Origin of the sequence: Dyella sp. AtDHG13 (genome assembly GCF_003201105.1) — a bacterium.
Classification (GTDB): Bacteria; Pseudomonadota; Gammaproteobacteria; order Xanthomonadales; family Rhodanobacteraceae; genus Dyella; species Dyella jiangningensis_B.
Genome location: NZ_QICJ01000004.1, coordinates 281,728 through 325,287, shown reverse-complemented (window position 1 = coordinate 325,287; position 43,560 = coordinate 281,728). Strand labels below are relative to the sequence as shown.

The following is a 43,560-nucleotide window of genomic DNA, read 5'->3' as shown; positions in this document are numbered from 1 at the left end:
GCATATGTTTGACATTCAGTCATCCACCGCAAGGCGCCCACACAAGTCACCTGCGCACACTGTCAAAGATCTCAATCACTTGCTGACCGTTTCCGCTTCAGCGTTGGAACATTTCGTTCCGAGTGAGCCGCTCATCTTACATCGTTTTTCCTGTCCGTCAACACCTTCAGCCAAGAATTTTTGCTGCCGGGTTTTCGGTGGAACCCCGCGAGGAAGAGCATCTCGTTCGGGGAGGAGCGGAATAATAGCGTGGCCCTACGGGGTTGGGAAGGGGGGCGAACGAAATTTTTTCACGCCGATGACAATCGCCGCGGGCGTCCATGGCCGGCGAGCCCCGTCAGGCTTGGGATTCAGACCGTTTGCGGCCACCGGGACCGGAGATCGGGCGCCCAAGCGGAGCGTCCGGCCCTCACGTACCTATATAGGTTTTAAGGCCTGCCACCGTTCCAGGCCCATGCTCTACTTTCGAGGACTTGCTGGCGGAAGGCCGTCCGAGGCCACCTTTGCCATGTCGGACTGGCCCGGCGCTCCAGCACAGTGGTCGTTGGCCGCCAGGTCGTGCCGACACGGAACGCCGACGTGGTAGGGAATGAGGGCTTCGGGACTGAGCCTTTCCAGGATGTCCCACTCGTCTTCGAACGGAATGAACTGCTGCATGGTGCTGCTCCTGCCGGGGTTGCCCGCCTGTTTCCGGCGTGCAGGAGGCATATAAGCAAACGGCCCGGTCCGTACGATGACGGAATCGGGCCGTTTCAGGGCAACGCGGGGATCAGGATCAGTCGATTTCGATCATCTCGAAGTCGTCCTTGGTCGCACCGCAGTCCGGGCAGGTCCAGGTGTCGGGGACGTCGACCCAACGGGTGCCGGGTTCGATGCCTTCGTCGGGCAGCCCCAGCGCCTCGTCATAGATGAAGCCGCAGACGACACACATCCATTTGCGCAGGGTGCCGGTTTCGTTGGTGCTCTGATTCATCGTGGACTGCTTGATATGGACAATAAGAGGTTCATTCTCGCAACTCCCCCGCCGATGCGAAAGCGTATGGCGCCGCTTTTCCAGGATCGATAGGCATGCATGCAAAACTCCAGGGCCAAGGCCTTTACGTCATCACCGATGGCCCTCGCCCCAACCTGCTCGAGGCAGTGGCGCAGGCGCTGGCCGGCGGCGCCCGGCTGCTCCAGTACCGGGACAAGACGACCGACCATCCGCGCCGCTTCGACGAGGCCCGGGCCCTGCGCGCGCTGTGCGCGGCCCGCGGCGTGCCGCTGATCGTCAACGACGACGTGGAACTGGCGCGTGCAGCCGGCGCGGCCGGGGTGCATCTGGGGGAGGACGACAGCGACATCGCCGCTGCCCGTGCCGTGCTCGGCCCGGACGCCATCATCGGCGTGTCGTGCTACGACTCGCTGGAGCGTGCCCGCGAACTCGTCGCCGCGGGTGCCGATTACGTGGCTTTTGGCGCGTTCTTTCCATCGCCCACGAAGCCGCATGCACGCCGTGCTTCCTTCGACCTGCTGCGGCAGTCCGCCGCGCTGGGCGTGCCGCGAGTGGCGATTGGCGGCATCACGCCAGACAATGGCGGTTCGCTGATCGATGCCGGCGCCGACTATCTCGCCGTGATCTCGGCCGTGTTCGGCGATCCGGACGTCCGCGGCGCCGCCGAGCGCTTTGCCCAACTCTTCCCTTCGCACTGAGACTTGCCCGATGACCACCAACCACGAACTTTTCCAACGCGCGCAGCAGCTGATGCCCGGCGGCGTGAACTCGCCGGTGCGCGCCTTCAAGTCGGTGGGTGGCGAGCCGTTCTTCACCGCCCGGGCGGATGGCCCGTACCTGTGGGATGTCGAAGGCAAGCGCTATATCGACTATGTCGGCTCGTGGGGTCCGATGATCGTGGGCCACAACCATCCGCACGTGCGCGAGGCGGTGGAGAAGGCGGTGAAGAACGGCCTTTCCTACGGCACGCCCTGCCCCGCCGAAGTCACCATGGCGGAAACCATCACGCGGCTGATTCCGTCCATCGACATGGTGCGCATGGTGAACTCCGGCACCGAAGCGACGATGTCGGCCATCCGCCTGGCGCGCGGCGCGACCGGGCGCAACCTGATCGTGAAGTTCGAAGGCTGCTACCACGGCCATGGCGACAGCTTCCTGGTAAAGGCCGGCTCCGGCGCGCTCACGTTCGGCGTACCGACCTCGCCGGGCGTGCCCAAGGCCAACGCGGACCTGACCCTCACGCTCACCTACAACGACCTCGATGCCGCGGTGCGCCTGTTCGACGAACACGGCCACGACATCGCCGGCCTGATCATCGAACCGGTGGCGGGCAACATGAACTGCATTCCGCCGAGGGATGGCTATCTGCAAGGGCTGCGCGAGCTGTGCACCAAGCACGGCGCGCTGCTGATCTTCGACGAGGTGATGACGGGCTTCCGCGTCGCGCTGGGCGGCGCGCAGGCGTACTACGGGGTCACGCCGGACCTGACCACCTTCGGCAAGATCATCGGCGGCGGCATGCCGGTCGGTGCCTACGGCGGCCGCCGTGACCTGATGCAGCAGGTGGCTCCGGCGGGACCGATCTATCAGGCGGGCACGCTGTCCGGCAATCCGGTGGCGATGGCCGCGGGCCTGGCCATGCTGGAGCTGATCCAGGCGCCCGGCTTCTACGACCAGCTTGCCGCACGCACGCGCCTGCTCACCGATGGTTTGCAGGCCGTAGCGGACGGCGAAGGCGTGGCCTTCAGCACCAACCGCGTGGGCGGCATGTTCGGCCTGTTCTTCACCCGGGAGAAGGTGGACAGCTACGCGCAGGCCACGGCGGCGGACACGGCGATGTTCAACCGCTTCTTCCACGGCATGCTGGAGCGCGGCGTGTATCTCGCGCCGTCCGCTTTCGAGGCGGGCTTTGTGTCCAGCGCCCACAGCGAGCAGGACATCGCCGATACGCTGGAAGCCGCGCGCGGCGCGCTGCGTGCGGCGCAGGGCTAAACGCGAAGATCGATGCGTCCGCGGTGCGCCTTCTTTCGGGAAGGCGCACCGCAAGAACCGACTCAGCCAGCGATAAAACTGCGCAACGAGGCGTCGAGGCGCTGAAGTCCTTCGGCGACGTCTTCATCGCTGATGTTGAGCGCCGGCACGAAGCGCAGCACATCCGGGCCCGCCTGCAGCACCAGCAGGCCGTGGGCCGCCGCGTGGTCGAGAATGGCGCCGGCCTTGCCCTTGTTGGCTTCGTTGAGCACGGCGCCCAGCATCAGGCCGCGACCGCGCACTTCGTCGAACAGATGCAGCGAGGCGTTGATGCGCGCCAGGCCATCACGCAGCGCCTGCGACTGGCGCGCGACGTTGGCCAGCAACTCCGGCGACGACAGCTTGCGCAGCGCCACGCGCGCCACGGCCGCCGCCAGCGGATTGCCGCCGAAGGTGGTGCCGTGCGCGCCGAACTGCATCACCTCCGCCACCTTGGGGCCGGCCAGCATGGCGCCGATGGGGAAGCCGCAGCCCAGCGCCTTGGCCAAGGTGACGATGTCGGGCTTCACACCGTCCTGCACGTGAGCGAACAAGGTGCCCGAACGGCCCATGCCGCACTGGATTTCGTCCAGCACCAGCAGCGCGCCGTACTGGTCGCACAGCTCGCGCACGCGCTGGATGAACCCCGGCGCCGCCGGCAGCACGCCGCCTTCGCCCTGCACCGGCTCGAGCATCACGGCCGCCACGTCGCCATGCGCGAAAGCGGCTTCCAGCGCGGGCACGTCGTTGAAATCGAGGTAGCGGAAGCCGCCAGGCAGCGGCTCGTAGCCTTCCTGATACTTGGGCTGCGCGGTGGCCGTCACCGTGGCCAGCGTGCGTCCATGGAAGGAGCCGCGGAAGGTGACGATGACGCGCTTGTCCGCCTCGCGCCCCTGCGCGGCTCCCCACTTGCGCACCAGCTTGATGGCCGCCTCGTTGGCTTCCGCGCCGGAGTTGCAGAAGAACACGCGCTCGGCAAAGCCGGAGGCCGCCACCAGTTCCTCGGCCAGGCGCAGCGGCGGTTCGCTGTAGAACACGTTGCTGGTGTGCCAGAGCTTGTGCGCCTGCGTGGTCAACGCTTCGAGCAGGTCGGGATCCTGATGGCCCAGCGCATTGACCGCGATGCCCGCGCCGAAGTCCACGTAGTCGCGGCCCTGGGTGTCCCACACGCGCGCGCCCTTGCCGTGGTCCAGCACCACATCGCGCGGTCGATACACCGGCAGCCAGTAGCGCTTGCCGAGATCGATCAGGGACTGGGCGGACGGGTCTTGCGCGTGCATGTCGTACTCCGGGCATCGTCGCGACGGACGACACCATGCGTGGGAAGGAATGGGTGGGGATACGCCGCCTGCGGCGGCGTCCGCGCATCGTAAGCCCTGGGGAGCGGCTTTGCACGGTGACGGCCGCTGTACCCGCGGCGGGCGATGCACGGAAGCCCGCCGGCGGAAGGTGTGACATTTCCCCTGTCCGCTGTAACCCAAGTGATACGACTTCCCGGAAACCGCGCTGTTACAGGTGTCAGGCGCCCTTCCCGGCATCCAGGAAGGGCCTACGTTGTAACGCCATTAGCACGGTTCAAAGCAGGCTCGCGGCCGCCAAAGCCCGGAAACCGCAGGTTTTCGGCCATTGCCCGGTGTTGGCACGGCGATTGCTCGCTTTACACTGTACAGGCGGGAAAGGGGGAAAGGGCCAGCTGCGACAACGCGCCGAACACCGCGATACGGAGTGTCTCGGCGACAGGATGGCAATGCCCTTGGATGGCCCAGGGCTAAGTCGGCACGAACCTCGCAGCTGGCAACCGGATCACTGGCTCCCGCCACTCACCGGTGGGAGGAACGTCGCAAAGCATTCCGCCGCAAGGCGGTCATGAGGGCGGTAACCCGGCAACCCCTGTGGCCGGGGCACCAATGGAAGCCCCCGACCCGACCCCTGCGGGTCGGGGGCCTTCCTTCTTCTTCCCGCACGCAGCATTCCCCACGGTCGGCCAGGCGCCGCCGGGGTGGGCGGCGGGTGCTTGCAGTCGAGGGTGACTGGGCTGGCGCCCAACCAGTCATGTAGAAGCGAGCATCCGCCGCCCGCCCTGGCGGTCGGGCCGGCATGGTTTTCCTCGCGGCATGAGGCGTTCGGTCAGCGCAGCTCGTCCAGCGCGAGCTGATGCTTCTTGCACAGGCGATAGATGGTCACGCGCGACACCTTGAGCCGGCGCGCGCATTCGCTCACGTTGAACCGGCTTTCGCGCAGGCAGGCGATCACCGCATCGCGCTCGGCCGCCACGCGGGTGCTGCCCAGGCTGGAGCGCGCCGCCTGCTTGGTCAGCACCTCGGCAAGATCGAGATCGTTGACGCTGATGAGCGCATCTTCCGCCACCACCGCCGCGCGCTGCACGCGATTGAGCAGCTCGCGCACATTGCCCGGCCAGGTGAAGTCCAGCATGGCGCGGCGCGCGCTGGCACTGAAGGCGCGTGCGCGGCTGGGATGTTGTTCGCGGAAAGCATCGAGGAACTTCTGGGCCAGCAGCACCACGTCGTCCTCGCGCTCGCGCAAAGGCGGCATGCGCAGGCGCAGCACGTTGAGGCGGTAATAAAGATCCTCGCGGAAGCGGCCCTGCTCCACCGCCTTTTCCAGGTCCACATGGGTGGCGGCCAGCACGCGCACGTCCAGCTTGATCAACTGGCTGCTGCCGACGCGCTCCAGCGTGCCTTCCTGCAGGAAACGCAGCAGGCTGGTCTGGGCGTCCAGCGGAAGATCGCCCACTTCATCGAGAAACACGGTGCCACCGGCCGCCGTTTCAAAATGGCCGATGCGCCGCGCATTGGCACCCGTGAACGCGCCACGCTCGTGGCCGAACAATTCGGACTGCACCAGGTTCGGCGGCAACGCGCCGCAGTTGATCGCGGCGAACGGCCGCTCGGCGCGCGCGGAAAGGCTGTGCAGGGCGCGCGCGGCCACTTCCTTGCCGGTGCCGGTTTCGCCGGTGATCAGCACGGGCAGCTCCACCGGTGCGTACTTGCGCACGCTGGCCACCACGGCGCCAATGGCCGCACTGCGGCCGGTCACACCGATATCGCCGGGGTCCGCCGCGCGCGGCTGATCGCCGCCGATGCGTGCCAACGCCTCGACCAGCCGCTCGACGTCGACCGGCGTGGAGAAGTATTCGATGCTCGCTTCCAGAATGCGGTCGATCAGCGGCTCGTGCGTTGGCATGTCGGGCGAGATCAGCGCCACCCACGGCAGCCACGGGTGATCGGCCATGAGCTCGGCCATGGCATGGGCGGAAGCCGGGTCGCCGTGCCGAAGATCGGCCAGCGCCACCACGGTGTCGTTGTTGCGCATGCCCACGCCGCCCTGGGTACCGGCGTCGGCCACGCGGACGATCCAGCCCGCTTCGGTCAGTACCGTCCGCTCCTCAGCGGCAGGCTGCCCAAACCAGACGACGCATCGCCTGGCTTCCTCCCTCAGTACAGCCATGGTCCCTCCCCTAACCCCTCGAAGGGTCACAGGTCTCGGCCGGTCGTTGCCACCTCCTGTGGCCCCCCGGTAACCACGTCCGTCGCGCCAAGCTAGCCCGCGACCGCTACAGAAATGTGATATGGGTCACACAATATACAACTCTGCTGTCCGCGGTCACCCCACAAATGGCGCAGCTCCCGTCGAACGGAAGCCGGAGGCCCGGCGGCGGGCTAGCACCTATGGCCTAGGGAGCGCTCCATCGCCCGGGTCGAGGCCGCCATGGCAAGCCTCGTGACAGCGCCGGCTTACCAGACGCCCGTATTGGGCATCGACGCCCACGGCTCCTGCGGCGGCAGATGGCCGTCCTGCAGCAGTTCCACCGAAATCAGGTCGGGCGAGCGTACAAAAGCCATGTGTCCATCGCGTGGCGGGCGGTTGATGGTGTAGCCCATCGCCTGCAAGTGGGCGCAGGTCTGGTAGATGTCGTCCACGCGGAAGGCGAGGTGGCCGAAGTTGCGGGCACTGCCGTAATCCTCGGTGGAACCCCAGTTGTAGGTCAGCTCGATCTCCGCCTCCGGCGAATCGGCCGCGGCAAGAAACACCAGGGTGAACTTGCCCGCCGCGTTTTCCACGCGGCGCATTTCCTTCAGGCCAAGGCCTTCGCAGTAGAAGCGCAGGCTCTGCTCGATGTCGCGTACGCGGATCATGGTGTGCAGGTATTTCATGCGGACCTCGATGGCACGGCGGAGGAGCCGTCGTCGTGAGTGAAGAACGGGCGAATGCGCTGCGCCATCGCTTCCAGTGCATCGCGCGGCGAGGGCGTGGGCACGCCGCCGGGATAGACGCGGAACAATCCGTCCGCCACGCGTCGCGGCTGCACATGCAGGTGGAAGTGCGGCACTTCCTGGCCACCGGCCTTGCCGTTGGACTGCCACAGGTTGAGCCCCGGCGCATGGAACGCGGCGCGCAAGGCATGCGCCACGCGCACACCCAGCTGCATGACGTCGCCGGCCAGGCCGGCGTCGATGGCGTAGATGTCCTCGACGTGCGCCTTCGGTATCACCAGCACGTGGCCGGGCACCGCCTGGCGCAGATCGAGAAACGCCAGCGCGTGTTCCGTCTGCGCGATCACGTTGGCCTCGAGGCGTCCGGCGACGATCTCGCAGAACGGACAGACCATGGCCCTTATCCCAGGAACAGGTCGGGCAACGGTTCCTGCGACGCATCCATGGCGTACCAGGTGAAGTCCGTCACGCCCGCCTCGTGCAGCACTTCTTCATCGATCAGGAAATGTCCCGCAAAACCCTTGGCCTCGCGCGTGAGCACCGCATGCGCCGCGTCGGCGACGATGGTGGGCTTGCGGCAGCGCTCCAGCGGTACGCCCGGAATCATGTTGAGCGCGTCGGTGGCGATGATGGTGCGCGGCCACAGCGCATTGACCGCGATGCCCTTGCTGCCCAGCTCGCCGGCCAGGCCGAGCGTCACGAAGCTCATGCCCATCTTCGCCAGCGTGTAGCCCGTGTGCGGCGCCCACCATTTCGTGGCGAGCGACGGCGGCGGCGCCAGCGTGAGGATGTGCGGATTGTCGGACTTGAGCAGGTGCGGCAGACAGGCCTGCGCGCAGAGGAAGCTGCCGCGCGCATTGACCTGCTGCATCAGGTCGAAACGCTTCATCGGCGTGTCGGCGAGACCGGCCAGCCAGATCGCGCTGGCGTTGTTCACCAGGATGTCGATGCCGCCGAAGCGCTCCACCGTGGCGGCCACGGCGGCCTTCACCTCGTCCTCTTCGCGGATGTCGCACTTGATCGGCAGCGCCTTGCCGCCGGCGGCTTCCACCTCCTGCGCAGCGCTGAAGATGGTGCCCGGCAGCTTGGGATTGGGCACGCTGCTCTTGGCGACGATCGCCACGTTGGCGCCGTCGCGCGCCGCGCGCTGTGCAATCGCCAGGCCGATGCCGCGCGACGCGCCGGTGATGAAGAGGGTCTTGCCGGCCAGGCTGCTCATGAACGTGTCACCTCGATCGTGGGTGAGCCAGTGTAGAAGTGCGCCATGCGAGCGCAAGGTGCAGAACAGGCCAATCGCCGCCTCGATGGCGGCTCACGCGCGCTGGAAGCGCGGGAGGATGTCGCGCAAGTCGGTCAGCCGCTGTATCGGATCGGTGAGTTCGAGCAGCCGCTGCTGCTCGTCCGTCTGCAGGGGCAGCAGTTCCGCCAGGCGAAAGCCCAGCCAACTGGCATCGTCATAGCGTTCGCGCGGCGCGTTGCGCCAGTGCGGCGCCATGTTCTCGATCAGCCGTTCCAGGATCACCTGCAGCAAGGCCAGTTCTACCGGCACGCTCTGCGCCGGCTCCGCCGGCCACGGCTCCACGTCGCCGCGCACCAGGCCGTCGGAACGCACGCGCGTACGCGCCACGCGAAAGCGCTCGCCGCCCTCGGCAAGAATGCCCAGCAGGCCATCCTCGCGGTTATGGAAATCGACGATGCGGGCGAGCGTGCCGACGGCCGCGGGCAAGGCGGGCGCGCCCGCCTCCTGTCCCTCCAGGATCAGGCAGACGCCGAACGAACTGCCGGTGCGCGCGCATTCGCGGATCATGTCGAGGTAGCGCCGCTCGAAAATGCGCAGCGACAGCTGTCCACCGGGATAAAGCACGGTACCGAGCGGGAACAGCGGCAAGTCGAGAGTGGGTGACTGGGCAGCCATGCGGGAAGTCTAACCGCGCCGTCTTCGCACCTACAGGAATGACCCAGCGATCAGGACTTGATGGCCTCGGCGAAACGGCGCGGCGCGCCTTCGAAACCGCCATTGGACATGAAGACCACGTGATCGCCCGCGCGCACTTCGCTGCGCAAGGCGTCGATCAACGCATCCACTGTCGGCACCGTGCTGCCGCGGCCGTGCAATGCGCCGGTGACGCGCCCCGCATCCCAGGAAAGCTCGGGGCGATGCAGGAACACCACCGCATCCGCATCCGCCAGCGACGGCGCCAGCGCGTCGGCGTGCGCGCCCAAGCGCATGGAATTGGAGCGGGGCTCCAGCGCGACCACGATGCGCGCCTTGCCCACCTTCGCACGCAGGCCTGCGAGCGTGGTGGCGATGGCGGTCGGGTGATGCGCGAAGTCGTCGTACACGCGCACGCCGTTCGCCTCGCCCACCACTTCCATGCGCCGCTTGACGCTCTGGAAGCTCGCGAAGGCCGGCAGCAAGGCGCGAGGATCGGCGCCGGCCGCCGTGGCCGCAGCCAGCGCAGCGAGTGCATTCATCACGCTGTGGTTGCCAAGCAGGGGCCAGTGAATCTCGCCGATCACGTCGCCATGGCGGCGCACGGTGAAAGCGGAACCATCGGCCTCGATCAGTTCGGCCTGCCAGTCGCCCTGCCCGATGCCGAAGGTTTCCACCGGCGTCCAGCAGCCCATGGCCAGCACCTCGGCCAGATGATGGTCGTGCGCGTTGACGATCAGCCGCCCGTTGCCGGGCACCGTGCGCACCAGGTGATGGAACTGGCGCTGGATGGCGGCCACGTCGGGGAAGATGTCCGCGTGGTCGTATTCGAGGTTGTTGAGGATCGCGATGCGCGGGCGGTAGTGCACGAACTTCGAGCGCTTGTCGAAGAAGGCGCTGTCGTACTCGTCCGCCTCGATCACGAACGGCTTGCCGTCGCCCTTGCGCGCGGATACATCGAAATTGCCCGGCACGCCGCCGATCAGGAAACCGGGCGAGAGGCCCGCGCTTTCCAGCAGATGCGCGAGCAGGCTGGTGGTGGTGGTCTTGCCGTGCGTGCCTGCCACGGCCAGCACCTCGCGCCCGGGCAGCAGCGTTTCGCCCAGCCACTGCGGGCCGGAGATGTAGCGCAGCTGCTGGTCGAGCATGTATTCCACGGCGGGGTTGCCACGCGTCATCGCATTGCCCACCACGACCAGATCGGGCGCGGGCTTGAGGTGCTCCGCCGAGTAGCCGTTCATCAGGCCGATACCCAGCGCCTCCAGCTGCGTGCTCATGGGCGGGTAGACGTTGGCGTCGGAACCTTCGACGGTGTGGCCAAGCTCGCGCGCCAGCGCGGCGACGCCGCCCATGAAGGTGCCGCAGATGCCGAGGATGTGCAGACGCATGCAGAAGCCTTTCGGTGGAACCGGGCGAACCTTGCGCCCCAAACGTATCGGGCCGCCTTGCGGCGGCCCGGAGTATCAGCCGTTGGCGGCGGCCGATTCGGCGGCGAGCGCACGCTTGACGCGTGCGGTGACCTCGTCGAGCTCACCCACGCCGTCGACCACCTGCAGCTTGCCGCGACGGGCGAAGAAATCGGCCACCGGCGCGGTCTGCTCGGCATAGACCTTCAGGCGATCGCGCACGACCACCGGATCGTCGTCCTTGCGATGTTCGGCGGCGAAGCGGATCTCGCAGCGGGCGATGATCACTTCGTTGGGCACGTCCAGCTTCACCACGGCGTCCAGCGGCTGGCCGATCTTGGCCAGCAGGTGGTCGAGCGCGTCGGCCTGGGCCAGGTTGCGCGGGTAACCATCGAGGATGAAGCCGCCCTTCACGTCGTCCTGCGAAAGGCGTTCTTCCAGCATGGCCAGCAGGATGTCGTCGGACACCAGCTTGCCCGCATCCATCACCGCCTTCGCCTTCAGGCCCGTCGGCGTGCCGGCGGCCACGGCGGCGCGCAGCATGTCGCCGGTCGAGATGTGCGGTACGCCGAGTTCCACCTTCAGACGCGCAGCCTGGGTGCCTTTGCCCGAACCGGGCGGACCGAGTAGGACGAGTCGCATAGTGCTCCAAGGTATCCACGAACCACGCACGCTGCGAGGCCCGTCGGATGCAAGAAAAGTGGCGTCCAAAGTAGCTTCTGCGGGCCATGGCGTCAAACCGACAAAGCGACCTGGAAACGGCAAGTGTCTGTTGCCAAAAGGGTTAACCGTGACACGCGAATGTCACAGGGACGCGGCCGGCGGGCGGGATTTAAGCTCTACCGGTCCCTTTCGAGGAGAAGACCGTGCCCGCACCGCGAATCCACATCGTCACGCTGGGCGTGAGCGACCTCGCACGTTCACGCCAGTTCTACGAGGCCTGGGGCTGGAAGGCCTCCTCGGCCAGCAACGACAACATCGTGTTCCTCAAGGGCGGCGCGGGCGTGCTCGCGCTGTACGGGCGCGAGGCCCTGGCCGAGGACGCGCTGGCGGAAGACCTGCCCACGGGTTTTTCCGCGGTCACGCTGGCGCGCAACGCCACGTCGAAGGAAGAAGTGGACGCATGGTTCGCCACCGCCCTCGCCGCCGGCGCGCGCGAACTGAAGACGCCGCAGGAGGCCTTCTGGGGCGGCTACTCCGGCTACCTCGCCGACCCTGACGGACATCTGTGGGAATTCGCATTCAATCCGTACTTCGTGTTTGATGAGCACGGCAACCTCGCCCTGCCCGATTGAGAGAACCATGGCCGCCAAGACATCCAAGCCCGAAGGTCGTCTGCTCTATGCCCAGTCCGGCGGCGTCACCGCCGTCATCAACGCCACCGCGGCCGGCGTCATCGACGCGGCGCGTGCCAAGGGCGTGCCGGTCTATGCCGCGCACAACGGCATCCTCGGCGCGCTGCGCGAGGAGTTGATCGATACGGGCAAGGAATCCAAGGCAGCCATCGCCGCGCTGCGCCACACACCGGGCGGCGCATTCGGTTCGTGCCGCTACAAGCTCAAGTCGCTGGAGGCCAACCGCGCCGAGTACGAGCGGCTGATCGAAGTGTTCCGCGCGCACGACATCCGCTGGTTCCTCTACAACGGCGGCAACGACTCGGCCGATACCGCGCTGAAGCTCTCGCAGATCGGCAAGGCGATGCATTACGACATCCGCTGCATCGGCGTGCCCAAGACGGTGGACAACGACCTGGCCGTCACCGACTGCTGCCCCGGGTTCGGCTCCGTCGCGAAATACACGGCCGTCTCCACGCTGGAAGCGAGCCTGGACGTGGCATCCATGGCGGACACCTCGACCAAGGTCTTCATCCTGGAAGTGATGGGCCGCCACGCGGGCTGGATCGCCGCGGCCTCGGGCCTCGCCGGCGAAGGCGCGGACGCGCCGCCGCACATCATCCTGTTCCCCGAGCGCACGTTCGACGAAGCCGCCTTCCTCGCCAAGGTGAAGGCCACGGTGGAACGCGTGGGCTGGTGCACCGTGGTCGCGTCCGAAGGGCTGCTCAACGCGGACGGGCAATTCCTCGCCGAAGCCGGCACGCGCGACGCCTTCGGCCACAGACAGCTTGGCGGCGTGGCCCCGGTGCTCGCGGCCCTGGTGAAGGAAAAGCTCGGCTACAAGTACCACTGGGCCCTGCCCGACTACCTGCAGCGTTCCGCGCGCCACCTGGCGTCGAAGACGGACGCCGACCAGGCCTACGCCGTGGGCAAGGCCGCCGTCGACTACGCGCTGGCCGGCATGAACGCGGTGATGCCGGTGATCGTGCGCACCAGCGACGCGCCGTATCGCTGGAAGATCGAACCCGCCCCGCTGTCGAAGATCGCCAATCGCGAAAAGAAGATGCCGGCGAGCTTTCTCACCCGCGACGGCTTCGGCATCACCGCCGCAGCCCGCCGCTACCTGTCGCCGCTGATCCAGGGCGAAGCGCCGCCGCCGTACGGCAAGAACGGACTGCCGCAGTACGCGACGCTGAAGAACGCCAGGGTGCCGCAGAAGCTGGCGCCGTTCGGCCGATAAGCGTCATCGCAGGAAGCGCTCCAGGCTCACCCGGTAGTCGGCGTGATCCTGGATGTCGTTGTGTCCGGCCTCCGCCACCTGTTGCAACACGAGCGGCTCTTGGCCGCGGGTCACGGTCACGGTCACCAACTGCAGCATCGTCCGCAAGGAATTCAACGCCTCCCGCGATTCCTGTACGCCAATTCAGATGGATAAGCCGAGGCTGAAAGCTTGCACGACGCCTTCGAAAAATCACGCCCGGCGTTCAGGCGCAGATTTTTACGATGCAATTGCCCGATAAATCCTATGTATGGCGACGACGGGCACTCCTAGGAGGATGCGATGAAGACTCTATCCAGCGTGTTCGTAGCCCTGGCCTTGCTGGCCGGCAGCGGCGCGGCGTCGGCCGACCCCTGGCACGACCATGACCGGGGTCGCGGCCATTACGACGACCACGGCCGTGGCCGCGGACACGACCGTGACCGCCACGACCACTGGGAACGCCGCTACTACAGCGACCGCGGCTACTACGGCCGCCCGCATCGCTGGGAACGCGGCTACCGCTATGACGGACCCATGTACATCGTGAACGACTACCGGGGTTATCGCCTCGCGCCCCCGCCCTATGGCTACCGCTGGGTGCGCAACGACAGCAGCTACCTGCTGGTATCGATCGGCGACAACATGATTCTGGACATGGTCGTGCGCTGATACCTCGGCGCAACTTATAAATCACCTGGGCGGTGCCGCAAGGCGCCGCCTTTTTTGTGACCCGGTGCCGCAGCGCGCTGCGTCGCACAACACGACTGTCGTCAGCCTCTGTCTATACTCCGGGGGACCGCCCTTTCTGGGCGGCCGCCGTATCGGGGGTGCCGATGGGTGGCCCCGGTGCATATCGCTACCATTCCCGGGGAGGCTCCGATGCTGCAGCAGTATGGCTTGTGGATCGTGCTGGCTTGTGCGGTCCTGGCGGTTCTCTACGGCGCACTATCCGTGCGCTGGATCTTGGCGAAATCGCCCGGCAACGCACGCATGCAAGAGATCGCTTCCGCGATCCAGGAAGGCGCGAAGGCGTATCTCAACCGCCAGTACACCACCATCGGCGGCGTCGGCGTGGTGTTGTTCCTCATCATTGGTTTCGCCCTGGACTGGGGCACGGCCATCGGTTTCGCGATCGGCGCGGTGCTGTCCGGCGCCACCGGCTACATCGGCATGAACGTTTCCGTGCGCGCCAACGTACGCACCGCGGAAGCCGCGCGCGGCGGCCTGGCCGCGGCGCTGAACGTGGCGTTCCGCGGCGGCGCCATCACCGGCATGCTGGTGGTGGGGCTGGCCCTGCTGGGCGTCACGGCCTATTACGTCGTGCTGGGACACATGGGCTACGAAACCATGCATGCGCTGCATGCGCTGGTGGGGCTGGCCTTCGGTTCGTCGCTGATCTCGATCTTCGCCCGCCTGGGCGGCGGCATCTTCACCAAGGGCGCGGACGTGGGCGCCGACCTGGTGGGCAAGGTGGAAGCCGGCATCCCTGAGGATGATCCGCGCAATCCCGCCGTGATCGCCGACAACGTGGGCGACAATGTGGGCGACTGCGCGGGCATGGCCGCCGACCTGTTCGAAACCTACGCGGTGACGCTGATCGCCACCATGCTGCTCGGCGGCGTGCTGGCCGAGCAGACCGGCAGCAACGGCGTGCTGTATCCGCTGGTGCTGGGCGGCGCGTCCATCGTGGCCTCGGTGATCGGTACCTTCTTCGTGAAGGCGCGCGGCACCAAGATCATGAACGCGCTATATGCGGGCGTGGCCGTGTCGGCGGTGTTGGCGGCGATCGCCTTCTGGCCCATCACCAGCCAGCTGATGGCCGAGTCGGCTTACGGCGTGGGACGCCTGTATGGTTGCGCGCTGATCGGCCTGGTGCTGACGGGTGCGATGGTGGTGATCACCGAGTACTACACCGCCACCGAGTACAAGCCGGTGCAGCACGTGGCGCAGGCATCGACCACCGGCCACGCGACCAACATCATCGCGGGCATCGGCGTGTCGATGAAATCCACCGCGCTGCCGGTGCTGGCGGTGTGCGCGTCCATCTGGGGCGCGTATCAGCTGGGCGAACTGTATGGCATCGCCATCGCCGCCACGGCCATGCTGAGCATGACCGGCATGATCGTGGCGCTCGACGCCTATGGCCCGATCACCGACAACGCCGGCGGCATCGCCGAGATGGCCGAGCTGCCGCCGGAAGTGCGCGCGGTGACCGATCCGCTCGACGCCGTGGGCAACACCACCAAGGCGGTGACCAAGGGCTACGCCATCGGCTCGGCCGGCCTTGCCGCGCTGGTGCTGTTCGCCGACTACACGCACAACCTCAACCAGCACCTCAACCTGACGGATTTCCGCTTCGACCTGTCCAACCCGTACGTGATCATCGGCTTGTTGATCGGCGGCCTGATCCCCTACCTGTTCGGCGCGATGGCCATGGAAGCGGTGGGCCGCTCGGCCGGTGCCGTGGTGGAAGAAGTGCGCCGCCAGTTCCGCGAGATCAAGGGCATCATGGAAGGCACCACCAAGCCCGACTACTCGCGCGCGGTGGACATGCTCACGCGCTCGGCCATCAAGGAAATGCTGGTGCCATCATTGCTGCCGGTGCTGGTGCCCGTGGTGGTGGTGTTCGGCTTCAAGTGGCTGGGCGGCCCCGAGGCCGGCGCGCAGGCGCTGGGCGGCGTGCTGATCGGCACCATCGTCACCGGACTGTTCGTGGCGATCTCCATGACCACCGGCGGCGGCGCGTGGGACAACGCCAAGAAGTACATCGAGGACGATCACTTCGGCGGCAAGGGCTCCGACGCGCACAAGGCCGCCGTCACCGGCGACACCGTGGGCGATCCGTACAAGGACACGGCAGGCCCGGCGGTGAATCCGCTGATCAAGATCATCAATATCGTGGCGCTTTTGTTGATTCCGCTGCTGTAACCGTGCGGTGCAATGCCCGATCACGACGGTGGCGATCGGGCGAACCCGCATGGCGCATTGGCTCCCTCTCCCCAGAGGGGAGAGGGTTGGGGTGAGGGGCCACGCTGGCCTCAGTTCTCTTTGTTCCATCCTCCGCGTAAAAAGCGGGCTCAAAACGACGCCCCCGCAAGCACCCGCCCCTCACCCCGGCCCTCTCCCCAAAGGGGAGAGGGAGAAGTGCGGTGCCCTGACTTTCGCCACGCGCCCCGGGCCTTGCGCGCCAACACACTCGGTTTTCCCGATGCACTCATCCAAGGACACGGCATGACATCCAAGACCACACTCTGGCTGGCACTCGCGCTGGGCATCACACTAGGCGGCATGACGCACGCAGCCGACAACATCAGCCCCTCCGCCAAGGATCCCAATCTCTGGCTGGAAAACATCGACGGCACCAGGCAGCTCGACTGGGTCAAGCAGCAGAACGCCGAGACGGTGAAGAAATACGCCGACAGCGCCGAGTTCAAGCAGCTCGATGCGCGCCTGCTCGAAGTGCTCGATTCCAACGACCGGATTCCCATGGTCAGCAAGATCGGCGATCACTTCTACAACTTCTGGCGCGACAAGGAACATCCCAAGGGCCTGTGGCGCCGCACGACGCTGGACGAGTACCGCAAGGACAAGCCGAACTGGGAAACGGTGATCGATCTCGACGCGCTCTCGGCGGCCGAGAAGGAAAACTGGGTATGGCACGGCGCCGGCTGCCTCAAGCCGGAGTACCGTCGCTGCACCGTGTTCCTTTCGCGCGGCGGCGCGGACGCCAGCGTGATGCGCGAGTTCGACCTCAAGGACAAGCAGTTCGTGAAGGGCGGCTTCGAGCTACCCGAAGCCAAGATGGACGTGAACTGGATGGACGGCGACCATCTCTACGTCGCCACCGATTTCGGACCGGGCTCGATGACCAAGTCGAGCTATCCGCGCATCGTCAAGGAATGGAAGCGCGGCACGCCGCTGTCCAGCGCGACCACCGTGTACGAGGCCAAGGACGATGACATGTCGGTCTCGGCCACGCGCGACCAGACGCCCGGTTTCCAGCGCGACTTCGTGACGCGCCAGATCGCCTTCTACGACAGCGAGACCTTCCTGCGCGGCAAGGACGGCAAGCTCACCCGGATCGACGTGCCCACCGACGCCAGCACCGACGTGCATCGCGAGTGGCTGCTGATCGAGCCGCGCAGCGACTGGACAGTTGGTGGCAAGACCTACAAGTCCGGCTCGCTGCTCGCCGCGAAGTTCGACGATTACATGGCCGGCAAGCGCGACATCACGGTGCTGTTCGAGCCCACGGAGACCACCGCGCTCGACGGGTATTCGTGGACGCGCCACCAGGTGATCCTCAACGTGATGGACAACGTGGTGAACAAGCTGGAAGTGCTCACGCCCGGCGAAGGCGCGTGGAAGCGCGAGCCGCTGGGCGGCGCGCCGGCCTTGTCCACCATCGCCGCGGCCGCGGTGGATGAAGACGACGGCGACGACTACTTCCTCACCGTGTCCGGCTTCCTGCAGCCCACCACGCTCTACTACGGCACGCTGGGCCAGGGCGATGCGCAGGCGATCAAGCACAGCCCGAGCTTCTTCGATGCCTCGAAGTACGCGGTGAGCCAGCACTTCGCCACCTCCAGGGACGGCACGCGCGTGCCCTACTTCGAGATCGCGCCGAAGAACCTCAAGGCCGACGGCAAGAACCCCACCCTGCAATACGGCTACGGTGGCTTCGAGGTTTCGCTGCAGCCCGCCTACAGCGGTGGCGTCGGGCGTGCGTGGCTGGAGAAGGGCGGCGTGTATGTCATCGCCAACATCCGCGGCGGCGGCGAGTACGGCCCGCGCTGGCACAAGGCCGCACTGAAGGCCGACCGCCTGCGCGCCTATGAGGATTTCGCCGCGGTGTCGCAGGATCTGTTCAAGCGCAACATCACCTCGCCGCAGCACCTGGCCGCCATGGGCGGCAGCAACGGCGGCCTGCTGATGGGCAACATGCTCACACTGTATCCGCAGCTCTATGGCGCCATCGTGAGCCAGGTGGCGTTGCTCGACATGCAGCGCTACACCCACCTGTCGGCGGGCGCCTCGTGGATCGCCGAATACGGCGATCCGGACAAACCGGCGGAATGGGCGTGGATCCAGAAATTCTCGCCGTACTTCAACGCCAAGGCCGGCCAGAAGTACCCGCCCGTGCTGTTCACCACCTCCACGCGCGACGACCGCGTGGGCCCGGTGCATGCACGCAAGATGGCCGCGAAGCTGCAGGCGCTGGGCTATGACGCCAGCTTCTACGAGAACATCGAAGGCGGCCACGGCGCGGCGGCGGACAACAAGCAATCCGCCTTCATGAACGCGCTGGGCTATACCTACCTGTGGGATCACGTGAAGTAAGCGGGCTTCCTGCGTACCATGGTGCGCTGGCATAAGCCGGCGCATCTTTTTTGTCCGCATGAGCAACCTCACGATCCGCCCCGAACTGCGTGAATGGATTCTCTCCACCAGCCGCTCCGGCTGCAGCCTCAGCGACCTGCTGAAGATGCTCAAGGACGCCGGCTACGGCGGTGAACAGAGCCGCCAGATCGTCGCCCGCGTATTGAACCTGCCCTTGGCCACGGTCATGGCGGCAGCCAAGAACAAGGTCGTCGGCGTGCGAACCCGCCATCCGCAGGCGCCTGTGCAGATCGTCGGCGATCATCCGGTGAAGATCACCGTGAGTACCGACGCGCCCGTGGTGCGCGTGCTGGAACACCTGCTTACGCCGGAGGAATGCGACGGGCTGATCGCGGAGGCGAAACCCCGCCTGGCCCGCTCGCTGACGGTGGACGTCGATGGCCGCCATCAGACCGACGAACGTCGCACCAGCCAGGGCATGTTCTTCGCCATCGGCGAGTCGCCGCTGGTGCAACGCATCGAGCAGCGCATCGCCGATCTGCTCGCCATTCCCGTCAATCACGGCGAAGGCCTTCAGATCCTGCATTACCAGCCCGGCCAGGAATACGAGCCGCATTTCGACTGGTTCAACCCCGACCAGCCGGGTTTCTCCGCCGTCACCGCGCGTGGCGGGCAGCGCATCGCCAGCGTGGTGATATATCTCAACACGCCCGAGGAAGGCGGCGGCACGGCCTTCCCACGCATCGGCCTCACCGTGACGGCCATGCGCGGTTCAGCCGTCTATTTCGCCTACGACACCGGCGACGAAGCCTCGCTGCACGCCGGGCTGCCTGTGATCAAGGGCGAAAAGTGGATTGCCACCAAGTGGTTACGGGAGCGTCCCTACCAGGCCTGAAGGCCCGCCCCAGGCCGGTCTCAGACTGAACTGCAACCGCCCCGCGAGCGCGCAGGGCTGCTGCGGCGCACCACCTTTTGCCGTAATATTTCCAGTCTTTGCACTCACTTAAGCCTAAGGACACGCACATGGGTCTGCACCTCGTACCCGCCGGCCGCAAGGTTCCGGACGAAATCAACGTCATCATCGAAATCCCCAAGGATGCGGAGCCCGTCAAGTACGAGGTGGAGAAGGAAAGTGGCGCGATCTTCGTCGACCGCATCCTGTCCACGCCCATGCGCTACCCCTGCAACTACGGCTACGTGCCGGGCACGCTGGGCGGCGACGGCGACCCGCTCGACGCGCTGGTGATCCTGCCGCTGCCGCTGGTGCCGGGCGCGGTGATCCGCTGCCATCCGGTGGGCATGCTCAAGATGACCGACGAGGCCGGCAGCGACGAGAAGCTGGTGGTGGTGCCGGTGGAGAAGATCTTCGCCGGCTATGCGCACATCAAGGACATCAAGTCCGTCTCCGGCCACTGGCTGGAGCGCATCGGCCACTTCTTCGAGCACTACAAGGACCTGGAGAAGGGCAAGTGGGTCAAGGTGGAAGGCTGGGTCGGCGCCGACGAAGCCAAGGCCGAGATCGAAGCCGGCATCGCGCGCTACCAGGCTGACAAGAAGGCCTGAGCCAGGAGTTCTGTCCAACATCTCACGCGTGCGCCTCTATACCCTCACGTCATTCCGGCGCAGGCCGGAATGACGTGAGGGAAATGAACTTCACGGAGATGGATGGACAGATTCCAGCTCGCAAGACAAAAGCGCCGCCCTCGGGTGGCGCTTTTTTTGCGCCCCTCGTCAGCTCCGCGAGGCTTCCACGGCGGCCGACGCGGTCTGCCCCGGGAAGGCGCTGCCATCGTCCATGCCGGTCAGCCACCACATCACGACGCTGGCGAACAGCACGGCCAGCGCCACGGTGGCGAGCACGGTACTGAGAACCGCATGTCCCTGGCGGGCGTTGTCCGGTGTCGGCATGACGCGTCTCCTGGTGGCGATGTAGCTATTCCAACGCGCATGCCGGCCTTTCCGATGACCGATACCGGCCAACGAAAAACGGCCGGGCTGAGGCCGGCCGTTCTCGTGTCGCAAGAGTCTTCGGGCGTAACGCCGCGGCGGGTTTCCTCGCCCATCGTTCCAGCGGAATCCTCGCCGCCGGAACGCCATACCGCCATCAAGCCTTGTGGTAGACCTCGGAGCCCTGCTGGCGGAATTCGGCGGCCTTCTCCGCCATGCCCTCTTCCAGCGCGGCCGCTTCGCCCGTGCCATGCTCGGCGGCGTAGTCGCGCACGTCCTGCGTGATCTTCATCGAGCAGAACTTCGGGCCGCACATGGAGCAGAAGTGCGCGCTCTTGTGCGCGTCCTTCGGCATGGTCTCGTCGTGGAACTCGCGGGCCTTTTCGGGATCGAGACCGAGGTTGAACTGATCTTCCCAGCGGAACTCGAAGCGCGCCTTCGACAGCGCGTTGTCGCGCACCTGCGCGCCCGGATGGCCCTTGGCCAGGTCCGCCGCATGGGCGGCGATCTTGTAGGCGATGATGCCGTCGCGCACGTCCTGCTTGTTCGGCAGGCCCAGGTGCTCCTTCGGCGTGACGTAGCAGAGCATGGCGGTGCCGAACCAGCCGATCATCGCCGCGCCGATGGCGCTGGTGATGTGGTCGTAGCCCGGCGCGATGTCGGTGGTCAGCGGCCCCAGCGTGTAGAACGGCGCCTCGTGGCACTTCTCCAGCTGGCGCTCCATGTTCTCCTTGATGAGCTGCATGGGCACGTGGCCGGGGCCTTCGATCATCACCTGCACGTCGTGCTTCCATGCGATCTGGGTGAGTTCGCCCAGCGTGTCCAGCTCGCCGAACTGCGCGGCGTCGTTCGCGTCGGCGATCGAGCCCGGACGCAGGCCGTCGCCGAGGCTGAAGGACACGTCGTACGCCTTCATGATCTCGCAGATGTCTTCGAAGTGCGTGTAGAGGAAGTTTTCCTTGTGATGCGCCAGGCACCACTTGGCCATGATCGAGCCGCCGCGCGACACGATGCCCGTCACGCGCTTGGCGGTCAGCGGCACGAAGCGCAGCAGCACGCCGGCGTGGATGGTGAAGTAGTCCACGCCCTGCTCCGCCTGCTCGATCAGCGTGTCGCGGAATATGTCCCAGGTGAGGTCCTCGGCCACGCCGCCGACCTTCTCCAGCGCCTGGTAGATCGGCACCGTGCCGATCGGCACCGGCGAGTTGCGGATGATCCACTCGCGCGTCTCGTGGATGTGCTTGCCGGTGGAAAGATCCATCACCGTGTCGCCGCCCCAGCGGATCGACCACACCAGCTTCTCCACTTCCTCGGCGATGCCGGAACTCACCGCGCTATTACCGATGTTCGCGTTGATCTTGGTGAGGAAGTTGCGGCCGATGATCATCGGCTCCGCTTCTGGATGGTTGATGTTGGCAGGGATGATGGCGCGGCCGCGGGCCACTTCGTCGCGCACGAATTCCGGCGTGATCAGCCTGGGCAGCGCGGCGCCGAACGACTCGCCCGGATGCTGGTTGCGCAGCGCGCTGTCGCGCAACGCTTCGATGCGCTGGTTCTCGCGGATGGCGATGTATTCCATCTCCGGCGTGATTTGCCCCAAACGCGCGTAGTGCATCTGCGTCACGTTGGCGCCCGCCTTGGCGCGGCGCGGCGCGCGCGTGGCGGTGAAGCGGAAGGCATCGAGCTTGGGGTCGGCGGCGCGCTGGCGGCCGAAGGCCGAGCTCAGGCCATCGAGCTGCTCGGTGTCGCCGCGCTCGGCGATCCACGCGGCGCGCAGCGCTGGCAGGCCGGTGACCAGGTCCACCTTGTAGTCGGGATCGGTGTATGGGCCGGAGGTGTCGTACACAGTGACCGGCGGGTTTTCCTCGCCGCCGAACAGGGTCGGCGTCTGCGCCTGGCAGATTTCCCGCAGCGGCACCTTCAGGTCGGGGCGGCTGCCCTGCACGTAGATCTTGCGCGAGCCCGGAATCGGGCGCGTCACGGCTTCGGAGAGTTCCTGCGCGGCGCGCGCAAGGTCATTGGGCAGGGCATTCATCGGCTTTCGTCCGTCGGCTTGAAGCGGTGTCCCGGGAGGGACGTGCTTTTGTTGGGGAATCCACACAAGAGCGTGCGGCGTGTTGCGAAAGGCTTCGCAGACCAGCAACAGAAGCGACGGCGACGGTCGCACGGGTTCGGCCCCGTGCGGCGAAGCTCCCTACAGCGGTACTAGCCGCATCAGGTTCGAAGGGACTCTCTCAGCCGGTTGTTCCGGCACCCCCGCTTCAAGGGCCTATTTGAGCACGAAGCGGAGGAGGCCGCGAGTGCGACGGCCTCGACAACCCTGAATGGGCCGGGCTCAGCGGGGCAGATAGGCCCTCAGGAACATGTCCACGCCGTCACGGGCGGTCTGTTCCAGCTCCGCGGCGTAGGATTGGGCGCACTCTTCGCAGCCGAACATGCGGCGCATGAGCATTTCGCCCTTGATCAGGGAAATGAACTGTCCGGCGGCGCGGTGGACATTGGGGATGTCCAGCTTGCCGTCGTCAACCGCCAGTTGCAGAAGCCGTTTCATGAGCTCCTGGTTGCGGCTGGGGCCTTCTTCCCACAGCAGCTTGCCGTAGCGGGGATTGCCCTGGCGGCAGTCGCTGAGAATGGCGCGGAAGGTGCCCACGTTCTGCACGTCGCAATCCAGCCGCACGTGGTGCAGGGCAATGCGCTCCAACGTCTCGCCGATGTCCTCGTCCGGGACGTACTGGTAGGTGTCCTCCGGCAGGATGTCCTGGATGCGGGAGCGGATGACCTCGCGGAACAGGTTGTCCTTGTCGCCGAAGTGGCTGTAGACGGTGAGCTTGGACACGCCCGCCTCCGCCGCCACGGCGTCCATGCTGGTGCCGGCGAAGGCATTGCGGATGAACAGGGCCTTGGCGGCCTCGAGGATCGCCGCGCGCTTTTCCATGTCCTTGGGACGGCCGGGCCCCTGAGGCTTGGTCTGCGGGATCGTGCTCATGGCTATACCTTCACAAATGGCTTCACAAATGGGTAACGCCCGTTTAGTATACGCGGCGGTTTAGTTATTTTCCACGGCCAAGATACACGGCTTCGTTCATGTCCACCACTATCTCCGAACTTTCTCTTAGCCCGGCCTACCGCCTCGCGCAGCGGGCGCTCGCCCTGTGGCTCGAGCGCGGACGCGGCGGTGCCCGGCAGTCGGGTTTCGCGGCGCGCGTGGCGCTGTCCGGGCTGGACGCCGTCGAGCGTGGCCGGATCGCCCGCTGGCTGGCCTGGCTGGAGGTGGCGGCACAGAGCCGCGGCCTCGCCTCGCCGGCCACCCGCGTGCTGCGCCTTGACGCATCCTTGCATCAGGCCATGCAAGATGCTCTGGCGCGTCTGCCCGGTCAGACGGCTGTCGCACACAAGGGGAACCATAGGCGCAGTGCCTGAAGGCCATGCGAAACGCGAAGTGTCCGCGGACACCGCGCCACGCATGACTTCCGTCAACCGAGCGCGATGACTTCCGGCACTTCGTGCCGTATGGACGAGACTGCAGGCTTTGCACATTGTCGGAAGATGGCTAAGCGCTTATGATTTTTAGCCTTTTTTCCGATCCAATTTGGGACGTAGCAACATGGCGATGAACTTCGAACAGGCGCGAGTGAACATGGTGGAAAACCAGGTGCGCCCCTGGGAGGTGCTGGATGCCCGCGTGCTGGACGTGCTGGGCAGCGTGCGCCGCGAGGATTTCGTTGCCCCGGAGCACCGCAAGCTGGCGTTCGCCGACCTCTGCCTGCCGCTGGGACATGGCGAGGTGATGATGAAGCCGGTGGTCGAGGGCCGCGTGCTGCAGGCGCTGGAACTGACCCCGAACGACCAGGTGCTGGAAATCGGCACGGGCTCGGGCTTCCTTACCGCCTGCATGGCCAAGCTCGCCGGCCACGTCACCAGCCTGGACATCCATGCCGACTTCGTCACCGCCGCCAGCCAGCGCCTGGCGAATGCGGGCATCGCCAATGCGAAGCTCGAAGTGGGCGAAGCGGTGAACGGCTGGCAGCCGACCGGCACGTTCGACGTGCTGGTGGTGACCGGCGCGGTGTACCAGATCCCGCAGCGCTTCCTGGGCTGGCTCAAGCCCGGCGGCCGCCTGCTGGTGGTGCGCGGCGAATCTCCCGTGCAGCACGTGCTGCTGCTGACGCACGAAGGCAACGGCCGCTATCGCGAAGAGTCGCTGTTCGAAACCGACCTGCCGTACCTGAAGCACGCCGAGCCGCCGCGCCGCTTCGTTTTCTGAACCTATTTCCCCATACATGAGGCAACCCATGCGCTTGAAGCTTCTGACCCTTGCCCTGGCCCTGTCGGCGTTCCCGCTGGCCGGCCACAGCGAGGACTTGCTGGATGCATACCGAGAAGCCCGCGCCAATGATCCGGTGCTGTCGCAGGCGGAAGCCACCCGCCTGGCCACCGGTGAAGGCGTCACTCAGGCGCGTGCGTTGATGCTGCCTCAGCTCAACGGCAGCTTCGGCCTGCAGCAGCAGTCCGGCAGCAGCAGCCAGTCGAGCCTGCTCTCGTCCGACGCCGGCCATTCGCGCACGCGCTCGTTGTCCGCCACGCTGACGCAGTCGATTGTCGACCTGAGCCAGTGGGCCAACCTGTCGGCCGCCAAGTCGCAGGCTTCCTCGCAGGACTCCGCGTACGAAGCCTCGCTGCAGAATCTGTACGTGCGCGTCACCACGGCCTATTTCGGCGTGCTGACCAGCCAGGATGCGCTGGTGTTCGCCAAGGCCAACGAAGACGCCTACAAGGAGGCCTATGACCAGGCCGACCAGCGCTTCAAGGTGGGCCTTTCCGCCGTGACGGACGTCTATCAGGCCAAGTCGTACTACGAGCTGGCCAAGGCGCAGACCATCGCCGCGCAGAACACGCTCAACGATGCCAAGGAAGCGCTGACCCAGATCACCGGCAAGCCGGTGGGCGACCTGAAGAAGCTGCGCGAAGATCTTCCGCTGACGCCGCCGAACCCGGCCGATCCGAACGCCTGGGTGCAGGCCGCGCTGCAGTCGAACGCCACGATCCAGTCCAACCAGTACACGGTCCAGGCCGCCGAGCACAGCATCGATGCGGCGCGTGCCGGCCATCTGCCCACCCTCAATGCCAGCGTGACGCGCGGCAAGAGCACCGAATGGCTTGAGAACGGCAGCCGCTCCAGCGGCTACGGCAATGGCCAGTACGGCACGACGATTGGCCTTTCGGTGAACATCCCGATCTTCTCGGGCGGCGCCACGCAATCGCGTGTCCGCCAGTCGATCTACCAGCGCGACGAAGCGCAGGATGCCCTGGAATCCACCCGCCGTCAGGTGGTGCGCGATACGTTGAACTACTACCGTTCCGTACTCGCCGGCATCAGCCAGGTGGAAGCCAACAAGGCGTCGGTCGACTCCGGCCAGAAGGCGCTGGAAGCTACGCGCGCCGGTTTCGACGTGGGCACGCAGACCATGCTGAACGTGCTCAACGCGATTCAGACCCTGACCCAGGCCGAGAGCAGCTACTCGCAGTCCCGCCACCAGCTGGTGCTGGACCAGCTGCAGCTGAAGCAGTCGGCCGGCTCCATCGACGTGAAGGACATGGAACTGGTCAACGCGATGCTGCAGTAAGCGCACATCGAGCGCACCGAAACGACGAGGCCGGGCAAGTCCCGGCCTCTTTGTTTTCAGCTTTCAGCCACGCGGCGGACGCATGGACGTCTATTCCTGCAGCAGTTCGTCGATCATGCCCATCACGCGCTTGACCGCACCGCGCTCGCTGTCGAACACGATGCGCGCGGCCTCGCCCATGCGCTGGCGCTCCGCCGGATCACGCAGCAGCTGCAGCACCGCCGCGCCAAGCTCGTCGGCGGTATTCACCCGCGACGCGCCACCCTCGCGGATCAGGGTGAGCGTGATCTCCTCGAAATTGAAGGTATGCGGCCCCACCAGCACAGGCGTGGACAAGGCGGCCGGTTCCAGCACGTTGTGCCCGCCGATAGGCACCAGGCTGCCGCCGACGAAGGCGAGTTCCGAGGCGGCGTAGAACGGCATCAGCTCGCCCATGGCGTCGATCACGAACACCTGGTGCGCGGCCGAGGGCACGCGGTCGGCGCTGCGCGTACCCACACTGAAGCCCAGGCTGCGGGCCGAGCTTTCCACCAGCTTGAAGCGCTCGGGATGGCGCGGAGCGATCAGCAGCAGCGCATCGGGCCAGCGCGTGAGCACTTCCAGATGGGCTTCCAGCACGGGCAGTTCCTCGCCTTCGTGCGTGCTGCCGGCAATCCACACGGGACGCAGGTGCCCCCACTGCTCACGCAGTTCCTCGCCGTTGCGCTCGGCGTCGTACGGCACCGGCATGTCGAACTTCAGGTTGCCGGTGACCACGATCTTGTCGCTATCGGCGCCCAGCTCGCGGTAGCGCGCCGCGTCGGTGCGCGACTGCGCGGCGATCTGGTGCACGCAGCGGAGCGCCTGCGCCACCAGGCTGCCCATGGGCTTGTAGCCGCGCAGCGAGCGTTCCGACAGCCGCGCATTGACGATCATCAGGGGAATGCCGCGGTTCCTGCAGGCGAAGTACAGGTTCGGCCAGATTTCGGTTTCCACGATGATGGCCAGCCGTGGCCTGACCCGTTTGAAGAAGCGCGACACCGCGAACGGCAGGTCATACGGAAGATAGACGTGGAACACGCTGTCGCCGAACAGCTGCCGCACGCGCTCCGAGCCGGTGGGCGTCACCGTGGTGACCACCAGCGGGGCGTTGGGATAATCCGCCTGCAAGGCCTTGATCAAGGGCTCGGCGGCATTGACCTCGCCCACCGATACCGCGTGCACCCACAGGCTACCGCTCAGCCCGGGCGACTCGAAGAAGCCGAAGCGTTCGCGCCAGCGCTTGTGGTAATCGCGGTAGCGCACGCCACGCGCCAACAGCCGCAGCACGATCAGCGGCGTCACCAGGTACATGGCGAGGGTGTAGAGATAGCGCAACGGCAAGCCCATCGGAGGCGGCGGGCCAGTATATCGGCTCGGGGCCGCGCGCCCCGCCACGACGGCTTCGCAGGCGGCGGCCCGCTTCGCTATCCCCTACAATGCGGGCGATGCCCGGCATGCCCCGTCCCACGTTCACCCGCTCCCTGCTCACTCCAACGCACTGGCCTGCATGGCTGGGAGTGGGCGTGATCTGGCTTATCGCCCACTTGCCACGCCGGTGGCTGATGGCGCTCGGGCGCGGACTGGGCTGGCTCGTGCAGCGCGTGCCCTCCCCGCGCCGCCATATCGCCGAGGTGAACATCGCCCTGTGCTTTCCCGAGCTGTCGGCACGGGAGCAGGCGCGGCTGGTCGACGCCCACCTGCGTGACATCGGCCTGATGATGATGGAGTTCGCGCTGGGCTGGATGGGCAGCGAGCGCGCCATCGCCAACGTGCCGGTGACCATCGAAGGCCTGGAGCATCTGGAAGCGGCGCGCGCGCAGGGCAAGGGCGTGCTGCTGGTCGGCGGGCATTTCTCGCATCTGGAGCTGTGCGCGCGCCTGGTTTCCCAGCGCATCCGCATCTCGGGCATGTACCGCCGGATGGATTCGCCCGTGTTTGAATGGGCCGTGCTGCGCGCGCGCCTCGACTATGCGCAAGCCATGTTCGAGAAGGACGACATCCGCGGCACGGTGAAGCACCTGCGCAGCGGCGGCACGCTCTGGTACGCGCCCGACCAGGACATGCGCAGCAAGGACAATGTGTTCGTGCCGTTCTTCGGCGTGCCGGCGGCCACCATCACCGCTACCCATCACCTGGCCCGTTTGTCCGGCGCGTTGGTGATCCCGTTCCATCATCGCCGCCTGCCCGGCAATGCTGGCTATGCCCTCACATTGGGCGCGCCGCTGGAGCCGTTCCCCACCAACGACACGCTGGAAGACACCGCGCGCGTCAACGCCTGCATCGAAACCATGGTGCGCGCCGCGCCCGAGCAATACCTGTGGGTGCACAAGCGTTTCAAGACGCGTCCCGAAGGCTTGCCCTCGGTGTACTGATGTACGGCTGGGCAACGCGCCCTGCGACAGGTTAATGACAGTCTGTACGTGTAAAAACGTACGAATATTTTTCCCCACGATCCCCCACATGACTCTCCGGCTGTTTCTGCGCTCGCTGCGCCAACGCCGCGATTGGCGTGGCTCGCCTCCCAAGCGCCTCGCCGCCGGCCTGAAGTACATCGCCCGCAGTGCCCGCATGGCGCGTCGCCAGTCCGCGTGGCTGGCCGAGCTGTATGGCTCGCCGCGGCTGACGGCCATCCTTGCGCACGATCCGCGCCTGCACGAGCGTTGGCATCATCACTACATCAATCGCCGCATGGGCCGCGCCGAGCGCATGGCCGTCATCAGCGGGCACTATCGCTACGCGTTCCGGCAGCTGCCGCGGGCGATGGTCGATGCGGTGTACCTGCACGGCCGCCACGCTCTCGGCGCGCTCACGCTGAAGGACGGCAGCGAACTGGTGCTGGAGCTGCGCCGCCCGACCGGCCGGAGCCGCGAAGGCGAGCTCGCGCTATGCCTGGCCAACACGCAGGGCCAGGTGCTCACCTCCGCCATCTTCAGCATTGCCGATGACGGCAAGACCCTGCTGATCGGCTGCCTGCAGGGCGCCGCCGCCGAGCTGGGCCGCGAAGCCGTGCGCGAACTCACCAAGCAGTGCTATGGCCTGCGTCCGAAGAACCTGCTGTTTTCGCTGCTGCTGGCGTTCGGCTCGTTCACCGGCGCCACGCGGATTCTTGGCGTGAGCAACCTCACGCATCCGTTCGCGGGCGAGGCCGACAAGATCAAGGCCGACTACGACAGCTTCTGGGAGGAATGCCAGGGCGTGCTGCAGCCGGATGGCTTCTTCGCCCTGCCCACCGTGGAGCCGGAGCGCGACGAATCGCTGGTGGAAAGCAAGCATCGCTCCGCCTTCCGTCGCCGCGAAATGCTTCGCCGCGAAGCCTGCGCACGCCTGCTGGCGGCGCTGCGCGATCAACCGCTGCCGTTGTCGCAGGCCGCCTGACGCCGCGCGCACGACATCCCCGGCGTCGTTGCCGGGGATGCCGCGATCCTGCTTACTGCACGTTGACGAAGGCCTTCCAGGCCTTCAGCAGATTGTTGGCGTCCACCGAACCCAGGCCGGAAGCGAAACTCCAGCCCGGACGCGCGGCAAACGCTTCCGTGGTCGCGTTGTACTTGCTGGCGCTGGTCGAGGTCAGGCCCACCTGGATCGGCCCCAGGTACGAGTTCGGCAGGTTGCCGTAGTAGTAGCAATCGGGCGTGACCACGTTGGGCAACTGCTGCACACACTGCGTCGCGATGCTGCCGCGCGTGACGTTGTGGAACACGCACTTGCCGGTGCCCTTGGCGCCGTTGTCCGCGTTGCAAGCCGCCAGCGAAGCCGGGGGTGTGCCCTTAGCACCGCCGTACTCGTCCGCCGCCAGCGCGTACAGCGTGGGCGCCGCATTGCCCTGGTTAGGCGACAGGCCCTTCGCCGCCAAGCCCTGGTCGATCAGCGCCTGGATGCCCGCGAACATCGGCGAGGACAGCGAAGTGCCGCCAATCAGCGCGGTATCACCGGTAAAGCCCGGCGTGCACGGGTAGTAATACGAGCACACGATCACCCAGGTCGAACCGCCGTACGAACCGCCGAACAACGCCACGTCCGGCACGTCGCGCGACTGATCCTTCGCCGCGTTGTACACCAGCCGCTGCCACGCCGGCTTCGCGTCCACCGAGGACGGGCCGCCGCTGCCCGATTCCGACGTGATGTAGTAGCCGTACGGATCGAAGTTGAGGTACGCCTTGCAGAACGCCAGCGAGGTCGCATAGCCAAGCGACTTCGCCGCCACTTCATTGCCGCACGACTGGTTCCACGGGATTTCCGGCACGTACGACAGCGCCGAGCCGTAGACCGCGTTGAACGTGGAGCTGAAGTACTTCTTCGTGGTGCCGTCGAGGATGTCGGCCGTGTCGGTACCGCCCACCACCGTGTCGTTCGGCGACGTGCCGAAGGCATTGGCATCGATGCCCACGCCATTGATGAAGAAGCCGTTGAAGCTCGGGTTGGAGCCCGAGTCGCCGCTGGATACGAACACGGAAATGCCTTCCGCGTCCGCTTGCGCCCACATCAGGTCGATGGCCGTCTTGCTGGCCGCGTCGGTGAAGCCTTCGCCATAGCCATAGCTCGCGCTGATGATGTTGGGCCGGTTGGTGCCGTTGATCAGGTTGGTGGCCGCGGTGAACACGCCTCCAAAGAAATTGCTGGAGTTGGAGTCATCGCAGCTGGCCAGCCAGATGTTGGCGCCAGGCGCCATGGCGGTGGACCATTCGGCATCGAGCAAGGCCTCGAAATCGTCCTCGCCCGGGAAGGCGATGGTCGGATCGATGCAATTGGTGAAGCCGGTGGCCTGCGGCTGGAACTGCTTGAACGTGCCGCCGTAACTGGTCAGCCCGAACTGGCTCACGAAGTTGGTCCAGTCGTCCGGCACCATCGAGCTGTCCTCGACCAGTGCGATGGTGATGCCCGTGCCGGTCAGGCCCGCCGCATAGAGCTTGTCGGTGCCGTAGATCTTGGCCATGTCGTATGGCACCAGGCCACGCGCGCCATTGGTGAAGTTCACGGCCTGCGGCGTGACGCCCACGGCGTTCGTCTTCGGCTGCTGCACCTCGAAGCGCTGCGTGCTGGCATTGAACTGGCCGTAGGTCGGCTTGGTGTGCTGTGCCTGCGGATGCACGTCGTTGAGACCCGCCACGCCCGTCACCACGCTGGCCAGGGCCTGCGGAATGCTGATGTCGCCGGCATTGGCCACGTGCGAGGCGTTGTTGATGGTGTAGCGGTTCATCTGCGTGTGGAACGCGCGCTTGACCTGCCCCGCGTTGCCACTGAAGTCGATCTGCATCTTGTTGGCATATACGCCATTGACGGTGAAGCCCTGCGACTTCAGCCAACCGGTGACCGCCGCGATATCCGCATCGGCAACGCCAAAGCTCTGGCCGAACTGTGCGGGCGTGACCCACTGATGGAACTTCGGCGACGACGGATCGTGCTGCGCCGTGATCAATGCGTCCAGCGCCGCCTGGCGCTTGGCGCTGCGTTGCAGGATGAGGTTCATGTGATTCATCGGCGTCGCATCGTCCACCGCCTTGGTGGCGACCGACTTGTCGACGATGCCCAGATGGCTGCGCTGCAGCGTCGACGTCGCGCGGCTATCGATAGTCTGCGTGACCCTGGGCGCTTCGGCCGTATCGAGTCCGGCAGTGGCTGCGTTCTGCGCAGCGCCCGATTGTGCCCATGCCGCAATCGGCATACCCGCGAAAGCCAGGGTCATGGCCCCCAGCAGGTTCAGGTGCTCGTGTTTCATGCAATGTCTCCCAGATGTGATCCATTGAGAACAGGCAAGCTCCCCCTGTAGGTGAAACCAACACTGTTTCCCTCATGACCTCCTTTCCGATTCGCGCCGTACCAGAGACAAACACGCCCGCCGCGCCGCCGTACCGGCGACACGCTTCATTGCGGTAAAAGGGACCACCCTACATGCGGTGCGGAGCCATCTTCTCTGCGGGTCCGCACTACACGCCACTCACTAAGACCTACTGAGCGGCCGGAGTGTAGAACGCATGCTTGCCGCAGTAAGCACGCGCGAGGCAAAAACGTGCGGAACAGCGTGAACGATGCATCGACACCATGATAATCATCGCGTTGCAGCGTACTGCCACGTTGTATCCGCAGCACGCGAAGCATGACCTGCCGTGCGCAATTTCGTTCGTCCAAAAAACGGAATTGACGGCACGCTCACGAGCCGATGGCGTTATCGCTTGCGCGCGCATTCGAGCAAGGAATTTCGCCGGTGCAAGAGCTTTCGTCTCGCCGTACAGCGATTTAAACCGGTACTGAATCGCTCGGCGTAGGAAACGCGCTTACCGTGCCTTGCCGCGCGGCTTCCGCCTGGCCTGTTCGCGCGCCTCGTGCAGCTTCGCGTACTTGAGGAAGGCGTAGAACGCGCCGGTGACGCTCGCGATGAAGCCCGCCCAGCCATTGAGGAAGTAGCGCTTGCCGATGTATTGCCGCAGGAAGAACACCGGCGGATAGAACACCATGCGCAGGCCGGTGAAGCGCTGACGCCTGCGCAGTTTGTACGCCACCATGCCGTTGGTGTAGCGGTTGATCTTCTCCACGCGGGTGGCGATGTCGCCGTCGCCATCGTTGACGAAGTCGGCGCGCCACAGCGTCTTCACGGGGCCGGCGACTTCTACCGCCGCATGCACGTCGACGTCGTTCATGCCGCCGCGGCGGCGATCGAACAGGCGTAGATGGCCGTTGCGCCAGCTCCAGCGATGCTGCACCGTCCAGAACATGCGCTCGCGCCGCGGCAGCCGATAGCCGGCATAGCGCGGGCGCACCAGGGCGCGTTCGATTTCCTCGCGGGTGCCCGGCGAAAGGATTTCGTCCGCATCCAGGTTGAGGATCCACTCGTGGGTGGCCATGTCGTAGGCGCGCTGCTTCTGCGGCCCGTAGTCATCGAAGGGATGCACGGCAACGCGGGCGCCGTGTCGCTGCGCGATGGCGACCGTGTCGTCGGTGGAACCCGAATCGAGCACGAGGATTTCCTCGGCCCAGTCCACCTCGTCGAGGCAGGCGTCGAGCGTGTCCGCATTGTTGTAGGTGATGATCACCACCGACAGCGGTTCGCGCGTCATGCGGCTTCTCCCGACGAAGACGGAAACACATGCAGCGCCGCGCACCACAGGCCCAGCAGCCAGGCGAACAGCAGCCCCCACCAGGCCGAATAGAAGGCCAGATGGGTATTGAGCGGAAACAGCATCACCGCCAACGCCAGCGTGACCGGAAAGGCCCGTCCGCGCGCCGTGGCGCCCGCGCGTCGCCACGCGCGCATCGCCAGGCCGATGGCGGCCAGCCAGGACGCCATGCCGAGCACGCCGGTTTCGGTGAGCACTTCCAGCAGCCATTGATGCGCATGGCACGCGCCTTCGCCCGGCCCGCAGGCTTCCAGCGAGACCACAAAATGATCGTTCGGCGGCGCATAGTGCGGATAGGCGTAGCGATAGGCGCGCACGCCCACGCCGTTCACCGGATGCGCCTCGAACATCGCCACGCTGGTGCGCCAGATGTCCAGCCGTCCGCTCGTGGCCGCATCCAGCGATTGTCCCGAGCCGCCGAGCGCCTGCAGGGTGCGGTCCATGCGCAGCTGGAAGCGCTCAGAGGTTTTCCAGGCGATGCCGCCGGCCAGCAACACCATCGCGACGAGGCCGCCCGCGAACATCAGGAATCGCCACGGCGAGCGCGCCATGTGCCAGGCGAAACCCAGCCCCACCAGCGCGTAGCACAGCCAAGAGGCGCGCGAGCCGGACATCAGCACTGGCCCCAGCAGGAAGACGAAGGCCGCCAGCACGCCTTTCGTGCCCCAGCGGCGCTGCGCCGCCCACAGCACGAACGGCGCGAGCACCGACAGGCTGGGCCCCAGCTTCAGGTTGCCCGCGCCGAAGATGCCCGAGATGCGCTCAGGCTCCGCGTGGCCACCGAGGCTCCAGCCGGTGAGGATCTGCACCCACGCATCCAGCGCCCACAGCGCGAGTACCAACGCCACCGCCAGATAGAGCGCATCGAGCTTGTCCTCGCGGCGGATGGCGAAGCAGGCGTAGAGGCCCAGGGGCACGTAGCGCAGCAAGGCCGCCACCGTGCCCCAGCTCTTGCCTGGGGCCACCGAATCCACGGCGGAGATCAGCGCCGCGCCCACATAGCCGGCCAGCAGCCACAGCAGCAGCCGCGCGCCGGCGTGCTCGCGCAGCGCGGACGGGTGGCGCACGAACAGCAGCACCGCGCCGAGTGTGCACAGGAACGTGCCCAGCTCCGCGCTGCGCCCGAAGGGCAGCAGCGCGATCACCAGCCAGAACGGCAACAAGGGGGAACGCAGCCAGGCCTTCAGGGATGCAGCGATGGGGCTCATGCGTGGGTCAACAAGGGCGACCCGCGCATTGTAGGTGAGCCCGCCGCCCGGGCGTGGCGTCAGGCGACGGTGAGCTCGTCGTACAGGGCCAGCGTGGCCTGCTGCATGTCGCTCAGGCGATAGCTCTGCAGCATGGGAATGGGCGGCGCCACGCGCAGCAGCTCGGCCGCGCGCTCGACCAGTCGCTCGCGATCCGCCGGCGGCACGCGGCCGGCCGGATACAGCTCGGCCAGCAGCTCGCCGACGCCGCCGTGCGCGTAGCCCAGCACCGGGCGGCACAGCGACAGCGCCTCGATCACGGTGCGGCCGAACGATTCGGGCTTGTTCGACAACTGCAGCACCAGCGAGGAAATGGCGTAGATGTCGCGCACGTCGCTGCGCGCCGGCGTCATCACCACCTGGGCGTCCAGGCCGCGGGCACGAATCAGGCCGCGCAGCTCGTCCACATAGGCTTCGCGGCCCGGCTCGACCACGCCCAGCAGCAGCAGGCGCACGTCGATGCCGCGACGCTTGAGTTCGGCCACCAGTTCGATGGCGTCGTGATGGCCCTTCAGGCGCGTGCCGCGCCCCGGCAGCGTCAGCAGGGGCGCGCCGGCCAGCGAGGGAAACTCGGCGAAGAACGCCTTGCGCCAGCCATCGTCGGGTCGATGTCCATACGGAAAGGCGTCCGGATCGATGCCGCGCGGAATCACCCGCACGCGCGCGGGCTCCAGCCACGAGTAGTGGCTGAGCATGTAGTCGCGCAAGGTCTGCGAAACGGCAATGACCCGCTCGCCGCGCAGCAGGATGGCGCTGTAGCGGCCGGGCGAATTGAGCCCGTGCACGGTGGTCACGAAATGCGGCGCCGGCTTCATGCCCTTGATCGCCCACCAGCCCATCCAGGCCGGCAGGCGCGAGCGCGCGTGGACGATGTCCGGTTTGAGCTCGCGCAGCAGCTTGCGCAACTGCCCCACCTTCATGAAGGTGCCGAGCGACTTGCGGCCGATATCCAGGGTGATGTGGCGGCTGCCTTCGGCTTCCAGCTGGGGCACCATCCGGCCACCGGCCGAAATGATGATGGACTGGTGCCCTGCCTGAACCAGCGCACGCGCAATCTCCAGCGCAGACCGTTCCGCCCCGCCCTGGTCGAGGGCCGGGATCAGCTGTACGACGGTCAGTGACCTCGCTGGCGTGGCGATTGCCGACATGGTTTGTTCGAAAGGTGCCTTCATTCCTAGAGGCAAGCAGCAATCGTGCCTAAACCGGCGCGCTAGATTGTTTCAGTTGTAACGAATCGCGTTTGAATCAGTCGCGCAGGACGTAATGTGCGCCGCAATAAGGACATGTGGATTCACCGCCATCCTCGACGATCGGCAAATAGACCTTCGGATGGGAGTTCCACAGCGTCATGCCGGGCATGGGGCAGGACAGCGGGAGGTCCGAGCGCGTCACTTCGTAACGATTTTCGGCATTCGCCGGGATCAACGGGGCAGCCGCAGGGGAACGCGACATGGGGTCAAACTCCATCAGGACACCAGACCGCTCATGTTAGCAGGCCGTGGGCGGAATCAGCCGATGTAAGGCATAGTGCTAGCGACCAATGTCGGGGATGTGCCCGGCGGCCGAGAATGCCCTCGGCCCGAATCAGGAAGGGGGAATCACGGGGCTCGCGATCCGGTGGCGCGTGGATGGCGGGCGCGTGCTCATCCTGTGCAGGAACCGTCATGGATTTCACCAAGATCGTCGAGCGCATCAAGGCCATTCTCGCCTCGCCGCGCACCGAATGGCCCGTCATCGCCGCGGAACCCGCCACCGTCGGCGGCCTTTTCCGCAACTACATCTGCATCGTCGCCGCGCTGCCGGTGATCGCCCACTTCATCCGGGGCAGCCTGATCGGCTACGGCGGCTTCGGCGTGCACGTGCATACGCCGATAGGCATGGGCGTGCTCGGCATGCTCCTGCACTACGCGCTCACCCTGGCGGTGACCTACGTGCTCGCAATCATCGTCGACGCGCTCGCCCCCAGCTTCGGCGGCACCAAGGACTCGGTGCAGGCGTTGAAGACCGTCGCCTACGCGTGGACCGCGGGCTGGGTGGCCGGCATCGCCGTGATCATTCCCTGGCTTGGCTGGCTCGTCGCCATCGCCGGCGCCATCTACGGCATCTACCTGCTCTACCTCGGCCTGCCGCACACCATGCGCTGCCCTGCCGACAGGGCGGGCGGCTACGCCGCGGTCACGGTGATCATCGCCATCGTGATGAGCTGGATCGTCGGGATGATCGTGGGCGGCACCATCGGCACTGCGGTGCTCACCGGCGCCTCCATGACGGGCATGCACGCCGGCGACGGCAGCACGCTCACGGTTGACCCCGACAGCGCGCTCGGCAAGCTTTCCGACATGGGCGCCAACACGGCGCGCGCGGCGAAGGACCTGGAAAACGCGCAGAAAACCGGCGACGTGGCCGCGCAACAGGCCGCCATGGGCAAGCTGATGAGCGGCGACAGCAAGACGGTGGTGACCTCGCTGTCGCCCCGGACCTTGCAGGGTTTTCTGCCCGATGAGCTGGACGGCATGAAGCGCAGCGACTTCAACGCCCAGCGCTCCGGCGCCATGGGCATGCAGATCTCCACCGCGCGCGCCACCTATAGCGACGGCCGCATCCGCACCCTGCAGGTGGAAGTGGCTGATACCGGCAACATGCGCGGCATGATGGCCGTGGCCAGCGCCATGACGCCCGCGGCCGAGGAGCAAACCGACCGCGGCTACGACAAGACCTACACCGACCACGATCGCCTGGTGCACGAGTCATGGAGCACGCAGACCAAGAGCGGCGAGTTCAGCGTGGTGGTGGCCAACCGCTTCACCGTCAAGGCGAGCGGCAATGCCGAGGACATCGACCAGCTCAAGCAGGCCGTGAACGACCTGGACCTGGGCCGGCTCGCCTCGCTGAAGAACGAAGGCGTCAGCGGCCCCTGACCGCGCAACGAAAAAGCCCGCGCCAGGGCGCGGGCTTTTTCGTTCACGGCGGGCGTGCTTACTTGGCCGCGTCGGCCTTCGGCACCGAGGCCTCGGTGGTGATGCGCACCTTGATCTCGTCGCTCACGTTCGGCACGTAGGCGCCCATGCCGAAGTCCGAGCGCTTCAGCGTGGTGGTGGCGTCGAAGCCCACCGTCTGCACCTTCATCATCGGGTGCTCACCGCTCTTGTTGAGCGTGGCGTCCAGCGTCACCGGCTTGGTCACGCCGTGCACGGTGAGATCACCCGTGACCTTGTACTTGTTGCCGCCAGCGGCCTGCACCTTGGTGCTCTTGAAGGTGATGGTCGGGTACTTGTCGGCATCGAAGAAGTCCGGCTTCTTCAGGTGCTCGTCGAGCTTGGCGACGTGCGTGTCCAGGTCGGCCAGCGGCATCGTCACCTCGACCGAGGACTTGGCGGCGTCCTTGTCGTCGAACACGATGGTGCCGTCGCCGATGCCGAGGTTGGCGGTGGGGTTGGAGAAACCGAAGTGGTTCCAGCTGAACAGGACCATGGTGTGGCCCGGATCCATCTTGTAGGTCACCGGGGCGGCCTGGGCGGAAACGGCCACGCTGACAAGGCCGGCAAGAACGAGGTAACGAAGTGCACGCATGGGTTGAATCTCCATTGGGTTGGGGGTTGGCGAACCGATGACGACTGAAGCGTCAGGCGATCCGGCAAGCTTCGTCGAACGACAGGCGCGGGCTGCGCGGGAACAGGTCGCGGCTGGCATCGCCGTAGCCGATATTGACCAGGAAGTTGGATTTGACCGTGGTGCCGGCAAAGAAGGCGCCGTCCACGCCGGCGCTGTCGAAGCCCGACATCGGGCCGCAGTCCAGGCCCACCGCGCGGGCCGCCAGCATCAGGTAGGCGCCCTGCAGCGACGCGTTGCGGAACGCGGTGGTGTCGATCAGCGGCTGGTTGCCCACGAACCAGCTGCGCGCGTCGGCGTGCGGAAACAGCTGCGGCAGCTTTTCATAGAAGGCGTGGTCGGTGCCGACGATGGCGGTGACCGGCGCGGCCATAGTCTTGGCGCGGTTGCCGTCGGACAGGAACGGCGCCAGCTTTTCCTTGGCTTCCTTCGACTTCACGAACACCACGCGCATGGGCGAGGAGTTGGCGCTGGTCGGGCCGAACTTGGCGAGCTCGTAGATCTGGTGCAACTGCTCGTCGGTCACCTCTTTCGGCAGCCAGGCGTTGTACGTGCGGGCCGTGCGGAACAATTGATCGAAGGCGGCCTCGGAAAGCTTCTCGCTCATGGGTATCCTTTGGGCATATGGACGCAGCGCGCCGTGGATCGGCGCAACGGCGTGCAGTGTAAGCGCGGTCGCGGGAAAACAGGACACAGGCCCATGAAACGAACTGTGCCGCCCAGGGAAACAATGCGGTGGACGGGCGCATGCTGAAGCTGCGCGGTGATTGCTGGGTCATCACCGACGGCGCGGCCGGCAACCAGCGCCAGGCCCTGGCGCTGGCCGAGCGGCTGGGCATGCCGGTGCGCCACCTCCAGCTCGAACCCGCACCGCCCTGGTCGTGGCTGGCTCCCCACCTGACCCTGGGTGCGCGCCTTGCCCTCGATGCCACCCAGCGCAAGCAATTCGCCGCACCGTGGCCGGCCGTCGCTATCGGCTGCGGCCGCACCGCCGCGCTCTACACGCGGCTGCTGCGGCCGCTGAGCAAGGGCGCGTGCTACACCGTGCAGATCCTCGACCCGCGGGTGGACCCCAGGCACTGGGACACCGTGATCGCGCCGCAGCACGACCAGCTGACCGGCCGCAACGTCATCCGCCCGCTGGGCTCGCTCAATCCGGTGGATGAGCAATGGCTGCGCGATGGCCGCGACGCGGACCCCGCCTTCGCCACCCTGCCCCGCCCACGCGTCGGCGTGCTGCTCGGCGGCCCGCGCAAGGGCGTCACCTTCAACGAAGCCTATATCGACCAGTTGATCCACGGCCTGCACGCGCGGCGTCGCCTGGAAGGCGGCAGCCTGCTGGTGATGGCCTCGCGGCGAACGCCGCCCGCGCTGGTGGAACGCATGCGGCAAGGCCTGGGCGACGTGCCCGGACTCGTCTGGTCAGGACACGACGACGGCAGCAACCCCTATCCCGGCGTGCTGGGTTGGGCAGACCGCTTGGTCGTCACCCCCGACTCGGTCAACATGCTTTCCGAAGCCTGCGCCGTCGGCTGCCCCGTACACACCTTCGTCATCGGCACGTTGCCCGACAAGCTCGAACGCTTCCACAAATCACTGCGCACCGCCGGACTGCTGTACGCACTCGACGCGACGAACACGCCACCGGTACCGCCCATGCGCGTGACGGAGACCATTGCCGACACGCTGCGCGACCTTATCGCGCTGCGTCAGGGCGAGATCGGCTGAGCCTGCTCAGAACAAAAAGCCCAGCTCCGCCGTCACTTCGCGCACGTTGCCGCTGAGCCGCTCCAGCATTTCGTCGCGCAGCGCAATGCGCGAACGCAGGTCGAGCGTGCAGGCGAGTGCGCGGTGCAGCAGTTCGGCGTGCGCTTCGGCGAACAGGCCGGCCTGGCGGCCGTCGAGCAGGCCGGCGTTGCGGCAGGCTTCGATCAGGCCCGCGTTGGCGGTGATGTTGAGCAAGGCGGGACGTTCCGATGCATGGGCCAGCACCAGGCCTTGCAGCGCGAACTCGATATCCAGCAGGCCGCCGTGCCCTTGCTTGAGGTCGAACCACAGCGCGTCCGATCGATCGCGTTCGGCACGCCAGCGCTGCCGCATGCTGCTCACTTCGTGCAGCACGGCGGAACGTTCGCGCGGCACCGCCAGCACCTCGCGGCGCACCTTGGCCAGGTCGGCATGCAGCGAGGCGTCGCCCGCGATGGGGCGTGCGCGCAGCAGCGCCTGGTGTTCCCATGTCCATGCGCGGCTCTTCTGGTAGGCCTCGAACGCGTCGAGGCTGCTGACCAGCAAGCCCTTGGAACCATCGGGGCGCAGGCGCGTGTCCACCTCGTACAGGCGGCCGCCGCGCGTCATCACGGTGAGCCAGTTCATCACGCGCTGAGCGAGGCGCTGGTACCAGCGCGAACCTTCCAGAGGACGCGCGCCGTCGCTCATCGCGTGCGCGCGCTTGCCATCGTAGACGAACACCAGGTCCAGGTCGGACGCGAAGCCCAGTTCCTCACCGCCCAGGCTGCCGTAGCCCAGCACCGCGAAGCCGGTGCCGTCGCCAGGCAGGCGCCCGTGCTGCGCGGCGAGCTCGCGTTCGGCGAGCGCGGTGACGGCCAGCACGATGGATTCGGCGAGCACCGCCAGCCGGCGCGCCGTGGCCACCGCATCGGCCCTGCCGTCGCTGAAGGCCAGGCCCAGGCGGAAGGCCACGCTGGCCTTGAATTCGTTGAGCCGGTCCAGCTCGGCTTCGGCCTCGCGCTCATCCAGCGTCGCCAGTACGCGGGTGATCTCGGCGCTGATGTCGGCACGCTTGAGCGGCAACTGATCGATGCGCGGATCGAGCACGTCGTCGAGCAGCAGCGGCTGCACGATCACGCGCTCGGCGAGGAAGGCGCTTTCGGCGAACAGTTTCGCCAGCCGCAAGCGCGCCGCCGGTTGTTCTTCCAGCAGGGCAAGGTAGGACGAACGTCGCGCCACCGCCTGCACCAGCCGGCACAGGCGCAGCAGGCACGCCACCGGCGCCCGGCTGTCGCGCGCCACGGCCAGCAGCTGCGGCATCAGCCGATCGAGCTGTTCGCGCGAGCGCTGCGGCATGGCGCGCACGGTGGTGGCCTGCGAGAGTTTCACCAGCGCCTCGGCGACTTCCGCGCCCGGCGAAAAGCCCGAGGATTCCATCACGCCCGCATCGAGTGCTTCGGTGCAGGCGCGCTGCCACAGCGCGACATCGGCTACCGGCGCCGCCGCGGTGCGGCCGCCCTGCGGCATCAGCACTTCGGCGAACTCCTCGCTGACCTTGGCGCGATGCTCGGCGAGCTGTTCTTCCAGTTCCTCCCACGAGGCATGGCCCAGGCCCAGCGCGATGCGCTCGCGGCTGAGCGCGTCTTCGGGAATGTCGTGCGTCTGCGCATCGCGCAGCATCTGCACGCGGTTTTCCACGCGGCGCAGGAACACATAGGCTTCCCGCAGTTCGCGTGCGCGCGCCGCGCCGATGTGTCCGCGCGCCTCGCACGCGGTGAGCGCGGGCAGCAGGCCGCGCACGCGCAGGCTGGGTTCGCGGCCGCCGCGAATCAGCTGCACTAGCTGCACGACGAACTCGATCTCGCGGATGCCGCCGGGCCCGAGCTTGAGGTTGTCGGCCAGATCCTTGCGGGCGACCTCGGCATCGATCAGCGATTTCATCTCGCGCAAGCCCGCGAACGCGGTGTAGTCGAGATATTTGCGATAGACAAAGGGCCGCAGCAGGTCCTGCAGCTGCTTGCCGGCCTGGCGATCGCCGGCCACGGGACGCGCCTTGATCCACGCGTAGCGTTCCCAGTCGCGCCCCTCGCTCTGGTAGTACTGCTCCATCGCCGAGAACGGCAGCGCCAGCCGGCCCGCATTGCCGAACGGCCGCAGGCGCAGATCCACGCGCGCGCAGATGCCGTCCACTGTCGGCTCGTTGAGCAGCCGCACGAGTTGCCGGGCCAGGCGCACGAAGTACTCGCTGTTGTCGAGCGATCGGGCGCCATCGCTCTGGCCGCTGTGCGGGTAGGCGAGCACCAGGTCGATGTCGGACGAAAAATTGAGCTCGCTGCCGCCGAGCTTGCCGAAGCCGACCACCACCATGCGCTGCAGCGCGCCGTCATGGCTGCGGCTATGGCCGTAACGCGCCGCGAGCGCGTGTTCGGACCAGCGCAGCGCCGCTTCCAGCAGCACTTCGTAGAGCACGCTGGTGGCCGAAAGCGTCTCGGGCAACTCATCCAGGCCATTCACGTCGCGGAACACCAGGCGCAGCGCTTCCGCATGGCGGAAGCGCCGCAATTCCGTCAGGCACGTTGTCTCGTCCGTCGAAAGCTTGAGCGAATCGATGCGCGCGCTGGCGTCGCTGCCCGAGCGCAGACGCTCCAAGCCTTGCGGCGCGAGCAGTTGCGGCTGCCTGAACCAGGTATCGAACGCAAAATCGCTGGCCAGCAGCGCGCGCCGGATGCGCTCGGCAACGCCGGCGTCGTCGTGCAAGGGCACGCCCATCTGGCGGCAGCGAGCGATCAGCTCGCTGTAGCGGTCGTCGATCAACGCGCGAAGCGCCGGGGATTCCGTGGGCTTGGTGATGACAGTCATCCGGTCATTCTGCCGCAGTGCCGTGCGCAATGCTGCGCTCGCACACGTTCAGGCCCTGCTGTATGTGACCGGACCATGACTGCCGCCCCGCTGTTGGCGGTGCCGGCGTGCACGGCGGCGCGGCGTGCCGCGTTGGCAGAGATAAGCCGTTAGCCCCGCGCCGTCACGGCGCCCAACAAATGGTTCAGATCCGGATCGTTACAGTTCCGTGTCCGAGCCATGACAGCCATCCGCAGGGTGCCATGACCCCTCCCACGACACGACCCGCGCGCCCAGCGCGCCCCTTGTCGGCCCGCCTAGCCTTGATCCTGGCGCTGGGGGCCCTGTTCACGCTGTTGACCGGTGTGGTCGATGGCGGTGTCGGCGTCAGTCCGGCGCAGGCCCTGAGCCAGCCGATCTACCTGATCGCCAACGCCCTGCCCGGCCTGCTGCTGGCGACGCTGCTGCTGGTGCTGAGCCGGCGCGCACTCCTTTCCTTCAGCCTCGCCTTCCTGCTGCAGACGGTGGTGTACGCCGTCAACGCGCTGAAGGTGAGCCATCTCAATACGCCGCTGATGCCCGCGGATTTCCGCATGCTGGGCCAGTTGCGTCGCGGTGGGCTGAAGCTGCTGGGCAGCTATCTGCCGGCCAGCCCTTGGCCTTACCTTGCGTTGATCGCCGGCATCGCCCTCATCGTGATCGCCTGGCGCATGGAGCCGCCCATGTTCGCGCGTCGCACGCGCGGCAAGCGGCTGGTTTCCGGGCTCGCGCTGCTGGCGCTGATCGGCACGCTGTTCGCCGGCATGCCGGGCTGGATGAAGATCTACGGCGGGCACCACCTGTGGCTGGAACCCTGGTCCGCCACCGCCACGGCCGAGCATTCGGGCCTGGTCAGTTCGCTGATGATGTTCCACCTGCACC

At 66.5% G+C, this 43,560-nt stretch carries 40 protein-coding genes and 1 riboswitch (1 of these 41 only partly in view); of the genes, 17 read left to right on the top strand and 23 right to left on the bottom strand.

Translation table 11 applies throughout. From position 1 onward, the window contains the following. Positions 1–459 precede the first annotated feature (459 nt). Both BDW41_RS09880 and BDW41_RS09875 read right to left on the bottom strand, forming a co-directional pair. Positions 460–657: a hypothetical protein gene (locus tag BDW41_RS09880; RefSeq protein ID WP_074548354.1), complete on the bottom strand. Its 198-nt coding sequence runs from the start codon at positions 655–657 to the stop codon at positions 460–462. A gap of 118 nt (positions 658–775) precedes the next feature. Continuing rightward, the gene (locus tag BDW41_RS09875; RefSeq protein WP_074548352.1) at positions 776–973 is read right to left on the bottom strand and encodes a rubredoxin; all 198 of its coding nucleotides are present in this window, start codon (positions 971–973) and stop codon (positions 776–778) included. A gap of 95 nt (positions 974–1,068) precedes the next feature. Between BDW41_RS09875 and thiE the strand changes: the two genes are divergently transcribed. Beyond that, positions 1,069–1,692 (top strand): thiamine phosphate synthase, encoded by a 624-nt coding sequence (gene thiE, locus BDW41_RS09870; RefSeq protein WP_074548350.1) that lies wholly within the window; start codon positions 1,069–1,071, stop codon positions 1,690–1,692. Positions 1,693–1,702: 10 nt separating this feature from the next. Next, on the top strand, positions 1,703–2,986 hold the full coding sequence (gene hemL / locus BDW41_RS09865; protein WP_074548348.1) for a glutamate-1-semialdehyde 2,1-aminomutase: 1,284 nt from the start codon (positions 1,703–1,705) through the stop codon (positions 2,984–2,986). 62 nt (positions 2,987–3,048) lie between these two features. On the opposite strand, the gene BDW41_RS09860 is transcribed toward hemL, so the two are convergent. The 8 genes from BDW41_RS09860 to BDW41_RS09825 form a co-directional block, all read right to left on the bottom strand. Next, on the bottom strand, positions 3,049–4,284 hold the full coding sequence (locus BDW41_RS09860; protein ID WP_074548346.1) for an acetylornithine transaminase: 1,236 nt from the start codon (positions 4,282–4,284) through the stop codon (positions 3,049–3,051). A gap of 847 nt (positions 4,285–5,131) precedes the next feature. Further along, positions 5,132–6,472, bottom strand: coding sequence for a sigma-54 dependent transcriptional regulator (locus BDW41_RS09855; RefSeq protein WP_074548343.1), 1,341 nt, complete (start codon positions 6,470–6,472; stop codon positions 5,132–5,134). A 287-nt stretch (positions 6,473–6,759) separates the two neighbouring features. Next, complete coding sequence (locus BDW41_RS09850) at positions 6,760–7,179, bottom strand: VOC family protein (protein WP_074548341.1); 420 nt, start codon at positions 7,177–7,179, stop codon at positions 6,760–6,762. Then, positions 7,176–7,634, bottom strand: a complete 459-nt coding sequence (locus BDW41_RS09845) for an HIT family protein (RefSeq protein WP_074548339.1) — start codon at positions 7,632–7,634, stop codon at positions 7,176–7,178. Before BDW41_RS09845 ends, BDW41_RS09850 begins: the two co-directional genes overlap by 4 nt. Positions 7,635–7,639: 5 nt before the next feature. Further along, entirely contained in the window at positions 7,640–8,458 is an 819-nt protein-coding gene (locus tag BDW41_RS09840) for an NAD(P)-dependent oxidoreductase (RefSeq protein ID WP_074548337.1), read from the bottom strand. A gap of 93 nt (positions 8,459–8,551) precedes the next feature. Further along, positions 8,552–9,154, bottom strand: a complete 603-nt coding sequence (locus BDW41_RS09835) for an LON peptidase substrate-binding domain-containing protein (RefSeq protein WP_074548335.1) — start codon at positions 9,152–9,154, stop codon at positions 8,552–8,554. A 50-nt stretch (positions 9,155–9,204) separates the two neighbouring features. Continuing rightward, a complete protein-coding gene (gene mpl, locus BDW41_RS09830; protein WP_074548333.1) occupies positions 9,205–10,560 on the bottom strand; it encodes a UDP-N-acetylmuramate:L-alanyl-gamma-D-glutamyl-meso-diaminopimelate ligase in 1,356 nt (451 codons plus the stop codon). A 75-nt stretch (positions 10,561–10,635) separates the two neighbouring features. After that, positions 10,636–11,220 (bottom strand): adenylate kinase, encoded by a 585-nt coding sequence (locus tag BDW41_RS09825; RefSeq protein ID WP_074548331.1) that lies wholly within the window; start codon positions 11,218–11,220, stop codon positions 10,636–10,638. 224 nt (positions 11,221–11,444) lie between these two features. Here BDW41_RS09825 and BDW41_RS09820 point away from each other — a divergent pair, with 224 nt between their 5' ends. After that, positions 11,445–11,873 (top strand): VOC family protein, encoded by a 429-nt coding sequence (locus BDW41_RS09820; protein WP_074548329.1) that lies wholly within the window; start codon positions 11,445–11,447, stop codon positions 11,871–11,873. 7 nt (positions 11,874–11,880) lie between these two features. Beyond that, complete coding sequence (locus BDW41_RS09815; RefSeq protein ID WP_074548327.1) at positions 11,881–13,152, top strand: 6-phosphofructokinase; 1,272 nt, start codon at positions 11,881–11,883, stop codon at positions 13,150–13,152. A 3-nt stretch (positions 13,153–13,155) separates the two neighbouring features. On the opposite strand, the gene BDW41_RS23370 is transcribed toward BDW41_RS09815, so the two are convergent. Further along, positions 13,156–13,299: a hypothetical protein gene (locus BDW41_RS23370; RefSeq protein ID WP_158536993.1), complete on the bottom strand. Its 144-nt coding sequence runs from the start codon at positions 13,297–13,299 to the stop codon at positions 13,156–13,158. Positions 13,300–13,473: 174 nt separating this feature from the next. On the opposite strand from BDW41_RS23370, the gene BDW41_RS09810 reads away from it, so the two are divergent. From BDW41_RS09810 to ppa, 5 genes are all read left to right on the top strand, one after another. Further along, positions 13,474–13,842, top strand: coding sequence for an RcnB family protein (locus BDW41_RS09810; protein ID WP_074548325.1), 369 nt, complete (start codon positions 13,474–13,476; stop codon positions 13,840–13,842). A 210-nt stretch (positions 13,843–14,052) separates the two neighbouring features. After that, positions 14,053–16,101 (top strand): sodium-translocating pyrophosphatase, encoded by a 2,049-nt coding sequence (locus BDW41_RS09805; RefSeq protein ID WP_074548323.1) that lies wholly within the window; start codon positions 14,053–14,055, stop codon positions 16,099–16,101. Between the two features lie 360 nt (positions 16,102–16,461). Continuing rightward, entirely contained in the window at positions 16,462–18,513 is a 2,052-nt protein-coding gene (locus tag BDW41_RS09800) for a prolyl oligopeptidase family serine peptidase (protein ID WP_074548521.1), read from the top strand. A gap of 58 nt (positions 18,514–18,571) precedes the next feature. Next, the gene (locus tag BDW41_RS09795) at positions 18,572–19,408 is read left to right on the top strand and encodes a 2OG-Fe(II) oxygenase (protein WP_074548321.1); all 837 of its coding nucleotides are present in this window, start codon (positions 18,572–18,574) and stop codon (positions 19,406–19,408) included. 128 nt (positions 19,409–19,536) lie between these two features. Further along, positions 19,537–20,076, top strand: coding sequence for an inorganic diphosphatase (gene ppa / locus BDW41_RS09790; protein ID WP_074548318.1), 540 nt, complete (start codon positions 19,537–19,539; stop codon positions 20,074–20,076). 168 nt (positions 20,077–20,244) lie between these two features. Here the strand turns inward: ppa and BDW41_RS23365 are convergent, their stop codons facing one another. The 3 genes from BDW41_RS23365 to BDW41_RS09780 form a co-directional block, all read right to left on the bottom strand. Next, entirely contained in the window at positions 20,245–20,421 is a 177-nt protein-coding gene (locus BDW41_RS23365) for a hypothetical protein (RefSeq protein WP_158536992.1), read from the bottom strand. Positions 20,422–20,617: 196 nt separating this feature from the next. Then, the gene (gene thiC / locus BDW41_RS09785) at positions 20,618–22,495 is read right to left on the bottom strand and encodes a phosphomethylpyrimidine synthase ThiC (protein WP_074548316.1); all 1,878 of its coding nucleotides are present in this window, start codon (positions 22,493–22,495) and stop codon (positions 20,618–20,620) included. A gap of 139 nt (positions 22,496–22,634) precedes the next feature. Continuing rightward, positions 22,635–22,728: riboswitch (TPP riboswitch) on the bottom strand. A 67-nt stretch (positions 22,729–22,795) separates the two neighbouring features. Further along, entirely contained in the window at positions 22,796–23,446 is a 651-nt protein-coding gene (locus tag BDW41_RS09780; RefSeq protein WP_074548314.1) for a TetR/AcrR family transcriptional regulator, read from the bottom strand. 98 nt (positions 23,447–23,544) lie between these two features. On the opposite strand from BDW41_RS09780, the gene BDW41_RS09775 reads away from it, so the two are divergent. The 3 genes from BDW41_RS09775 (at position 23,545) to BDW41_RS09765 (ending at position 26,084) form a co-directional block, all read left to right on the top strand. Beyond that, positions 23,545–23,880, top strand: a complete 336-nt coding sequence (locus BDW41_RS09775) for a hypothetical protein (RefSeq protein WP_074548312.1) — start codon at positions 23,545–23,547, stop codon at positions 23,878–23,880. A gap of 184 nt (positions 23,881–24,064) precedes the next feature. Further along, the gene (locus BDW41_RS09770) at positions 24,065–24,724 is read left to right on the top strand and encodes a protein-L-isoaspartate O-methyltransferase (RefSeq protein WP_074548310.1); all 660 of its coding nucleotides are present in this window, start codon (positions 24,065–24,067) and stop codon (positions 24,722–24,724) included. Between the two features lie 28 nt (positions 24,725–24,752). Further along, positions 24,753–26,084, top strand: coding sequence for a TolC family outer membrane protein (locus BDW41_RS09765; protein WP_074548308.1), 1,332 nt, complete (start codon positions 24,753–24,755; stop codon positions 26,082–26,084). Positions 26,085–26,174: 90 nt separating this feature from the next. On the opposite strand, the gene waaA is transcribed toward BDW41_RS09765, so the two are convergent. Continuing rightward, positions 26,175–27,452 carry a lipid IV(A) 3-deoxy-D-manno-octulosonic acid transferase gene (gene waaA / locus BDW41_RS09760; RefSeq protein ID WP_199535313.1) on the bottom strand — a complete coding sequence of 426 codons (1,278 nt, stop codon included), beginning with the start codon at positions 27,450–27,452 and terminating at the stop codon, positions 26,175–26,177. 107 nt (positions 27,453–27,559) lie between these two features. On the opposite strand from waaA, the gene lpxL reads away from it, so the two are divergent. Then, complete coding sequence (gene lpxL, locus BDW41_RS09755) at positions 27,560–28,477, top strand: LpxL/LpxP family Kdo(2)-lipid IV(A) lauroyl/palmitoleoyl acyltransferase (protein WP_233496827.1); 918 nt, start codon at positions 27,560–27,562, stop codon at positions 28,475–28,477. Positions 28,478–28,565: 88 nt separating this feature from the next. Beyond that, positions 28,566–29,480 carry a DUF535 family protein gene (locus BDW41_RS09750; RefSeq protein ID WP_074548304.1) on the top strand — a complete coding sequence of 305 codons (915 nt, stop codon included), beginning with the start codon at positions 28,566–28,568 and terminating at the stop codon, positions 29,478–29,480. Positions 29,481–29,532: 52 nt separating this feature from the next. Here BDW41_RS09750 and BDW41_RS09745 read toward each other — a convergent pair whose 3' ends face one another. From BDW41_RS09745 to BDW41_RS09725, 5 genes are all read right to left on the bottom strand, one after another. After that, a complete protein-coding gene (locus BDW41_RS09745) occupies positions 29,533–31,821 on the bottom strand; it encodes a protease pro-enzyme activation domain-containing protein (RefSeq protein WP_074548302.1) in 2,289 nt (762 codons plus the stop codon). Positions 31,822–32,377: 556 nt separating this feature from the next. Further along, positions 32,378–33,157, bottom strand: a complete 780-nt coding sequence (locus BDW41_RS09740; protein ID WP_074548300.1) for a glycosyltransferase family 2 protein — start codon at positions 33,155–33,157, stop codon at positions 32,378–32,380. Next, positions 33,154–34,425 carry an O-antigen ligase family protein gene (locus BDW41_RS09735; RefSeq protein ID WP_074548298.1) on the bottom strand — a complete coding sequence of 424 codons (1,272 nt, stop codon included), beginning with the start codon at positions 34,423–34,425 and terminating at the stop codon, positions 33,154–33,156. Before BDW41_RS09735 ends, BDW41_RS09740 begins: the two co-directional genes overlap by 4 nt. Before the next feature lie 59 nt (positions 34,426–34,484). Next, positions 34,485–35,612 carry a glycosyltransferase gene (locus BDW41_RS09730; protein ID WP_074548516.1) on the bottom strand — a complete coding sequence of 376 codons (1,128 nt, stop codon included), beginning with the start codon at positions 35,610–35,612 and terminating at the stop codon, positions 34,485–34,487. A 97-nt stretch (positions 35,613–35,709) separates the two neighbouring features. Continuing rightward, positions 35,710–35,916, bottom strand: a complete 207-nt coding sequence (locus BDW41_RS09725; RefSeq protein ID WP_074548296.1) for a zinc-finger domain-containing protein — start codon at positions 35,914–35,916, stop codon at positions 35,710–35,712. Positions 35,917–36,128: 212 nt separating this feature from the next. Here BDW41_RS09725 and BDW41_RS09720 point away from each other — a divergent pair, with 212 nt between their 5' ends. After that, positions 36,129–37,382 carry a Yip1 family protein gene (locus tag BDW41_RS09720; RefSeq protein ID WP_074548294.1) on the top strand — a complete coding sequence of 418 codons (1,254 nt, stop codon included), beginning with the start codon at positions 36,129–36,131 and terminating at the stop codon, positions 37,380–37,382. A gap of 58 nt (positions 37,383–37,440) precedes the next feature. Here the strand turns inward: BDW41_RS09720 and BDW41_RS09715 are convergent, their stop codons facing one another. Together BDW41_RS09715 and BDW41_RS09710 are read right to left on the bottom strand one after the other, a co-directional pair. Next, positions 37,441–38,034 carry a YceI family protein gene (locus BDW41_RS09715; protein WP_074548292.1) on the bottom strand — a complete coding sequence of 198 codons (594 nt, stop codon included), beginning with the start codon at positions 38,032–38,034 and terminating at the stop codon, positions 37,441–37,443. Positions 38,035–38,086: 52 nt separating this feature from the next. Continuing rightward, on the bottom strand, positions 38,087–38,680 hold the full coding sequence (locus BDW41_RS09710) for a malonic semialdehyde reductase (protein ID WP_074548290.1): 594 nt from the start codon (positions 38,678–38,680) through the stop codon (positions 38,087–38,089). A gap of 140 nt (positions 38,681–38,820) precedes the next feature. On the opposite strand from BDW41_RS09710, the gene BDW41_RS09705 reads away from it, so the two are divergent. Beyond that, entirely contained in the window at positions 38,821–39,801 is a 981-nt protein-coding gene (locus BDW41_RS09705; protein WP_074548514.1) for a mitochondrial fission ELM1 family protein, read from the top strand. 6 nt (positions 39,802–39,807) lie between these two features. On the opposite strand, the gene glnE is transcribed toward BDW41_RS09705, so the two are convergent. Next, positions 39,808–42,660 (bottom strand): bifunctional [glutamate--ammonia ligase]-adenylyl-L-tyrosine phosphorylase/[glutamate--ammonia-ligase] adenylyltransferase, encoded by a 2,853-nt coding sequence (gene glnE / locus BDW41_RS09700; RefSeq protein ID WP_074548288.1) that lies wholly within the window; start codon positions 42,658–42,660, stop codon positions 39,808–39,810. Between the two features lie 242 nt (positions 42,661–42,902). Here glnE and BDW41_RS09695 point away from each other — a divergent pair, with 242 nt between their 5' ends. Then, positions 42,903–43,560, top strand: partial view of an LTA synthase family protein gene (locus BDW41_RS09695; protein WP_074548286.1) — the start only. It continues 1,244 nt past the right edge of the window; only the first 658 of its 1,902 coding nucleotides appear in the window; it begins with the start codon at positions 42,903–42,905; its stop codon lies off the right edge, out of view.

Coding starts and splice junctions, on each gene's coding strand:
- BDW41_RS09880 (WP_074548354.1), bottom strand. CDS start 657: ATGCAGCAGTTCATTCCGTTCGAAGACGAGTGGGACATCCTGGAAAGG.
- BDW41_RS09875 (WP_074548352.1), bottom strand. CDS start 973: ATGAATCAGAGCACCAACGAAACCGGCACCCTGCGCAAATGGATGTGT.
- thiE (WP_074548350.1), top strand. CDS start 1,069: ATGCATGCAAAACTCCAGGGCCAAGGCCTTTACGTCATCACCGATGGC.
- hemL (WP_074548348.1), top strand. CDS start 1,703: ATGACCACCAACCACGAACTTTTCCAACGCGCGCAGCAGCTGATGCCC.
- BDW41_RS09860 (WP_074548346.1), bottom strand. CDS start 4,284: ATGCACGCGCAAGACCCGTCCGCCCAGTCCCTGATCGATCTCGGCAAG.
- BDW41_RS09855 (WP_074548343.1), bottom strand. CDS start 6,472: ATGGCTGTACTGAGGGAGGAAGCCAGGCGATGCGTCGTCTGGTTTGGG.
- BDW41_RS09850 (WP_074548341.1), bottom strand. CDS start 7,179: ATGAAATACCTGCACACCATGATCCGCGTACGCGACATCGAGCAGAGC.
- BDW41_RS09845 (WP_074548339.1), bottom strand. CDS start 7,634: ATGGTCTGTCCGTTCTGCGAGATCGTCGCCGGACGCCTCGAGGCCAAC.
- BDW41_RS09840 (WP_074548337.1), bottom strand. CDS start 8,458: ATGAGCAGCCTGGCCGGCAAGACCCTCTTCATCACCGGCGCGTCGCGC.
- BDW41_RS09835 (WP_074548335.1), bottom strand. CDS start 9,154: ATGGCTGCCCAGTCACCCACTCTCGACTTGCCGCTGTTCCCGCTCGGT.
- mpl (WP_074548333.1), bottom strand. CDS start 10,560: ATGCGTCTGCACATCCTCGGCATCTGCGGCACCTTCATGGGCGGCGTC.
- BDW41_RS09825 (WP_074548331.1), bottom strand. CDS start 11,220: ATGCGACTCGTCCTACTCGGTCCGCCCGGTTCGGGCAAAGGCACCCAG.
- BDW41_RS09815 (WP_074548327.1), top strand. CDS start 11,881: ATGGCCGCCAAGACATCCAAGCCCGAAGGTCGTCTGCTCTATGCCCAG.
- BDW41_RS09810 (WP_074548325.1), top strand. CDS start 13,474: ATGAAGACTCTATCCAGCGTGTTCGTAGCCCTGGCCTTGCTGGCCGGC.
- BDW41_RS09805 (WP_074548323.1), top strand. CDS start 14,053: ATGCTGCAGCAGTATGGCTTGTGGATCGTGCTGGCTTGTGCGGTCCTG.
- BDW41_RS09800 (WP_074548521.1), top strand. CDS start 16,462: ATGACGCACGCAGCCGACAACATCAGCCCCTCCGCCAAGGATCCCAAT.
- BDW41_RS09795 (WP_074548321.1), top strand. CDS start 18,572: ATGAGCAACCTCACGATCCGCCCCGAACTGCGTGAATGGATTCTCTCC.
- ppa (WP_074548318.1), top strand. CDS start 19,537: ATGGGTCTGCACCTCGTACCCGCCGGCCGCAAGGTTCCGGACGAAATC.
- BDW41_RS23365 (WP_158536992.1), bottom strand. CDS start 20,421: ATGCCGACACCGGACAACGCCCGCCAGGGACATGCGGTTCTCAGTACC.
- thiC (WP_074548316.1), bottom strand. CDS start 22,495: ATGAATGCCCTGCCCAATGACCTTGCGCGCGCCGCGCAGGAACTCTCC.
- BDW41_RS09780 (WP_074548314.1), bottom strand. CDS start 23,446: ATGAGCACGATCCCGCAGACCAAGCCTCAGGGGCCCGGCCGTCCCAAG.
- BDW41_RS09775 (WP_074548312.1), top strand. CDS start 23,545: ATGTCCACCACTATCTCCGAACTTTCTCTTAGCCCGGCCTACCGCCTC.
- BDW41_RS09770 (WP_074548310.1), top strand. CDS start 24,065: ATGGCGATGAACTTCGAACAGGCGCGAGTGAACATGGTGGAAAACCAG.
- BDW41_RS09765 (WP_074548308.1), top strand. CDS start 24,753: ATGCGCTTGAAGCTTCTGACCCTTGCCCTGGCCCTGTCGGCGTTCCCG.
- waaA (WP_199535313.1), bottom strand. CDS start 27,452: ATGGGCTTGCCGTTGCGCTATCTCTACACCCTCGCCATGTACCTGGTG.
- lpxL (WP_233496827.1), top strand. CDS start 27,560: ATGCCCCGTCCCACGTTCACCCGCTCCCTGCTCACTCCAACGCACTGG.
- BDW41_RS09750 (WP_074548304.1), top strand. CDS start 28,566: ATGACTCTCCGGCTGTTTCTGCGCTCGCTGCGCCAACGCCGCGATTGG.
- BDW41_RS09745 (WP_074548302.1), bottom strand. CDS start 31,821: ATGAAACACGAGCACCTGAACCTGCTGGGGGCCATGACCCTGGCTTTC.
- BDW41_RS09740 (WP_074548300.1), bottom strand. CDS start 33,157: ATGACGCGCGAACCGCTGTCGGTGGTGATCATCACCTACAACAATGCG.
- BDW41_RS09735 (WP_074548298.1), bottom strand. CDS start 34,425: ATGAGCCCCATCGCTGCATCCCTGAAGGCCTGGCTGCGTTCCCCCTTG.
- BDW41_RS09730 (WP_074548516.1), bottom strand. CDS start 35,612: ATGTCGGCAATCGCCACGCCAGCGAGGTCACTGACCGTCGTACAGCTG.
- BDW41_RS09725 (WP_074548296.1), bottom strand. CDS start 35,916: ATGTCGCGTTCCCCTGCGGCTGCCCCGTTGATCCCGGCGAATGCCGAA.
- BDW41_RS09720 (WP_074548294.1), top strand. CDS start 36,129: ATGGATTTCACCAAGATCGTCGAGCGCATCAAGGCCATTCTCGCCTCG.
- BDW41_RS09715 (WP_074548292.1), bottom strand. CDS start 38,034: ATGCGTGCACTTCGTTACCTCGTTCTTGCCGGCCTTGTCAGCGTGGCC.
- BDW41_RS09710 (WP_074548290.1), bottom strand. CDS start 38,680: ATGAGCGAGAAGCTTTCCGAGGCCGCCTTCGATCAATTGTTCCGCACG.
- BDW41_RS09705 (WP_074548514.1), top strand. CDS start 38,821: ATGCTGAAGCTGCGCGGTGATTGCTGGGTCATCACCGACGGCGCGGCC.
- glnE (WP_074548288.1), bottom strand. CDS start 42,660: ATGACTGTCATCACCAAGCCCACGGAATCCCCGGCGCTTCGCGCGTTG.